63 protein-coding genes and 1 pseudogene (2 of these 64 running past the window's edge) are annotated in these 57019 nt (G+C 45.0%); 8 read left to right on the forward strand and 56 right to left on the reverse strand.

Annotated elements, in window-relative coordinates:
- From urtB to GYO_RS40860, 14 genes are all read right to left on the reverse strand, one after another.
- Positions 1-538, reverse strand: the 5' portion of a protein-coding gene (urtB, locus tag GYO_RS40795) for an urea ABC transporter permease subunit UrtB (RefSeq protein WP_014115483.1). It extends 365 nt beyond the left edge of the window; only the first 538 of its 903 coding nucleotides appear in the window; it begins with the start codon at positions 536-538; the stop codon falls past the left edge of the window.
- Between the two features lie 32 nt (positions 539-570).
- Positions 571-1827, reverse strand: a complete 1257-nt coding sequence (gene urtA, locus GYO_RS40800; protein ID WP_014115484.1) for an urea ABC transporter substrate-binding protein — start codon at positions 1825-1827, stop codon at positions 571-573.
- Positions 1828-2032: 205 nt separating this feature from the next.
- Positions 2033-2221, reverse strand: a complete 189-nt coding sequence (gene csbD, locus GYO_RS40805; RefSeq protein ID WP_014115485.1) for a stress response protein CsbD — start codon at positions 2219-2221, stop codon at positions 2033-2035.
- Positions 2222-2292: 71 nt separating this feature from the next.
- Positions 2293-2772 carry a hypothetical protein gene (locus GYO_RS40810; protein ID WP_014115486.1) on the reverse strand — a complete coding sequence of 160 codons (480 nt, stop codon included), beginning with the start codon at positions 2770-2772 and terminating at the stop codon, positions 2293-2295.
- A gap of 170 nt (positions 2773-2942) precedes the next feature.
- On the reverse strand, positions 2943-4076 hold the full coding sequence (rapB, locus tag GYO_RS40815) for a response regulator aspartate phosphatase RapB (protein WP_014115487.1): 1134 nt from the start codon (positions 4074-4076) through the stop codon (positions 2943-2945).
- A gap of 192 nt (positions 4077-4268) precedes the next feature.
- Positions 4269-5294 (reverse strand): GTP 3',8-cyclase MoaA, encoded by a 1026-nt coding sequence (gene moaA / locus GYO_RS40820; protein ID WP_014115489.1) that lies wholly within the window; start codon positions 5292-5294, stop codon positions 4269-4271.
- 15 nt (positions 5295-5309) lie between these two features.
- Positions 5310-6098, reverse strand: a complete 789-nt coding sequence (gene fdhD / locus GYO_RS40825) for a formate dehydrogenase accessory sulfurtransferase FdhD (protein ID WP_014115490.1) — start codon at positions 6096-6098, stop codon at positions 5310-5312.
- A 245-nt stretch (positions 6099-6343) separates the two neighbouring features.
- Complete coding sequence (locus GYO_RS40830) at positions 6344-6505, reverse strand: hypothetical protein (protein WP_014115491.1); 162 nt, start codon at positions 6503-6505, stop codon at positions 6344-6346.
- A gap of 94 nt (positions 6506-6599) precedes the next feature.
- Positions 6600-7274 carry a vWA domain-containing protein gene (locus GYO_RS40835; RefSeq protein ID WP_014115492.1) on the reverse strand — a complete coding sequence of 225 codons (675 nt, stop codon included), beginning with the start codon at positions 7272-7274 and terminating at the stop codon, positions 6600-6602.
- Between the two features lie 322 nt (positions 7275-7596).
- Positions 7597-8280 (reverse strand): vWA domain-containing protein, encoded by a 684-nt coding sequence (locus tag GYO_RS40840; protein WP_014115494.1) that lies wholly within the window; start codon positions 8278-8280, stop codon positions 7597-7599.
- Between the two features lie 386 nt (positions 8281-8666).
- Complete coding sequence (spoIID, locus tag GYO_RS40845) at positions 8667-9698, reverse strand: stage II sporulation protein D (RefSeq protein WP_014115495.1); 1032 nt, start codon at positions 9696-9698, stop codon at positions 8667-8669.
- Positions 9699-9893: 195 nt separating this feature from the next.
- Positions 9894-11204 (reverse strand): UDP-N-acetylglucosamine 1-carboxyvinyltransferase, encoded by a 1311-nt coding sequence (gene murA, locus GYO_RS40850; RefSeq protein WP_014115497.1) that lies wholly within the window; start codon positions 11202-11204, stop codon positions 9894-9896.
- A gap of 33 nt (positions 11205-11237) precedes the next feature.
- On the reverse strand, positions 11238-11978 hold the full coding sequence (locus GYO_RS40855; RefSeq protein ID WP_014115498.1) for a YwmB family TATA-box binding protein: 741 nt from the start codon (positions 11976-11978) through the stop codon (positions 11238-11240).
- A 134-nt stretch (positions 11979-12112) separates the two neighbouring features.
- Entirely contained in the window at positions 12113-12343 is a 231-nt protein-coding gene (locus GYO_RS40860) for a DUF1146 family protein (protein ID WP_003221879.1), read from the reverse strand.
- A 177-nt stretch (positions 12344-12520) separates the two neighbouring features.
- Here GYO_RS40860 and GYO_RS40870 point away from each other — a divergent pair, with 177 nt between their 5' ends.
- Complete coding sequence (locus GYO_RS40870; protein WP_014115500.1) at positions 12521-12994, forward strand: YwmA family protein; 474 nt, start codon at positions 12521-12523, stop codon at positions 12992-12994.
- A gap of 34 nt (positions 12995-13028) precedes the next feature.
- Here GYO_RS40870 and GYO_RS40875 read toward each other — a convergent pair whose 3' ends face one another.
- The 18 genes from GYO_RS40875 to spoIIR form a co-directional block, all read right to left on the reverse strand.
- A complete protein-coding gene (locus GYO_RS40875; RefSeq protein WP_003221882.1) occupies positions 13029-13427 on the reverse strand; it encodes a F0F1 ATP synthase subunit epsilon in 399 nt (132 codons plus the stop codon).
- A 23-nt stretch (positions 13428-13450) separates the two neighbouring features.
- Positions 13451-14872 carry a F0F1 ATP synthase subunit beta gene (atpD, locus tag GYO_RS40880; protein WP_003221884.1) on the reverse strand — a complete coding sequence of 474 codons (1422 nt, stop codon included), beginning with the start codon at positions 14870-14872 and terminating at the stop codon, positions 13451-13453.
- Positions 14873-14897: 25 nt separating this feature from the next.
- Entirely contained in the window at positions 14898-15761 is an 864-nt protein-coding gene (atpG, locus tag GYO_RS40885; RefSeq protein WP_003235766.1) for an ATP synthase F1 subunit gamma, read from the reverse strand.
- Positions 15762-15837: 76 nt separating this feature from the next.
- The gene (gene atpA / locus GYO_RS40890; RefSeq protein WP_014115501.1) at positions 15838-17346 is read right to left on the reverse strand and encodes a F0F1 ATP synthase subunit alpha; all 1509 of its coding nucleotides are present in this window, start codon (positions 17344-17346) and stop codon (positions 15838-15840) included.
- Positions 17347-17362: 16 nt separating this feature from the next.
- The gene (locus tag GYO_RS40895) at positions 17363-17908 is read right to left on the reverse strand and encodes a F0F1 ATP synthase subunit delta (RefSeq protein WP_014115502.1); all 546 of its coding nucleotides are present in this window, start codon (positions 17906-17908) and stop codon (positions 17363-17365) included.
- Positions 17905-18417 carry a F0F1 ATP synthase subunit B gene (gene atpF / locus GYO_RS40900; protein WP_003235774.1) on the reverse strand — a complete coding sequence of 171 codons (513 nt, stop codon included), beginning with the start codon at positions 18415-18417 and terminating at the stop codon, positions 17905-17907. The genes GYO_RS40895 and atpF overlap by 4 nt, the downstream gene beginning before the upstream one ends.
- 162 nt (positions 18418-18579) lie before the next feature.
- Positions 18580-18792, reverse strand: a complete 213-nt coding sequence (gene atpE / locus GYO_RS40910; protein ID WP_003151167.1) for a F0F1 ATP synthase subunit C — start codon at positions 18790-18792, stop codon at positions 18580-18582.
- A gap of 45 nt (positions 18793-18837) precedes the next feature.
- Entirely contained in the window at positions 18838-19572 is a 735-nt protein-coding gene (gene atpB, locus GYO_RS40915; protein ID WP_003221896.1) for a F0F1 ATP synthase subunit A, read from the reverse strand.
- 7 nt (positions 19573-19579) lie between these two features.
- Complete coding sequence (gene atpI / locus GYO_RS40920; protein WP_014115503.1) at positions 19580-19963, reverse strand: ATP synthase subunit I; 384 nt, start codon at positions 19961-19963, stop codon at positions 19580-19582.
- 421 nt (positions 19964-20384) lie between these two features.
- Positions 20385-21014, reverse strand: coding sequence for a uracil phosphoribosyltransferase (gene upp / locus GYO_RS40925; protein ID WP_003227670.1), 630 nt, complete (start codon positions 21012-21014; stop codon positions 20385-20387).
- Positions 21015-21148: 134 nt separating this feature from the next.
- Positions 21149-22396, reverse strand: a complete 1248-nt coding sequence (glyA, locus tag GYO_RS40930; protein ID WP_014115504.1) for a serine hydroxymethyltransferase — start codon at positions 22394-22396, stop codon at positions 21149-21151.
- A 204-nt stretch (positions 22397-22600) separates the two neighbouring features.
- Complete coding sequence (locus GYO_RS40935) at positions 22601-23143, reverse strand: TIGR01440 family protein (protein WP_014115505.1); 543 nt, start codon at positions 23141-23143, stop codon at positions 22601-22603.
- Positions 23144-23155: 12 nt separating this feature from the next.
- Positions 23156-23605 (reverse strand): ribose 5-phosphate isomerase B, encoded by a 450-nt coding sequence (rpiB, locus tag GYO_RS40940; RefSeq protein ID WP_014115506.1) that lies wholly within the window; start codon positions 23603-23605, stop codon positions 23156-23158.
- Positions 23606-23762: 157 nt separating this feature from the next.
- A complete protein-coding gene (locus GYO_RS40945; RefSeq protein ID WP_014115508.1) occupies positions 23763-24215 on the reverse strand; it encodes a low molecular weight protein arginine phosphatase in 453 nt (150 codons plus the stop codon).
- 75 nt (positions 24216-24290) lie between these two features.
- On the reverse strand, positions 24291-24848 hold the full coding sequence (locus GYO_RS40950; RefSeq protein WP_014115509.1) for a manganese efflux pump MntP: 558 nt from the start codon (positions 24846-24848) through the stop codon (positions 24291-24293).
- 78 nt (positions 24849-24926) lie between these two features.
- Positions 24927-25967, reverse strand: coding sequence for an L-threonylcarbamoyladenylate synthase (locus GYO_RS40955; RefSeq protein WP_014115510.1), 1041 nt, complete (start codon positions 25965-25967; stop codon positions 24927-24929).
- Positions 25968-26124: 157 nt separating this feature from the next.
- Positions 26125-26568, reverse strand: a complete 444-nt coding sequence (locus GYO_RS40960; RefSeq protein ID WP_041521205.1) for a GNAT family N-acetyltransferase — start codon at positions 26566-26568, stop codon at positions 26125-26127.
- A gap of 66 nt (positions 26569-26634) precedes the next feature.
- On the reverse strand, positions 26635-27309 hold the full coding sequence (gene spoIIR / locus GYO_RS40965) for a stage II sporulation protein R (protein WP_041521093.1): 675 nt from the start codon (positions 27307-27309) through the stop codon (positions 26635-26637).
- A 140-nt stretch (positions 27310-27449) separates the two neighbouring features.
- On the opposite strand from spoIIR, the gene GYO_RS40970 reads away from it, so the two are divergent.
- Positions 27450-27812, forward strand: coding sequence for a UPF0715 family protein (locus GYO_RS40970; protein ID WP_014115512.1), 363 nt, complete (start codon positions 27450-27452; stop codon positions 27810-27812).
- 17 nt (positions 27813-27829) lie between these two features.
- On the opposite strand, the gene GYO_RS40975 is transcribed toward GYO_RS40970, so the two are convergent.
- From GYO_RS40975 to prfA, 3 genes are all read right to left on the reverse strand, one after another.
- On the reverse strand, positions 27830-28117 hold the full coding sequence (locus tag GYO_RS40975; protein ID WP_014115513.1) for a DUF5316 family protein: 288 nt from the start codon (positions 28115-28117) through the stop codon (positions 27830-27832).
- A 61-nt stretch (positions 28118-28178) separates the two neighbouring features.
- Complete coding sequence (gene prmC / locus GYO_RS40980) at positions 28179-29045, reverse strand: peptide chain release factor N(5)-glutamine methyltransferase (protein ID WP_014115514.1); 867 nt, start codon at positions 29043-29045, stop codon at positions 28179-28181.
- A 1-nt stretch (position 29046) separates the two neighbouring features.
- On the reverse strand, positions 29047-30117 hold the full coding sequence (gene prfA, locus GYO_RS40985; RefSeq protein WP_003227645.1) for a peptide chain release factor 1: 1071 nt from the start codon (positions 30115-30117) through the stop codon (positions 29047-29049).
- 125 nt (positions 30118-30242) lie between these two features.
- On the opposite strand from prfA, the gene gloA2 reads away from it, so the two are divergent.
- Together gloA2 and racA are read left to right on the forward strand one after the other, a co-directional pair.
- Complete coding sequence (gene gloA2, locus GYO_RS40990) at positions 30243-30629, forward strand: SMU1112c/YaeR family gloxylase I-like metalloprotein (RefSeq protein WP_014115515.1); 387 nt, start codon at positions 30243-30245, stop codon at positions 30627-30629.
- A 121-nt stretch (positions 30630-30750) separates the two neighbouring features.
- The gene (gene racA, locus GYO_RS40995) at positions 30751-31305 is read left to right on the forward strand and encodes a chromosome-anchoring protein RacA (protein WP_014115516.1); all 555 of its coding nucleotides are present in this window, start codon (positions 30751-30753) and stop codon (positions 31303-31305) included.
- A 34-nt stretch (positions 31306-31339) separates the two neighbouring features.
- On the opposite strand, the gene GYO_RS41000 is transcribed toward racA, so the two are convergent.
- From GYO_RS41000 to spo0F, 11 genes are all read right to left on the reverse strand, one after another.
- Positions 31340-32296, reverse strand: a complete 957-nt coding sequence (locus tag GYO_RS41000) for an AEC family transporter (protein WP_014115517.1) — start codon at positions 32294-32296, stop codon at positions 31340-31342.
- 81 nt (positions 32297-32377) lie between these two features.
- Positions 32378-34075 (reverse strand): oxaloacetate-decarboxylating malate dehydrogenase, encoded by a 1698-nt coding sequence (malS, locus tag GYO_RS41005; protein WP_014115518.1) that lies wholly within the window; start codon positions 34073-34075, stop codon positions 32378-32380.
- 288 nt (positions 34076-34363) lie between these two features.
- Positions 34364-34951 (reverse strand): thymidine kinase, encoded by a 588-nt coding sequence (locus GYO_RS41010; protein WP_014115519.1) that lies wholly within the window; start codon positions 34949-34951, stop codon positions 34364-34366.
- An 88-nt stretch (positions 34952-35039) separates the two neighbouring features.
- Positions 35040-35240 (reverse strand): 50S ribosomal protein L31, encoded by a 201-nt coding sequence (gene rpmE, locus GYO_RS41015; RefSeq protein ID WP_003151132.1) that lies wholly within the window; start codon positions 35238-35240, stop codon positions 35040-35042.
- Positions 35241-35358: 118 nt separating this feature from the next.
- The gene (rho, locus tag GYO_RS41020) at positions 35359-36642 is read right to left on the reverse strand and encodes a transcription termination factor Rho (RefSeq protein WP_003221939.1); all 1284 of its coding nucleotides are present in this window, start codon (positions 36640-36642) and stop codon (positions 35359-35361) included.
- Positions 36639-36833: a hypothetical protein gene (locus tag GYO_RS41025; RefSeq protein ID WP_013308072.1), complete on the reverse strand. Its 195-nt coding sequence runs from the start codon at positions 36831-36833 to the stop codon at positions 36639-36641. The genes rho and GYO_RS41025 overlap by 4 nt, the downstream gene beginning before the upstream one ends.
- Positions 36834-37046: 213 nt before the next feature.
- On the reverse strand, positions 37047-38012 hold the full coding sequence (gene glpX, locus GYO_RS41030; protein ID WP_003242962.1) for a class II fructose-bisphosphatase: 966 nt from the start codon (positions 38010-38012) through the stop codon (positions 37047-37049).
- A 30-nt stretch (positions 38013-38042) separates the two neighbouring features.
- On the reverse strand, positions 38043-39332 hold the full coding sequence (murA, locus tag GYO_RS41035; RefSeq protein WP_014115520.1) for a UDP-N-acetylglucosamine 1-carboxyvinyltransferase: 1290 nt from the start codon (positions 39330-39332) through the stop codon (positions 38043-38045).
- 378 nt (positions 39333-39710) lie between these two features.
- The gene (fsa, locus tag GYO_RS41040; RefSeq protein WP_014115521.1) at positions 39711-40349 is read right to left on the reverse strand and encodes a fructose-6-phosphate aldolase; all 639 of its coding nucleotides are present in this window, start codon (positions 40347-40349) and stop codon (positions 39711-39713) included.
- A 118-nt stretch (positions 40350-40467) separates the two neighbouring features.
- On the reverse strand, positions 40468-41325 hold the full coding sequence (locus tag GYO_RS41045; protein ID WP_014115522.1) for a class II fructose-bisphosphate aldolase: 858 nt from the start codon (positions 41323-41325) through the stop codon (positions 40468-40470).
- A gap of 179 nt (positions 41326-41504) precedes the next feature.
- On the reverse strand, positions 41505-41879 hold the full coding sequence (spo0F, locus tag GYO_RS41050) for a sporulation initiation phosphotransferase Spo0F (RefSeq protein ID WP_003227621.1): 375 nt from the start codon (positions 41877-41879) through the stop codon (positions 41505-41507).
- A gap of 165 nt (positions 41880-42044) precedes the next feature.
- Here spo0F and GYO_RS41055 point away from each other — a divergent pair, with 165 nt between their 5' ends.
- Positions 42045-42566 carry a DUF2529 domain-containing protein gene (locus GYO_RS41055; RefSeq protein ID WP_014115523.1) on the forward strand — a complete coding sequence of 174 codons (522 nt, stop codon included), beginning with the start codon at positions 42045-42047 and terminating at the stop codon, positions 42564-42566.
- 82 nt (positions 42567-42648) lie between these two features.
- Here GYO_RS41055 and pyrG read toward each other — a convergent pair whose 3' ends face one another.
- The 4 genes and pseudogenes from pyrG to GYO_RS41075 form a co-directional block, all read right to left on the reverse strand.
- Positions 42649-44256 (reverse strand): glutamine hydrolyzing CTP synthase, encoded by a 1608-nt coding sequence (pyrG, locus tag GYO_RS41060; protein ID WP_014115524.1) that lies wholly within the window; start codon positions 44254-44256, stop codon positions 42649-42651.
- A gap of 239 nt (positions 44257-44495) precedes the next feature.
- Positions 44496-45018 (reverse strand): annotated as a pseudogene (gene rpoE, locus GYO_RS41065) (DNA-directed RNA polymerase subunit delta).
- Between the two features lie 182 nt (positions 45019-45200).
- A complete protein-coding gene (gene acdA, locus GYO_RS41070; protein WP_014115527.1) occupies positions 45201-46340 on the reverse strand; it encodes an acyl-CoA dehydrogenase AcdA in 1140 nt (379 codons plus the stop codon).
- Positions 46337-48454: a heterodisulfide reductase-related iron-sulfur binding cluster gene (locus tag GYO_RS41075; protein WP_014115528.1), complete on the reverse strand. Its 2118-nt coding sequence runs from the start codon at positions 48452-48454 to the stop codon at positions 46337-46339. The genes acdA and GYO_RS41075 overlap by 4 nt, the downstream gene beginning before the upstream one ends.
- Before the next feature lie 154 nt (positions 48455-48608).
- Between GYO_RS41075 and cls (GYO_RS41080) the strand changes: the two genes are divergently transcribed.
- The 3 genes from cls (GYO_RS41080) to GYO_RS41090 all read left to right on the forward strand — a co-directional run bounded on the left by cls (GYO_RS41080) (position 48609) and on the right by GYO_RS41090 (position 51136).
- Positions 48609-49808: a cardiolipin synthase gene (gene cls, locus GYO_RS41080; protein ID WP_014115529.1), complete on the forward strand. Its 1200-nt coding sequence runs from the start codon at positions 48609-48611 to the stop codon at positions 49806-49808.
- 12 nt (positions 49809-49820) lie between these two features.
- Complete coding sequence (gene uvsE, locus GYO_RS41085; protein ID WP_014115530.1) at positions 49821-50783, forward strand: UV DNA damage repair endonuclease UvsE; 963 nt, start codon at positions 49821-49823, stop codon at positions 50781-50783.
- An 80-nt stretch (positions 50784-50863) separates the two neighbouring features.
- Positions 50864-51136: a hypothetical protein gene (locus GYO_RS41090; RefSeq protein WP_003221969.1), complete on the forward strand. Its 273-nt coding sequence runs from the start codon at positions 50864-50866 to the stop codon at positions 51134-51136.
- 41 nt (positions 51137-51177) lie between these two features.
- Here the strand turns inward: GYO_RS41090 and GYO_RS41095 are convergent, their stop codons facing one another.
- The 6 genes from GYO_RS41095 to narJ form a co-directional block, all read right to left on the reverse strand.
- On the reverse strand, positions 51178-51702 hold the full coding sequence (locus GYO_RS41095; protein ID WP_014115531.1) for a dihydrofolate reductase family protein: 525 nt from the start codon (positions 51700-51702) through the stop codon (positions 51178-51180).
- Positions 51703-51711: 9 nt separating this feature from the next.
- Positions 51712-53436, reverse strand: a complete 1725-nt coding sequence (locus tag GYO_RS41100) for an ABC transporter ATP-binding protein (RefSeq protein ID WP_014115532.1) — start codon at positions 53434-53436, stop codon at positions 51712-51714.
- Positions 53437-53523: 87 nt separating this feature from the next.
- Positions 53524-55026 carry a cardiolipin synthase gene (gene cls / locus GYO_RS41105; protein ID WP_014115533.1) on the reverse strand — a complete coding sequence of 501 codons (1503 nt, stop codon included), beginning with the start codon at positions 55024-55026 and terminating at the stop codon, positions 53524-53526.
- Positions 55027-55127: 101 nt separating this feature from the next.
- Positions 55128-55757: a YitT family protein gene (locus GYO_RS41110; protein ID WP_014115534.1), complete on the reverse strand. Its 630-nt coding sequence runs from the start codon at positions 55755-55757 to the stop codon at positions 55128-55130.
- Between the two features lie 171 nt (positions 55758-55928).
- Complete coding sequence (narI, locus tag GYO_RS41115) at positions 55929-56600, reverse strand: respiratory nitrate reductase subunit gamma (RefSeq protein WP_014115535.1); 672 nt, start codon at positions 56598-56600, stop codon at positions 55929-55931.
- Positions 56597-57019: the 3' portion of a nitrate reductase molybdenum cofactor assembly chaperone gene (gene narJ / locus GYO_RS41120; protein ID WP_014115536.1), read on the reverse strand. 132 nt of this gene lie beyond the right edge of the window; 423 of the gene's 555 nt are visible here — the last part of the coding sequence; the start codon falls outside the window, past its right edge; its stop codon occupies positions 56597-56599. The genes narI and narJ overlap by 4 nt, the downstream gene beginning before the upstream one ends.

Here is a 57019-nt window from a genome sequence, read left to right on the forward strand (position 1 = left end):
CCGCCTGCATCCGCCGCCCCGCAGAGGTTTTAAATAAATAGAAACCGAGCAGTGCCAGCGTAAAAAGAACGAGCGCCAAAATAAACAGCCTTTTATACGGAAAGGTAACCGAAAACAGCGTCACCCCTCCCGTCAGCCACTCAGGTGACTTGACGGCTACATTCGGCGCGCCAAAAATCGATCTTGCTGCCTGCTGCAGTATCAAGCTCACCCCCCACGTCGCCAAAAGGCTGTCGAGCGGACGGTCATATAATCGCCTGACAATCACTTTTTCAATGACAATCCCAATAAGCGCCGCAACCGCAAACGCCATGATGATTGCGAATAAAAAATAGTAAGAAAACAGAGAAGCCGGCAAATAGCTTAAAAACAGCTGCTGAACGACATATGTCGTGTAGGCTCCTGCCATAATCAGCTCACCGTGCGCCATATTAATAATGTTCATCAAACCGAATGTAACGGCTAATCCAATCGCAATGAGAATCAAAATAGAACCGAGACTGATCCCGTTAAATAATTGAGTAACGACGACAGACATGCTCCGCCTCCTCCCCCGCAAACGGCTTTGATTTATTTAGATAACCCCTTTGCCCAGTCGTACGTTTTTAAATATGGATCAGGTTTTACCGGTTCACCTGAGTTCCATACTTCTTTAAACTGTCCATCCCCCGTGATTTGCCCGATTCTGACCGTTTTGTAGAGATGCTGTGTATCCCCGTCAATTTTCACTGTGCCGCCCGGTGCCTTGAATGCAATCCCGTCAGCGGCTTTCTTCACCTTATCGACATCAAAGGATTTGGCTTTTTCAACAGCCGCCGCCCAGAGATAAACCGCATTATAGCCGGCTTCAATCGGATCGCTCGTCACCCGGCTATCACCGTTCATCTTTTTATAGTTTTTCACGAATGTTTGATTTTCGCTCGTATTGGTTGTCTGGAAGTAATTCCACACCGCATAATGTCCTTTTAACACATCAGAGCCGATCCCCCGAATTTCTTCCTCAGCGACACTTGCCGACATGACAGGCATATCATCAGCCGATATCCCCGCATCTTTCAGCTGTTTGAAAAACGCCACGTTGCTGTCGCCGTTTAATGTGTTAAAAATGACATCGGGCTGTTTTTCTTTGATTTTGCCGACGAGCGTACTGTAATTGGTGTGGCCTAGCGGCGTATACTCTTCACCGGCAATTTCTCCTCCGTCCGCTTTTACTTGTGCTTTAATGATTTTATTGGCTGTTCTCGGGAACACGTAATCTGATCCGATCAGAAAGATCTTCTTACCTTTATTTTTCAGCAGCCAATCGACAGCCGGCACAATTTGCTGATTCGTCGTTGCTCCGGTATAAAAAATATTAGGTGATGTCTCCATTCCTTCGTACTGCACCGGATAGAACAGCAGCCCGTTGTTTTGTTCCACAACCGGAAGCATGGCTTTGCGGCTAGCAGATGTCCATCCGCCAAAAACAGCAGCCACTTTGTCTTGCTGAAGCAGCTTTCTCATTTTTTCCGCATATGTAGGCCAGTCTGAAGCGCCGTCTTCCACGACGGGTTCAAGCTTTTTGCCGAGAACTCCGCCTTTTTGGTTGATTTCTTGAATCGCCATTAACTCTGCATCATGGACGGACACTTCGCTGATCGCCATTGTCCCGCTTAGTGAGTGAAGAATCCCGACCTTCACTGAATCCCCGCTTGTGTCGATATCAACTGTTCTTTTCGCACTTCCGCTGGCTTCTGACACTTTCTTCGGTGCAGCACACCCCGTCATCAACACCATGATCAGAAACAACAGAAAAACAGCCTGTATTCCAACCCCTTTGTTTTTCATTCAGAACCTCCCTTTGTCATGTGATGTTACAAAAGTTAACAACTCATGTCATTATTATATAGAAGAGGTTCATTGATTCAAAGAATATTTCAAAAATTTAGATACTTTAACCAAATCGATTGCTTTTTTTGTTACATTTATTCACATTCAAAAAAGCACACAAAAAAAGACAAGAAACATATCGTTTCCTGCCTCTTTCGTATGATTAATCTTTATTTGTGAATGTATCCTTGGCTTTCCCGATATCCTTTTGGATCTCGCCTTTTGCCTTATCCTTTTTGCCTTCAGCCTGCATGTCCGTTTTATCGGTCATATCTCCGACTTTATCCTTCGCTTCTCCTTTGGCTTTATTTAAGCCGCCTTTCATTTTATCTTTTACACTATCGTTACCCATGTTGATTCTCTCCCTTCATTATGTGTGTACTTGTTACCTTCCCGATCTGAGAGGCGGTAAACATTTGAATGTTACTTATCGATTTCGTAGCGCTCTCCGTAGCGGAGCACCTTGTAAATCGCCAGACCGTCTGATGACTTTTTCTCTGAATATCGAACCGGCAGCAGGGCGAAAAACACATAATACGTAGAAAAATAGACAAACTGATAAAAAAACATATTCGGTTTTAATACACTGTGTATAATTAGCAAATTGACTATAAAAATCGTTATCAGGTTAAACAGGCTGCCCCCGGCATACACAAGTGCATGCGAAAACCGATTGTCGGTTTTCAGCTCACCAAACCTGCAAAAAGAATCTATGAAATAGATCGCTCTGATCCGTATCGGCCCAATCTTGAACAGCGTTTTGCCCATCCCAATATCCAACGATCCTTTTCCGCCAAAAATAAGTGCCATGAAGCTGTGCCCTGAAACATGTATGATCTGTACAAGCGGCAGAACAATGAGGAAAGACCATAGAAACTTCACCATATCATTGAAACCGAACATCGAATTCCCCCTCACGCCTGTCATTGACCCAGGCACCGTCTAAACCCGGCTATTTTGAATTTGATCAAAAGCATATGTAGCGAATTTTCCTGTTCTGCCCGAAAATAAACGTTCCGATGCTCTCCTTTTTTTGTATATAAAAAAACCATCTGGCAGCAGATGGTTTCGTCTTACACTTGATATAAACAGTCGTTTCTTTGGATCATTTCTCTCATACTGACTGCTTTTTCATAAAAATACACCGCTTCTTTGTAGTGTTCGCGATGACTGAAATAGGAGGCAGCATCCAAAGCGAATTCTTCAATATATACGTAAAGGGCTTTTTCTTCCATATAGTCAAATACTTCTTGAATCATATCTACATTAACAGATTCCACATATAAGGCCTGCAGAAATTTATATTTCGCCAGACTGAAGAAGTCGTTTCGTTTTTGGGCGATGGCAATCCCTTTTTCATAGTACTGCATCGCAGCTTGGACATCTTGCTTTTTGAAAAGAACGCGAGTCAGGCTGAAGAGCGCTTTTGGAAGCTGTTCCAGCTGATGCTCTTCAAAGACAGGAAGCGCTTTTTCAAAGTATTCCGCGGCTTGATCCAGCTCTCCTTTGTCATCATAGCAATTCCCGATATTATAGAGGGCTGATCCGATCAAACGGGGCTGTCCTTCCAATAAAGCCAGACGATACGCGTCATCCAGATGCTCAAGCGCTTTTTCATAATGTCTGTAGTCAATGTAGTTTCCTGATATGACGAAATGGCATTGAATTCTTCTGACTCTGTAAAAGTCGTGAGCCTTGTATGTCTCAAGCGCCTGTACGGCGTGGTTCATGGAAAAGTGCGTCTGCTTCATGATATAAAAGACTTCCGCCACTTTAAAATGAAATTCCGCTCTTTCAATTTCATCTTCTACAAACGCGAGCATCTTCTCAGCTTTCCGATAAAAGGATATAGCCGAGATGTAATTGTTCTGTTCAAATTCGTACATTCCTCTGAACAAGTGAAAATAATACTCAGATAATCCCGAGATGCTGTCCTGATTGCTTTCCAGCGTTTTGATCAATTCACGATATTGAAGCTGAGATTCCTCGTGCAGGTCAGGCTTTACATAATCCAGCATAATTTGGTGCCGGTAACTGATCAGCTGATAATACAGGAGAAGCAGCTGATCCTCTTCCATCTGTTCTATGTCTTGATCAATCTCTTCCTTCAGCTTAACGGCATCAGCCACTTGAAATGCTAAAATGTGCTTGTACCACTTATTGATTTTCACTCCTACTTGAGATGACGGGATCTCGTACGCGGCCATGCCCCTCCAACCCTTTCTATTTTCTAATTGGTTATATTTTATCATAATGTATGGCTTTGGAATTAAAATTTCTTACAATGATTCCTTCCTTATGCCTATCTTTATATATTTCGGTTTTTGTAAGTATTTTTTGCACTTGGATGTTTATAAAAAAAGCTTATCGGACAGTGCCGATAAGCTTTTTATTTCATATTAACCGCCAATATAAGACATTTCCACTTTCTTTTTGTCTGATGCTTTTGATAGAGTACGATCGACCGAATACTGATCGATCCGATTTTTCCATACGGTGCCGATCATCTCTGCCAGTTCGTCATCACTTAATTCCTGACGAACTGGCCCTCTGAGGTCAAATCCGCTTGAAGCGAATAAGCAGGTAAACAGCTCCCCTCTCGCAGAAAGACGGGCCCTGTTGCATGATCCGCAAAATGCATCAGATACAGATGATATGACGCCGATTTCTCCAGATCCGTCCAAGTAGCGGAATCTGGAAGCCACTTCGCCTTTATAATTCGGCGCTATTGGTTCAACCGGCATGTGTCCATTGATCAAATCAATGATTTCCGCCTTTGTCATGACGTCCTTCTTTTCCCATTGGTTGGTGTTGCCCACGTCCATAAATTCGATGAATCTCAGGATATGGCCTTTTTCTTTAAAATAACGGGCCATAGGCAGTATATCTTTTTCATTGACGCCCTTTTGGACGACCATGTTGATTTTAACACCGAGCCCCGCTTGCTTCGCAGCTTCAATGCCTTCCAGCACCTTGCTGACAGAAACCCCGCGTCCGTTTATCTTTTTAAAACGCTCGTCCTCTAAGGAATCAAGGCTGATCGTGACCCGTTTCAGCCCTGCTTCCTTGAGCTTCTCCGCATAAACAGGCAGCAGTGATCCGTTTGTCGTCATCGCAATATCATGGACACCCGGAATGCGGGCCAGTTTTTTGATTAATTCCGGCATATCCTTTCTCATGAGGGGCTCTCCGCCGGTTAAGCGGATTTTTTCAACACCGAACCTTGTGACAAATAGCGTCGCAAGCCGTTCCAGCTCTTCAAACGAAAGCAGCTCCTCTTTCTGTAAAAAAGGATAATCCGGGCCGAATAATTCGGCGGGCATACAGTACGTGCATCGGAAGTTGCAGCGGTCTGTAACAGAAATGCGAAGGTCTCTCAGCGGTCTGTTCCTCTTATCCAACATCTGACGCGATTCTGTAATCATAGCTACAGCCCCTTCCTATCCCCTGATTCTCTCAGGGTGTGTATATACATTAAATGATCCGTTTCTGACAAATCCGATCGCTGTGATATTTAATTCTTCCGCCATTTGAATCGCAAGCTCCGTCGGGGCCGATTTGGAAATGACGATCGACACGCCGATTTTTGCCGCTTTCAACAGGACTTCTGATGAGATTCTTCCGCTGAACACAATCAGTTTGTCGCGGACGGACATCCCGTTCAGAAGGCAGTGTCCGTATAATTTATCAAGCGCGTTGTGCCGGCCGATATCTGTGCGCATTAACAGCAGTTTCTCTGTGTCGCAAAGCGCCGCATTATGAACGCCTCCCGTATCCTGAAACGTTCCGCTCCCTTGTTGCATGTCTTTCATAAGCGCCAGACATGCTTCAGGCGATATCTTGATTTGGCTGACAGCCGTTTTGGCGGTTTTGACATCCTGCTGAAAATAAAAATGGCGGCCCTTTCCGCAGCATGAGCCGATCACCCGTTTCGTATAATCCTTTTGATCCAATGTCTCAGGATGAACAAGATCGACATAAACAAAACCGAGACTTTCATCTATTGTAAACCTTTTAATCTCTTTTTGAAATCGTATAACACCCTCTGATGCGAGAAATCCAATGACAAGCTCTTTGATATGCTCCGGCGTACAAACGAGCGTCACAAATTCACTTCCGTTCAGTATCACTGTCAAAGGGTATTCCGTCACCATCCGGTCTTCTATTTTGCTTATTTCCCCTTGTTCATAGCGCCATACATCCCTGACCGCAGTTACTTTATCGTTCAATGTCTCTTCCCCTCCGCAATGTTCCTGCCTTTATATTTTTTCACACTCCTCGGATTTTGTCGAATTCTGAGACACAAAAAGAGCCCTCTATATAAAGGGCTTTCACAGGATGTGATGACGGCGGTGTTTAGGCAGGACGCCTAAACATTTAGCCGCCGTTCCTTTTATAACACGTGAGCACCAATGTGCATTGACAACGAACGCGGGGTTTGTCGACACGCTGAGAGCCCTCTATATAAAGGACTCTATGTTTGATTATGCTGATTTTTTTTCAGGATCGTAAACAGCACAATAGCTGCGATCAAAGTGAGCATGCTGACAAAAAAGAAGGCTGCCAGTTTTAGAAAAACACCGAGCAATATGAATGCCACGGCGGCAATAAGAAAAATCATTCCTAATAATTTCATATGTTCAACCCCTTTTAAGGGTATCATTCCCGCCCAAGCTGTTTTTAAACCAATTAAAAAAGGCGCCTGGGGGAGCGCCTAATCGTTAGGTTCTTTACTCAGTAAATTTTTGTGCTTCTTTTTCCCAAGCCTGTTCGAACTCATCCGCACTGTTCGCTGAAATATATTCTCCGCCGCCAGCAACAGCCGCTTGTTTCATCTCTTCATTACCTTTGATATCAAAGTTGAAGCCAATGATGTTTACAATGGTATCCACATTCGATTCACGAAGCTTTTCAATTTCCGCTGCGGGGTCTCCGCCGCACGTTTCTTCACCGTCAGTGATTAAATACACCACGTTTTTCCCGTCAGCGTCAAATGCTTCAAATTCTTTTCTTGTATCTGAAAGTGCTTTGGCAATCGGTGTCCAGCCAGTCGGCTTGATCTCACTCAATGAATTGTCAAACAGCGATCCTTCATATGGATGAAGGCCGTAAATGGTTTCCGTCGTACTGCATGAAAGAGCTTTGCCGGACAATTTATTGTTTCCAGCATGTCCGAAAACGCGAAGCATGAGATTTGTATCCTTCGGAAGAAGCTCGGCAAAAGACTTTACTGATTTTTTGGCAATGTCTATTTTGCGCTCTCCCCCTGTTTTTTGAATCATACTTCCGCTTCCATCAAACAAAACAGCTACATTTGTGTCAGCCTGTTTCTCAGCGGCAAAAGACGGGGACGCAAAGGAGACAGTCAGCAACCCAATGATACCGGCAGCCAGCAATTTTTTCATATTATTCTTCCTTTCTTTATCATATTTTCCAACTATAGTTGGATTCCTCTTTATGCTAGAATATGAAAATGCAAAAAGATATAGGGCAAGCTGCCTTTTGTGCCGCTTTCACTTTCTATTCAAAATCGCTTGAAATGCCGATGATATTTAGCCTTTTTCGCCCAGAAAGCATATACAGTTTGTGACATCATTCATTCTTTTTTCGCCTGGATCATCACAGAAAAACGGAAATCTGCTACTATGCTACAGGCTGACACCTGATTACTTTTGAACATTATGTTACATACAAAAAAGAGGCTGACCACTATCAGCCTCTTTTTTCTTATTTAGATAGCATCAATGATTGCTGAGTGAAGATTTTCTCAACATCTTTTTGAGTATAAGCAGGGAAGTATTCACCGCCGCCTACTTTCGCAATTGCGTTCAGCTGGCCTTTGTATCCCTCTTTATAATCAAAACCGATCACATTAACAGTGATATTGTCTTTATGCAGTTCTTTTGCTGTTTTAATTGGATTTCCTCCGCACGTTTCCTCACCGTCTGTCAACAGATACACTACTTTTTCCCCTTTAGTATCAAGCTGGTCGAAAGAAGATTTCGCCTCGTTCAGCGCTTTGGCAATTGGCGTCCAGCCAGTCGGCCCAATTGCATTGAGAGAATTGAGGAAGCTTTGCTCGTTAAAGCTTTGGAAGCCGTATACGTTACGGATGGATTCACAAGATTGAACCTTTCCGGAATTTTTATTGTTTCCTTCTGAACCAAACACACTCATTTTCACCTGAGTTCCTTCCGGCAGTGAGCTTGCAAACTTAGAAATTTCTTTTTTAGCCGAATTAAATTTAGATACACCGTCTATTCTTTTCGCCATACTTCCGCTGGCATCAAGCAAGACTGCAACGTTTGCCGGAGCTTCAGCCTCCGGTTCTTTCTTTTCAGCCGCAAAAGCAGGTGAAGTTAATCCAAATAGCAATCCTGTCATCATGATCAGTGAAAATCTTTTCTTCATGTTCGTACCCCTTTACAAGTTTGTTTCTGCGTGCAGATGTTCAACGCTGAACATAACTTATCGTAATCGACAAAAACAGAGAAATAAATAGGGCGGGCTTCCCCATTGCTGTTGTTTACTTTTGCATAGAAACCTTTATTTTTATTAGTGATTTCCGCCTAACACTACTATGAAAAAAGAAGATTGTCGGCCTTTCGGCTTTCGTTATATGAGTCTGTCGAAGTCTGTCGATACATGTGGATTACTTTACCACAATCTCAAAGTCATAAATCAGGAAAAAGGGCCTTGTCGCTCTAAAGACTGTCAGGAGCTTCTCTAAACAGTTTTAACCGCTCTTAGATAAAAGACATTCAGGAACAGAAAAAGACGCTCATTGAGCGTCTTTTTTACTTCTTCGCCATATATTTATTCAAAAACGAATCTGCGTCTGAAATTTGTGTGCCTTGATAATAATACTTCACAATTTGATCAACCGTTTTGCCTTCTTTCGCCATAAAATTCGCGCCATATTGGCTCATCCCGACACCGTGGCCAAATCCTTTCGTCGTGACTGTAATCGTGTCTCCGTTTCGCTCCCATACAAAATCGGCTGAATTGAGGCCCAGCTTTTCACGGATGTCTCTACCTTTCAGCGTCTTGCCGTTAATAACGGCTGTTGCGACCTGGTGGCCCGGCGTCTCTCCGGTAATCTTTCCGACTGTGCCAGACCCATCCAGCTTGACGCCAAGCTTTTGCTCAAATTCTGAGGCTGTAAAGGTTTTCGTTGCCTTATATTTCGGAGACTTTTTATCCCATGAGCTTTTGACACTTTTTAAATATGGGATGGCACTTGTCCAATAGGCTTCTGCGTTTTCAGTGTAGCCGTTGCTTGTGGAGAAAAAAGAGGCTTCAATCGGCTGGTTGTTGTACGTTAAAATTCTGCCTTGTGTGCTGGCTACCGCATCTGTGATTTTCTTCAGTTTTCCCTCATAGCTCGCGCCCCACTGTTTTTTCAGCTCCGCTTTGCTTTTATACACCTGGAACATCTGTGTATCATCCACCAGCGAGCCTTTAGGAGCCTCCACTGCTGAATTTGAGACCATCAGTCTGACAATAAACGTTCTGGCGGCGAGAGCCTGAGCTTTCAGCGCTTCAGATTCAAAGGTTGCCGGCATTTCGGAGGCGACGACTCCAATGACATACTCTTCAAGCGGAATGTCTTCTACGGATTGATTTGCGGTTCGATAGACGGGAATAGAAACAGGCGATGCTTTCAACGTTTCCGCTCCTTTTGATGCTGGTTTCGTGCTGACTGCTGTCTTTCCTGATTCTACGCTGGCCCCCGCTTCTTTGTTATGCTGGAACGGAATGACCAAGAGTGTGGGAATCAAGAGAATCAATGCACATAGTACAGATAGTGTGATTACGAATTGTTTCATATTCAGCTGCCTCCTGCTCGGGATTCGACTCTAGTCTAGTCTATGGGCAGGGACAAGCTAATATGACTCTCGTTTTGGACAGAAACTTTATTTGTCATTTACGTATTCTTTTTTGCTATTTTGCGCATAATGATGATAATACACAAAAAATAAAAAACCAGTATGCCAGAATGACATACTGATTTTTAGGTAAGTTTATGCGTTTAAGTCAGAAACGACTTCTTTGTTCTCTTGCTCAGAAGCAGACTCATCATATACACGTTCGATGTCTGCGCCAATAGCTGCAAGCTTCTTATGGAAATCAACGTAACCACGGTCTAAGTGCTTCAGTTCAGTAACACGTGTATGACCTTCAGCCACTAACCCCGCAAGAATCAGCGCTGCACCTGCACGCAAGTCAGTCGCTGCAACTTCAGCTCCCTGAAGCTGTACAGGGCCATTAATGATGACAGAACGTCCTTCAATCTTGATATCGCCATTCATACGGCGGAATTCTTCCGCATGCATAAAACGGTTTTCAAAAACAGTTTCTGTAATCATGCTTGTGCCGCTTGCACGAAGCAGAAGCGCCATCATTTGTGACTGCATATCAGTCGGGAAGCCCGGGTGAGGCATTGTTTTAATGTCGATCGGTTTGAGTTCTTTCGGGCCGATGACACGAAGGCCTTCACCTTCATCCTTAATCGTTACACCCATCTCTTCCATTTTGGCAATTAAAGAAGTGAGATGTTCAGGAACCGCTCCTTTAACTAATACGTTTCCTTCAGTGATTGCAGCAGCAACCATAAATGTGCCCGCTTCAATGCGGTCAGGAATAATATGATGTTTTACACCGTGAAGCTTTTCGACTCCTTCAATTTTGATGGTGCCGGTGCCAGCTCCGCGGATTTTTCCGCCCATGCCGTTGATATAGTTTGCTAAATCAACGATTTCGGGTTCTTTCGCCACGTTCTCCAGCGTTGTTGTTCCTTCAGCTAGAGCGGCTGCCATAATCAGGTTCTCTGTAGCTCCTACACTTGGGAAGTCCAGATAGATTTTTGCGCCTTGCAGACGGCCTTTTACTTCAGCTTCGATGAAGCCATTGCCGACTTTGATTTCTGCGCCCATTGCTTCAAAACCTTTTAAATGCTGATCGATCGGTCTGGAACCAATTGCGCATCCGCCTGGAAGCGCAACTCTTGCATGACCAGTACGCGCAAGAAGCGGCCCCATGACAAGCACGGACGCACGCATTTTACGTACATATTCAAAAGGTGCTTCAGTTTGCAAAGCGTATGAAGCATTTACAGTCACTTCATTATTTTCAAAATGCACATCTGCTCCTAAATGACGCAACACTTCGTTAATTGTATATACATCGGAGAGCGTAGGTACATCACAAATTACGCTTTTTTCTTCACTTGCTAATAAAGATGCAGCGATAACAGGTAAAACGGCATTTTTAGCGCCTTCAACTTTGACTGTGCCGTTTAACTTTCGACCGCCGCGGACGATGATTTTTTCCAAGGTATTCCCCTCCGCGTCCCTAAATTCTCTATATTAATATTCAGTCGTAACGATTGGTGTGCCAACCGTAACGGTATGTTTTCCGCCCATTCCTGCACTTCTAAGTGCAATTTGCAAATTCATTTTATGTTTCGAGGTCATGATGTACTCTTTCCACTCATCTGTAAACGCAGAAATAGAAACGAAATTTGGCTCAACTACATGTTCAACAGATCTTGCTTGAAATTCATTTAATAACTGATTTGCTTTTTTTTGCAAAACAATATTCATATTATCATCTAAATGACCATTTAGACAAGTAAAAACAACTACTTTTTCTTGGAATATCCCGAGTGTCTCCCGTTCAAACTGTTCATATGTATCATTCCAGCTATCCGGTGTCTTAAGACTCATTTGCTCATATAGTAAATACGAAGTTGGGTTGTGTTTTTTGAGGGTTGTGACAAGCTGTAGTCTAAAAGAAGTGTGATTTTTTTTGTCAGTATACGTTCCAACTGCCTTTACGATTTTATCTTCCTGTGCAATCGCCCAATCATATTGACGATACTCTGATTTTAAACGTTGCACTTTTTGATAAAATTCTTTTTCGGTCAGTGACATGTTTTGTTTTGCATGCAATGCCCACTTATCTATTGACACATCTTGGCGTTCCATCCCCTCTGCCATTTGTGCTAACGGCGTTAACTCACTCGCATGAATGGTATGGAAAACAGCAATGACGAAGCTTAACATTACGGATATGATAATGGCGTGGCTTACTTGTTTTTTCTTCATGTTCATCTCTCCCCCTTATCCCCAGTTTTACCGGAGGCAAGAGGCGCCATACGTAAAAATCTTCGTCAAAACTCGCGTTATATGCTTCAACCCGCTTCCCAAACCATTCCCGTGATTATAATGTTCAAAACCTATTAAAATAGGTAGGGAAGCTGCTGTGAATAATTGAGATAATCTAAAAAGAAATTCGCAACAGTCGTTCCAATAGCGATTGTCAGTAAAATCATCAGGAGTCTTGCCTGCACGACTTTGCCTTTTTTAATTAACGGATCGATATTGACGGCTTGCAACGCCCACCAAGTCACAGCTATAAAAATCAGATGAACGACAATACCAATTGCAGCCTGCTGTCCCAATACACTCATCTATTCCACTCCTTTCATCCTTTCTCCGCGTTTATACCCTTTCTTATTATATAAGAAGTACGGATAAAGATGATACATTTTATACAGAACGGAATAATCAGCCAAATCTAGGGTTAATCCCCACTTAAAGTGCGATTCTTTTACATGATATACTTTATTGGAAAGGAGCTGGCAAATGTGAATCATTCTTTTTTTCAGCCTGAAGAGCAATACGGTGAGAACCTGCCAATTTTTGAACAGGAATGGGAAGCAATTGCATTCTATTATGATTATAGACAGTCACAGATTGAAGAACTGAATGAATTGTGTCAGTTTTATAACATTTCTCTTACCTATACGAGAGAAAGCCTTGAAGAGCTTGAAAACCTTTATTTTCAAAGTATACAAGAGCTTTTGCTTGCTGATTGGAATCTTCCTATTGAAGAATTCGAGAAAATGATCAGTGTTTATCTTATAGATTGCGTGATTGCCCAACATGAAGATGCTGAATGGATCGTAAAGCCTTACCCATACACAGACGGCGCTTATACAATGGGCTTTAGAAGACATCGCAAATCATGGCATACAATGAATTGCTGTGATCGTTTATACTTGCAGCAAAAAGAGGATAAGCCGCTTCTGTCGCTGTTTGATTCTCTTGTGTGTTCATAAAAAAATCCTTCTCATACATGAGAAGGATTTTTTCTTATTTCCCTGCTACATCCAATCTGTTCAAAGCCCGCTGTAACGCAAGCTCAGCCCGACGAATGTCAGTATCATCTGATTGAGAATTCAAACGCTCCTGCGCCCGCTGACGTGCAGCTGCAGCGCGCTCTTTATCAATGCCTTCCGCTGTTTCAGCAGCCTGGGCAAGGATGGTAACCTGATCAGGACGGACTTCTACAAATCCGCCGCTGACCGCAACCAATTCAGTCTGTCCGTCTTTTTTCAGACGGACAGCGCCGATTTTAAGAGGAGCCACGGTTGGAATATGACCTGGCAAAATACCGAGATCGCCGCTTTCGGCTCTCACGCTCACCATTTCGATATCCGCATCGTATACTGGGCCGTCGGGAGTAACGATATTGACTTTAACGGTCTTCATGCTTTTACCCTCCTAGGACCAGATTAAACTTCTACACCCATTTCTTTTGCTTTCTCAACAACTTCTTCGATACGGCCTACAAGACGGAACGCATCTTCAGGAAGATGGTCGTATTTGCCGGCTAAGATTTCTTTGAAACCTTGAACCGTTTCTTTTACAGGCACGTAAGAACCTTTTTGTCCAGTGAACTGTTCAGCCACGTGGAAGTTTTGAGAAAGGAAGAACTGAATACGGCGTGCGCGTTGAACGACAAGCTTGTCTTCATCACTCAATTCATCCATACCGAGAATCGCAATGATATCTTGAAGCTCTTTGTAACGCTGAAGCGTTGACTGTACTTCACGGGCAACTGCATAATGCTCTTCTCCAACAATTTCAGGAGCAAGGGCGCGTGATGTAGAAGCCAACGGATCAACCGCAGGGTAAATACCCATCTCAGTTAACTTACGCTCAAGGTTTGTTGTCGCATCCAAGTGAGCGAACGTTGTTGCCGGCGCCGGGTCAGTGTAGTCATCGGCAGGCACGTAGATCGCCTGGATAGATGTAACTGATCCAACGTTAGTAGACGTGATACGCTCTTGAAGCTGACCCATTTCTGTCGCAAGCGTCGGCTGATAACCAACCGCTGAAGGCATACGGCCAAGAAGGGCAGAAACCTCTGAGCCTGCTTGTGTGAAACGGAAAATGTTATCGATGAAGAACAGTACGTCCTGTCCTTGTTCATCACGGAAGTGCTCAGCCATTGTAAGACCTGTCAAAGCAACACGCATACGTGCGCCCGGCGGCTCGTTCATTTGTCCGAATACCATGGCTGTTTTGTTGATTACGCCAGAGTCGCTCATTTCGTAGAAAAGGTCGTTCCCTTCACGAGTACGCTCTCCTACACCGGCGAATACAGAGATACCGCCGTGCTCTTGCGCGATGTTGTTGATTAATTCCTGGATTAATACGGTTTTACCTACACCGGCACCGCCGAACAATCCGATCTTACCGCCCTTGATGTAAGGAGCAAGCAAGTCAACAACTTTAATACCTGTTTCAAGAATTTCAACTTCTGTTGAAAGCTGATCAAATGAAGGCGCCTGTCTGTGAATCGGATCCTTTTTCGCATCCGCAGGAACTGGCTCATTCAAATCAATATTTTCTCCGAGTACGTTAAATACACGGCCAAGTGTTACATCACCAACCGGTACTGAGATTGGCGCTCCTGTATCTACAGCTTCCATTCCGCGCTGAACACCGTCCGTAGATGCCATTGCGATTGTACGGACTGTATCATCACCTAAATGAAGAGCGACCTCAAGCGTTAAATCAATACCTACTTCGTTTTCACTTGCAGCTGGCTGTGAAATTTTAATCGCATTATAAATTTCAGGCAAATGACCGTCTTCAAAACGCACGTCGACGACCGGTCCTAATACCTGGCTAACGCGTCCTTTCTTCATCGCTATCCCTCCTGACAAAATCTTTCTATTCTAAAGCGGCTGCTCCGCCGACAATTTCCGTAATTTCTTGTGTAATGGCTGCTTGGCGAGCGCGGTTGTAAGAAAGCGAAAGTGAATCGATAAGTTCCTTCGCGTTGTCTGTCGCGTTTTTCATCGCCGTCATTCTTGCTGCATGCTCACTTGCTTTACTGTCAAGAAGCGCACCGAAGATTAAGCTTTCTGCATATTGAGGAAGCAAAACCTCCAGAACCTCCTCTTCAGACGGTTCAAATTCATAAGACGCCGTTCTCTTTCCGCCGCCGCTGCCCAAATCAGATAACGGCAGAAGTTTTTTCTCCGTTACTTCTTGAGAAATGGCGCTGACAAAATGGTTATAAACCAGGTGCAATTCATCAAACGCCCCGTCTATAAACATTTGGATCGTTTGTCGGGCAAGATCCTTAATTTCTGTAAACGTTACTTCATCTCCAAGTCCTGTTAACTCGGAAATGATCGGAATCTCACGTTTCTTAAAGAAATCACGGCCCACTCTTCCGATGACGATTACCGCATACTCATCCTTAGATTGATGACGTTCTTGCATGGCCTGATAAGCACTTCGTAAAACCGAACTGTTAAAAGCGCCGGCAAGACCGCGGTCAGACGTAATGACAAGGTATGCTGTCTTTTTCACTTCTCTGCTGAGAAGCATCGGATGTTTCACGTTGCCGGAAACTCTCCCGACATTTGACACAACCTCTTGGATCTTATCCATATATGGCACAAATGATTTTGCATTGTTTTCAGCACGATTCAGCTTAGCCGCAGATACCATCTGCATGGCTTTTGTAATCTGGCTCGTTTTTTTCGTTGACGTGATCCTTGACTTAATATCGCGTAATGAGGCCAAAGATTTCACCACCTTTTCTCTTCATCTGCGTAAAAAGAGAGAAAAAGAGAACCTTTTTCTCTCATCAGCATTCGAGTTAGTTGCTTGGTGCAAATGTGCGTTTGAAGCCTTCGATTGCAGCTTTGAAGTCTTCATCAGCAGGAAGGTTTCCTGTTTTCGCAATTCCATCAAGCAGTTCTTTATGGTTTTGGTCAAGGTACATGTAGTACTCTTCTTCAAAACGTCTGATATCCGCTACAGGAATATCATCAAGATATCCTTTTGTCAGCGCATAAAGAATGGCTACTTGCTTTTCAACCGGAAGCGGCTTGTTCAGATCCTGCTTCAGCACTTCAACTGTACGCGCACCGCGGTTCAGTTTCGCCTGAGTCGCTTGGTCGAGGTCAGATCCGAATTGAGCGAATGCTTCCAGCTCACGGTATGATGCAAGGTCAAGACGCAAAGTTCCTGATACTTTTTTCATCGCTTTGATTTGCGCTGAACCGCCGACACGGGATACAGACAATCCGGCGTTGATCGCTGGACGTACGCCTGAGAAGAACAAATCAGATTGCAGGAAAATCTGTCCGTCGGTGATGGAAATGACGTTCGTCGGAATATAAGCAGAGATATCTCCGGCTTGTGTTTCTACGAACGGCAGAGCTGTAATTGATCCTGCGCCTTTCGCGTCACTAAGCTTTGCTGCACGCTCAAGCAGACGGGAATGAAGGTAGAATACATCCCCAGGGAACGCTTCACGGCCTGGCGGACGGCGAAGAAGCAAGGACAGCTCACGGTAAGCAGCCGCTTGTTTAGAAAGATCATCGTATACAACAAGAACGTGCTTGCCGTTGTACATAAATTCTTCTGCCATTGTAACCCCTGCATATGGAGCCAGGTACAGAAGCGGTGCCGGCTGTGACGCAGACGCCGTTACAACGATTGTATAATCAAGCGCGCCGTGCTTACGCAATGTTTCTACTACGCCGCGGACTGTTGATTCTTTTTGACCGATCGCAACGTATACGCAGATCATGTCTTGGTCTTTTTGGTTCAGGATCGCATCGATCGCAACAGAAGTTTTACCTGTTTGACGGTCACCGATGATCAGCTCACGCTGGCCGCGGCCGATTGGAATCAGTGCATCGATCGCTTTAATACCCGTTTGAAGCGGTTCATGAACGGATTTACGGTCCATAACGCCTGGTGCAGGGCTTTCGATCGGACGTGTTTTACTTGTGAGGATCGGGCCAAGTCCGTCGACCGGCTGACCTAATGGGTTCACAATACGGCCGATTAGTTCCTCACCGACAGGAACCTCCATGATGCGGCCTGTTCTTTTTACTTCGTCTCCCTCACGGATCTCACTGAAAGGTCCTAAGATGACGATACCTACGTTTGATTCTTCAAGGTTTTGAGCCATACCCAAAACACCGTTTGAAAATTCGACAAGTTCACCGGCCATACAATTGTCAAGGCCGTGTACACGAGCAATACCGTCACCGACTTGGATGACTGTACCTACGTCTTGAACTTCAATATCAGATTGATAATTTTGTATTTGCTGTTTTATCAGCGTGCTAATCTCTTCAGCTTTGATGCTCACTTAGGTTTCACCCCTTCTATCGATTTTCCCCGGCTAGTTGACGTTCAATGCGCTGAAGCTTTCCGCTTACGCTGCCGTCAAAAATCCGGTTACCAATGCGGACTTTAATGCCGCCTATTAAATCCGTCTGCACTTCATTTCTGATTCTCAGTGAAGCGACTCCGGCTTTTTTTGCAAACACTTGTGATAATGATAAAATTTCTGCATCCGTCAGCGGTTTCACTGAATATACGGTCGCGTCTTCTATTTGACGAGCCTCATTTGCGAGTTTGATAAACTCATCTGTGAGCTCAGGCACAATCGCGGCACGATGGCGGTCAATCAAAAGAAAAATCGTATTGAGCACGGACTGCGACAAAGAGCCAAATGCATTTTGAATCAGCTCTTTTTTCTTCGCAGCCGGCACCTTCGGATGGTTTAACACGTCATTAAACGCTTTTTCATTTTGAAACACTTGTTTTACAACGGTTAGCTCTTCTTCAACTTGATTCAGCTGAGCGGACTCATTGGCAATATCAAAAAGAGCTGACGCATATCGTTTAGAGACAGCTGATCCACTCATCGGCTTTCTCCTACCTCTTTAAGATAGTCCTGGATCAATTTCTCTTGAGCTTGTTCATCCAGTTCTTTTTCGATCACTTTCGACGCAATCATGACAGAAAGAGACGCTACTTGCTCGCGGAGAGCAGAAACCGCCTGTTCTTTTTCCTTCACGATTTCAGTTCTTGCTGCTTCTTTCAGACGTTCAGATTCTGCACGTGCAGCCTGAATAATCTCTTCTTTTTGCTTATCTCCCAGTTTCTTTGCGTTTTCGATAAGAGTTTGGGATTCCTGTCTTGCTTCTTTTAAAAGAACGCGCTGCTCTTCAATCAGCTGCTGCGCTTCTTTATTTTTTTCTTCAGCAGACGTAATTTCTCCAGCGATGTGGTCTTCACGCTGTTTCATTATGTTTAATAGCGGCCCTAAAGCGTATTTCTTCAGAAGCGCTAATAAGATTAACATAGCTAACAGTTGGAACAGGATATCTCCGCCGTTAAACGAAAATCCTAGTTCAAGTGGTAATTGAGACATCTACTACGGCAACTCCCTTCTGCAGGTTTTTCTTTGCTGATCCAGCAGCCGCACTTGTCTCTTTTCAGCCGGCAAGGCGGGATGCTTATCAGACATAAAGCAATGGCGAAGGTTCTCTTGGAATGATCTTCGCCATTTTTAGTTCATATAAGGCTTTTATGCTTAGCCAAAGAACGCTAAGAATGCGATAACGACAGCGATAATAGGAAGGGCTTCAACTAATGCGATACCCATGAACATAAGAGTTCTAAGTTCTTTACCTGCTTCCGGCTGACGGGCAATCCCCTCTACCGTACGTGAAACAATCAAACCGTTACCAATACCTGCACCAAGTGCACCTAAACCAATTGCAATCGCAGCTGCTATTAAATTCATGAAAAAGTTCCTCCTTTAAAATGTTATCCGTTTGGATATAATGTTTTAATGATCATGACTGATTTTATGAGACATGTACACCATCGTCAGCATTGTAAAGATAAACGCTTGGATGGCACCTATAAATAAACTGAATGCTTGCCATGCCAGCATTGGCAGAATGGCGCCGATTGTACCAACAAGACCGAGAGCCACGCTTTGTGAGTAATGGCTTGTCGCTAATCCCGCAAGCAGGCCGAGAAGAATCTCACCGGCGAAGATGTTACCATAAAGCCGCAAACCGAGAGTCAGCGTATTCGCAAACTCTTCGATGATTTTCATCGGGAGCATGAATGGAACAGGTCTTAAATAGTCTTTGGAATATTCCTTGAGCCCTTTCATCTTCACACCATAGTAGTGAGTTAAAGCAACAACCATCACGGCTAGCGTTAATGTAATGGCAGGATCGGCTGTCGGAGATTTCCACCAGAGCTCATGTCCGATTGTAATAGAGAACGGCAGCCCCAGCATATTCGACACAAATATGTACATCAGCAATGTGACACCAAGTGCCAAGAAGTTAGCCCCTGTTTTCAAATCCATTGTACTGCCGATAATATTGCGGACGAAATCCACAACCCATTCCATAAAATTCTGGGCTTTTCCGGGACGGATCGAAAGCGTTCTTGTCGTTAATATAGCAATCAATAAAACAATTACACTCGCCACAGTAATCATCAGAATGTTTGTCAGATTAAAAGTAAGACCTAGAAATTCAATAGTTCTGTATTCATGATTCAAAGGGTTTTCACCTCTCTTCCATTGATGAACGTTTAAGCTGGATAAAGGAATCTATCATAATGACAGGGTATATTGTCATTAATCCAATAACTGTACTTGCCATATGAAAATGCTCGGGATTTTTATAGGCAACAGCCACAGCAAGAATCGCATTGCACCACCGCGCTGCGCTCCCAAGAGATCGTATGGACTTCCCTTTCTCAACGGCTCTGTCAAAAGCGTTCATTCTCCTGACGAGCAGTAAAAAATTAAACAAACTGAAAACAGTTCCCAGAATAAGGCCTAAAAAAACGGTTTTATACGCTGTTAAACCATAACCCAGTACATACACTGCCAAAATGAACAATAGATATTTACGTTGTCTGCTAAATGTAAGCTTGGGATCGTCCATCAATTATCTGTCTCCTGATGAAAAAATAATGTATAGCTTAGATACGGCATAAATCAGCGGTTAACCCTAGTAGAAGACCTTTTTTGACCGGCAAAACGGGCCTGTTCGAAAAAATCATTCATCCGCAAGCCTTGCAAGGATGCTGTTTCATTCGCTTAAATAAATCCTCATAATACGGGTTTACTGAGAGGATTTACATTGAGGATGAGGACTATAATGAAAGCTATGAAAACCTTCTCATAATACCCTCGTTTAGCATACAATAGCCCCTAACATGTGTCAATCTGTTTAAAGTTAAAAAACTTTTTATACTGTACGCCTCCACAGAATGTTCACATTTTCACCTATAATTGTATACAAATTGACCGAATAGCAAATAACTGGATAAAAAAAGAAAACCCTTTTTGGGGGTTTTCTTTTTTTATTTTGTTCCAAACATACGGTCTCCCGCGTCTCCGAGACCTGGAACAATATAACCTTTTTCATTTAGTTTTTCATCAAGTGCCGCGATGTAAATATCCACGTCTGAATGATGCTTCTGCAATTCTTCCACACCCTCCGGTGCCGCTACAAGACACATGAAACGAATATTTTTCGCACCGCGCTTTTTGAGGCTGTGAATAGCTTCAACTGCGGAACCGCCTGTGGCCAGCATCGGGTCAACCACGATGAATTCACGCTCTTCCACGTCAGAAGGAAGCTTGACATAGTATTCCACGGGTTTTAAGGTTTCAGGATCACGGTACAGGCCGACATGTCCCACTTTTGCTGCAGGAATCAGTTTTAAGATACCGTCAACCATTCCCAATCCCGCTCTGAGGATAGGAACCACTCCAAGTTTTTTCCCTGAGATGACTTTCGATTTCGCAGCCTGAACCGGTGTATTGATATCCACTTCTTCTAAAGGAAGATCGCGGGTAATTTCAAACGCCATAAGAGTGGCTACTTCGTCTACAAGCTCTCTAAAATCCTTCGTACCTGTATTTTCATTCCGTATATATGTCAGCTTGTGCTGAATTAAAGGATGATCAAATACATAAACCTTTCCCATACTGTGTTTCAGCTCCTTTTTTATTGTCCCATCAACAATTACACACTTCTATTGATTCTACAAAAAAAGACATGGAGTTTCAAGAACATCGTCAAAAAACCCGCCGGGCATTGGCCCGAGCGGGTTTTAGGATCTTAGTAATCTAATTCTTTATATAGAGGAAATTTGTCAGTCAGAGCAGCTACACGCTGTCTCGCTTCTTCTAGTTTTCCTTCATCTTCGTGGTTTTTCAATGCAAGCCCAATGATGGCACCGACTTCATCCAATGCGTCTCCGTCAAAACCGCGGCTTGTCACAGCAGCTGTACCAAGACGGATACCGCTTGTTACGAAAGGTTTTTCCGGATCGTATGGGATTGCGTTTTTGTTAGACGTAATACCGATTTCATCAAGCACGTGCTCCGCAACCTTACCAGTCAGTCCGAGAGAACGAAGGTCAACAAGGATAAGGTGGTTGTCAGTTCCGCCTGAAACGAGCTGGATGTCCTCTTTCGTTAACGCTTCAGCCAAGCGTTTTGCATTTGAAATAACGTTTTGTGCATATGTTTTGAAATCGTCCTGCAATACTTCGCCGAATGAAACTGCTTTTGCGGCAATAACGTGCATCAGCGGGCCGCCTTGAATTCCAGGGAAGATTGATTTATCAATTTTCTTGCCGAACTCTTCACGGCAAAGGATCATACCGCCGCGAGGTCCGCGAAGTGTTTTATGTGTTGTTGTTGTCACGAAATCAGCGTAAGGAACCGGGTTCGGATGAAGGCCTGCCGCAACAAGTCCTGCGATATGCGCCATATCCACCATGAAGTAAGCGCCGACTTCATCAGCAATTTCACGGAATTTTTTAAAGTCGATTGTACGAGGATACGCACTTGCTCCTGCTACGATAAGCTTCGGCTTATGAGCGAGGGCTTTTTCACGCACGTCATCGTAATCAATATATTGAGTTTCTTTATCTACGCCGTACTCAACAAAGTTATATTGAACACCGCTGAAGTTGACTGGACTTCCGTGTGTTAAATGGCCGCCGTGGGAGAGGTTCATCCCAAGTACAGTATCGCCTTGCTCCAAAATCGTGAAGTACACTGCCATGTTTGCTTGTGCGCCTGAATGCGGCTGAACGTTTACATGCTCCGCTCCAAAGATCTCCTTCGCGCGGTCACGAGCGATATCTTCAACGACATCGACGTGCTCACATCCGCCATAGTAGCGTTTGCCCGGATATCCCTCAGCGTATTTATTTGTCAAAACAGATCCTTGTGCTTCCATAACCGCTTCACTTACAAAGTTCTCAGAAGCAATCAATTCGATCTTAGTCTGTTGGCGTTCACGCTCATTTTTAATGGCGTTAAACACTTGTTCGTCTTGCGCAGGTAAATGTTTCATCAGCGAGATCCTCTCCTATCCGTATCCTGTTCTTTGTTTTTACCACCACTATTGTACATGGTTTTTTAGGCCAATGTAAAAGATTATTTTTAAAAAATCAAAACTTTTATTGGTAAAAACGAATATTAATAACTTAAATTTAAGTTAAAGTTCGGAATTTATTTTCTTCCTTAAAACAAAAGAAAAGACTGGCATGCAGTCCTTTCATTCGCACTCATAAACGGCCCGTACTCCGCCGATCAGTTTCGGCCGCGTACGCGCTAATGTCACATGGGCTGCACCTAGACTGTTTTGAGAGACTCGTACAGGGACAGCCACCGGCTTCAGATGCATGCCGATAAACGTATCGCCGATGTCTATCCCGGCATCAGCCTGAATGGTTTCGACAAGAACAGGAGACTTCATCTGCTTAAACGCATAAGAAGCCATCGCCCCGCCCGCTTTCGGAACGGGTACGGCAGAAACGGTTGGAAGCCTTAACAGCCGGGCCGTTTCTTCCTCGATGACAAGTGCTCTATTCAAATGCTCACAGCATTGAAACGCGAGATGGATTCCCGTTTTTTCCTTAAGCTCGGCAAGCCCGCTATAGATGCTTTCCGCGATGTCTACATTGCCCGATGTTCCGATCCGGCTGCCGGCCACTTCGCTCGTGCTGCATCCAAGGACAAAGAGCTGATCTTGTTTCAATCCCGCTTGTTCCTGAAATTCAGACAGCATCGTACTCCACGTTTGCTTGATCTCATTCATTGAACAGCACCCCTACAGGTTTTTCTCTTCATAATCTGAGATTTTTCCAATACGGGTTTGATGTCTTCCGCCGGTAAACTCAGTGGTCAGCCAGATTTTCGCAATTTCCCGCGCCAAACCGGGGCCGATCACTCGTTCACCCATCGCGAGGATGTTTGTATCATTATGCTCTCTCGTCGCCTTTGCGCTGAATGTATCGTGCGCCAGCGCGCAGCGGATGCCTTTGACTTTATTGGCGGAAATGCTCATGCCAATACCTGTCCCGCAAATTAAAATCCCTCTGTCAACTTCGCCTCTAACCACTTTTTCGGCCACCGGAAAAGCATAATCCGGATAATCGACAGATCCGCTGCCACAGTCACAGCCCATATCAATATATTCAATTTGCAATTCGTCCATTAACTCTTTGATTTCATTTCGAATGTGAACGCCGCCATGATCCGATGCTATGGCTACTTTCATCTGCTTTTCCTCCCAGCGTGTGTGATACGGCCCCGCCCGCTATGTTGACCGCGCAGCCTGTCCGCTCTTTCATTCACACCATATGATGTGCTTTTCACTATATTCTACTCCTTCACGCAGGATTTGCAAATGACCTGTTTGCAGATTTTCTGACAACTTACCTACCGTCTTTTTTCAGTTGTTTTGCCAGCTGCCGAAGAAGCTCTTCAAGCTCATCTCTCGTTTGTTTATAGATGTCAATTGAACCGCCGAACGGATCGATGACATCCCCATGGCTGCCTGTGGCATATTCTTTTAGCGTAAACACTTTATCACGATAACGTCCAAATTGGCTGGCAATGATCTGTTTGTGCTGATGGGTCATAGCCAGAATCAAATCAGCTGATTTCATATGTTCTTCAGTTAATGGAGAAGACACATGATTCAGGGCAATGTGTTTTTCAAACAGCGCTTCGACCGCTTGAGGCGTCGCTCTCCCATTAGGCGAAGCAAACACGCCTGCCGAGCGGACACTGACATTCAGCCCTTCCGTTTCTGCAATTGATTTAAAAAGCGCCTCAGCCATTGGGCTGCGGCACGTATTTCCAGTACAGACAAAAATAATATTCATGTCAGTCACCCCTTATTTTTCTCTATTATATATGAAGAAAAAAGAAACGGCGACTTCGTTTCTTTTATTGGTATATTAAATTGGCAAAAGCAACTTTAGGCCGAATACGATTAATATGATGCCCCCGAGCGCTTCGCTGTATGTGCCAAGCCATGACTGCACTTGTTTTCCGATCAGCAGGCCCAGCCATGTCAAAATCATGCTGAAAAGCCCGAACAGGGTAATTGTAAGGAGCGGATGTGATCCGTATATCCCCAAGCTCAAACCGACGGAGAAGCTGTCAAGGCTGACGCCGATGGCAAACAGCAATAAGCCCGGCCCTGTCGGCGACATGAATCGTTCTTCTGACTGTTTAAAAGAGGCCATAAGCATTTGAACCCCCAGAACAAATAGCAGCGAACCCCCGATATAAACCGCTAACACACCGAGGAGCCCTGACAGCATGTTACCGGCCGCCATCCCCCCGAGAGGCATGATGACGTGGAAGAGGCCGATGATGAAACCAATATAGAATATCTGCTTTTTCCTGAGTTTGACCATGCCCATTCCGAGACCGACAGAAAAAGCATCCATCCCTAAAGCAAACGCCATGATGCTTAAAGTAATCAGTTCGCCTATGAACAAATCCGACATACATGAATAACCCCCTTGGACACGCCCCGCTTTTTTAGCCTATGCGTGTCCAAAAAGGGTTAGAACATCTGACTGTGTTCAGCGAATCACTCTTCCTCCGGCGGCTTTCATCAGCCTGTTCATAATGGCGAGACCCACGCCCGTGTCTGGAAAGGATTCCGCGATAATAAAATCCACCTTATTCTCATCGAAGCTGCGTAAAGCATCGTACAGCGCAGCCGCAACAGTCTCAAGCTGAGCCCGTCTGCCGCAGCTCTTCACATAATCAGCGGAATAAACACCCGCGTTTTCTTCTGTCGTCAGGACACCGACCCGTCTGCCGCCCTGTTGATATTCTTGAATGAGATGCTGAATGCGCTCTGGACCGCCTTCGCAAATAGCAAGCGGCGCTGTCGGCGCATAATGTGTATATTTCATCCCTGGAGAAATCGGCTTCTCATTTTGATCGCTGAGTCCTTTATCCACAAGGATCGGCCCGATCTCCGCTTCAATTTGTTCTTTTGTAATGCCACCCGGGCGCAGGAGAACAGGGATGTCGCCTGCACATGAAAGTACGGTTGATTCGACCCCAATCCCAGTAGGGCCTCCGTCCATAATTCCAGCTATTCGGCCATCCAAGTCGTGAGCCACATGTTCCGCCTTTGTCGGACTTGGCTTGCCTGATAGATTGGCGCTAGGTGCCGCAATCGGCAAACCCGACTCGCGAATCAATGCTAGGGCAAGCGGATGATCCGGCATCCTAATGGCAACCGTTTCAAGCCCTGCCGTTACACGAGGTGAGAGCGCACCAGATTTGCAGGGCAGAATGAGCGTAAGTGCTCCAGGCCAAAACCGTTTCATCAATGTTTTCGCCTTTTCGGGCGCCGGACCCGTTAAACCGTTCAGCTGACCGATGTCCGCAATGTGGACAATCAGGGGGTTATCGCTCGGCCGCCCTTTTGCCTCATATATTTTTTTGACAGCATCTGTGTTTTTCGCGTTTGCGCCGAGACCGTATACCGTTTCTGTCGGGAACGCAACGACCTCATTTTCCCGAAGCAAAGCAGCTGCTTGTGCAATTTGTGGATCATTTGTGGATAACTCGCCAGTTACATCCACAAACCATCTTTTCGTTTTCATTTTCTGACCAAACTCCTTATTCACAACAATAAAACGATTGTTTTACGCGTGTAATCCTTTTGAAAGTATAAAAGATGTCCTGTAATAAAACAAGCGTTATCCACAAATTGTGGACAACGCTAATGAAGAAGTGGATAAGCATGTGTATAAATCACACTTATCCAGACGCTTTTTTCATCAAGACGGCCCCTTCGGTTTGCCGCGATTCACAGAAGTGATCAGAAGAAAACAGCTCTTCAGGTACGCTTTCAGCTGGTTCAAATCCCAGTGCCGCCAGGAAGTCAGCAGAGGAATGCTGATTCGCTATTAAATATACTGTTTTGATCTGGTGCTTTTCGCACAGCAGCTCCATGCTCTGAAAGAGCGTCACAACATGGCCTTGGTGAAGCTTGTCCGATATCACAAGTGATCGCAGCAGCCCTTGATCACAGCTTATTTTTTCAATTCCGAGACATCCGGCAATGTTTTTCTCGCTGTCCTCCAGCATAAGAAACTGGGTGAAGCCTTCTTTCACGCCTTCATGATTGGTTTTCGCCTGTTTTAAAAATTCCTCGAGCACGTCTCCGTCTTTTTCCCTTGCCACCCGCAGTTGATAAAACATCCGTTCACCCCGTTTTTGCATTCTTTCTTCCAATCTATGAGGCAAATCTATTTTTAGACCAGGTGTTTAGGAAAAAAGGTCGGAAATCCATTCGACTAAGAAGAATTTCACTTCTGTGCCGTCTTCCTTCTCTTCTTTCTCTGCTTTTTTGGCTTTTTCCGCTTTAGCGGTTACGTCCTCAAGCACTTTTTCAGTCTGCTTTTTTGAGGCTTCTTTATCTTCTTGTTCTTTGACGGCTTCCCCGTTAGAAAAATCGAGAAAGCAGAGAGGTGGGAACAGCACACACCACCAGTTGGCGCCATCACCGTTTCCAAGCGTAATCAGAATCGCTTCATACTCACCAGCCGGATATACCATGTTGCCGTAAAGCTTTGTCGGAAATGAGATTTTGTCAAAATCAACGGATATCGATTGGTTCGCTCCTTCTTTCTCCATTGTTTCCTTTGCAATTGCTTTGATTTCAGGGAGCTTTGAGCGAATCACACGCCGTGCTTCTTCAATAGAAGTAATATCTTTTACCCAAGTTGTGATTTCTTTATTCACTGCGTCTCTTATATGACGTTTTAATTGCTGATCTTTGTCACTGTCGCTATTTGCTAATATTCTCAGGCGAATCGCCTGATCCGGTATGACCACCGGCTGATTTTCTGATCGCTGTGCCGTCTCCTCTTTTGCCAGCCCTACAAGCGCTCCGGATAATAAAAGAAAGATATATATACATATGATTACTGTTTTTTTCATCGGTCCCCACCGTTCCTCTCCGTGCTTTGTTTCTAGCCCTATTATGGACAAGGAGAGCCTAAGGTAAACGTACAGGGTGAAAAAAATCTAGCAAGCTGTTAATCTAATTTATGGTACGATAGTGTTTTAGGAGGTTTAAAATGAAATATAATTATACAGTGCTGTTATCAGCATTCACGATGTCGGTTCTTTATTCGATTATCTATATTCATTCGTTTATCATTGCCGCTGTCATCACGATGGCATTTTATTTTCTGTTTCCTTATTTGGTATTTGCGCTGCCGCTTCAATTCATGATGAATAAAAAACCGAAACGGTTCAGCCCTTTGTATCTGCTGTATTACCTTATTGCGGCTTTTATTGCCAACGCAATCATTTTCGGCGTGTTGCAGCCTTCGGGACAATCTCTGTTTCAAAATACAGCCTTTTACATCTTCGCTGTATTAACAGCTCTTGTCTATTGGATATGGGATTCTGTTTTACTGCAAAAAAAGGAAGCCTAAAGAGGCTTCCTTTTTCATTAAAACAAAACCGTCAGCAAATAACATAGAATAGAAGGTATCGCCGCAACAAAGAAAGCAGCCGCCATTTTCAAGCGGGCTGTACGGCCTTCTTTGGTTTCTGAATGGTAGTTTGCCCGCTGATCGCTTCCGCTTACAGCCAAACCCGATGTGATGATCGCAAGCCCAATCAAAACGAGAGACGCAACGCCAAACAGCGTTTCATATGAAAGAGCCTGCGGAAAAATAGTGCCAACCATGCTCTCAATCGCAATGAGCAAGATTCCTGCTGCCAGGGCTTTTTTCATCTTTTACATCCCCTTTGCCGGTGTTAACACAGCTTGATTCATCAACTCGCCAGCAAGCTGCTTATATATCTTTATGAATCACGGCGCATATGGTTCTGTCTTTTCCGTTAATATCTTTCAGCACTTCCACTTCCGCACCCTTAAACGCCTTGAGGATCAGCTCTTTGACCGCTGCGCCCTGTTTCCATCCGATTTCAAAAACGACAAACACTTTATCCTTCATGACAAGCGAGAGGTCTTCCATAAACCGCTTATAGAATTTCAGCCCGTCTCCGCCATCGGTGAGAGCGTGCAGCGGCTCATGAAAACGGACAATCTCTGATAGATCAGCCATTTCTTCTTCTGAAATATAAGGAGGATTCGAGACGACAATATCCGCTTTTTTGCCCGCCTTAATAAAAGGCTCAAGCAGATCGCCCTGATAAAAGCGCACATCTGCTCCGAGCGTTTCCGCATTGGCGGAGGCGACTTGCAGCGCCTCTTTCGAGATATCGACAGCCGACACAGAAAAGTTTTTGTTTTCAAGCGCAAGCGTGACGGCTATCGCGCCGCTCCCTGTACCGACGTCAACGACTTCGAGCCTGCTGTCTTCAGAAAAGACATGCCGATATTTTTCAAGCAGATGATAGACAACCTCTTCTGTTTCCGGCCGTGGGATCAGCACATCATCATTCACCATAAATTCCCGTCCGTAAAAAAACTCTTTTCCGATAATGTACTGAACCGGCACGCCCTCTTTATGCATCTCAACGTGACGCTTAAAGCGATACAGTTCGTCTTCGCCAATCGGTTCCTGTAAGCTGGCGAGCAGCTTGCTTCTGTCCATTCCGGTATCATAAAGCAAAAGAAGCTCGGCCGCATTTTCTTCTCTTCCCGCTTCGGTTAAATAAGAAGAAGCCCATTTCAGGGCTTCAAATATCGTCTTCATCTTAACCTTCCGACTGCTGAAGCTTGCTTGCCTGATCTTCAACGATCAGCGCTTCAACCACTTCGTCAAGTTTTCCTTCAAGAATCTGATCAAGCTTTTGAATCGTCAGGCCGATTCTGTGATCCGTCACACGGTTTTGCGGGAAGTTGTATGTGCGGATACGTTCAGAGCGGTCACCTGATCCGACTGCTGATTTCCGTGTTTGATCATATTCAGCCTGGGCTTCCTGCTGAAATTTATCGTAGATTCTGGCACGGAGAACCTTCATTGCTTTTTCTTTGTTCTTGATTTGAGATTTTTCATCCTGGCACGAGACAACAACACCTGTCGGCAAGTGCGTCAGACGAACGGCAGACATTGTTGTGTTAACGCTTTGTCCGCCCGGTCCGCTTGATGCAAACGTATCAACACGGATATCCTTCTCATGAATGTCAACCTCTACCTCTTCTGCCTCAGGAAGACATGCTACTGTTGCAGTAGATGTATGGATACGGCCGCCTGATTCTGTTTCAGGAACACGCTGTACGCGGTGGGCGCCGTTTTCATATTTGAGTTTAGAATATGCGCCGCTTCCCGTAATCATAAAGATGATCTCTTTGTAGCCGCCCGTTCCGGTTACATTCGCTTCCATGACCTCTGTTTTCCAGCCTTGCAGCTCGGCATAACGGGAATACATTCTATACAGGTTACCCGCGAATAAAGCGGCTTCCTCGCCTCCCGCAGCTCCGCGGATCTCCATGATAACGTTTTTGTCGTCATTAGGATCTTTCGGGATCAGGAGCACTTTCAGGCGTTCTGACAGTGTTTCCGTTTCCTTCTGAAGTTCAGAAATCTCTTCCTTCACCATGTCGCGCATCTCAGCGTCCAGCTTCTCTTCAAGCATCGCTTTTGCATCAGCCAGCTGTTCTGACGCATCTCTGTATTGTCTATATACGTCAACTGTTTCTTGTATATCAGATTGCTCTTTTGAATATTCTCTTAGCTTTTTCGGATCATTTACTACTTCTGGATCGCTTAAAAGCTCATTTAATTTTTCGTATCGTTCTTCGATTGACTTTAAACGGTCTAACACGGTCTTCACCTCTGTTTTCCTGTGCGTAACATTCTCATTATAGTATAGTGCTTACCCCCAGTCAAAAGCATTTCAATCCCAGCTGGAAAAGCCTTCTCTGCTATACTGGGAATCAAGGAGGGATGATGTTGCTGAAATCCATACATCATATTGCAATCATATGTTCAGATTATGAAAAGTCGAAAGCTTTCTACGTACATAAGCTCGGTTTTCAGGTAATTCAAGAAACGTACCGCGAAGACCGCGGTTCCTATAAGCTTGATTTGTCACTTAACGGCTCGTATGTCATTGAGCTGTTCTCGTTTCCCGATCCGCCCGCACGCCAAACACGGCCTGAAGCTGCAGGCCTGCGCCACCTCGCCTTCACAGTCGGCAACTTGGATGAGGCCGTTCAGGAGCTTCATGAAAAAGGAATCGAAACAGAGCCGATCAGAACAGATCCGCTGACCGGAAAGAGGTTCACCTTCTTTTTTGATCCTGACCAGCTTCCTTTAGAGCTGTATGAACAATAACGGTTTTTGAAGAAAAAAAGGAGATACCCACTTTCTTTGCCGAATCTTTTCTTGTTTTGTCTAACAAGAAGGGAACCGCATTCTATGGTCGAATACCTAGCTAAAAAGGAGGTATGGGATCATGAATACAAATATGGTAGCAAGTGAACTCGGCGTCTCCGCAAAAACGGTGCAGCGATGGGTGAAGCAGCTGAATCTTCCGACCGAACGCAATGAGCTCGGGCACTACTCGTTCACTACAGAAGACGTGAAGGTTCTAAAATCTGTTCAAAAACAAATCTCTGAAGGCACGGCGATTCAGGATATTCATGTGCCGCATAGCACTAAAAAGCGCACAGGCTTCATTGTCCAAAAAACAAATGGCGATACAGAACGGCGAATCGAACAGCTCGAACAGAAGCTGGACACCCTATTACAGCAAAGGCAGGACGAAACTGAACTGCTGACAAGGATTTCGGAACTGGAACGCCAGCTGAAACAAAAAGCCGATGAGGGTGTATCTTATCAGCTGCTTCAGCACCGCAGAGAAATTGATGACATCCTTGCAGACCTGCAATCACTGACCTCACAAATGAAAGAATTCACCGCTCAGCCGATCCCCGAGACTGCTGCTGCTTCTGAAAAAACCAAAACAAGAAAAAAACCGCTGCTATCACTGTTCAAATTTCAAACCTAAAGCAAAAAGCTCCCCGTAAAGGGAGCTTTTTTGATCACGCAGTAAGCGCGATAATGATCGGAAGTGAAATCAATGACAGAATCGCACTGATCACAAACGCAGAAGCTGTTTCTTCCTCTTGTTTCTCGAAACGAGTTGCAATCATGGCCGCAACAGCAGAACCAGGGAATGCAACAAGAAGGATTGCTTTTGTTGTTTGGTCAGCTGGAAGTCCGACTGCAAGAGCAATCAGGAACATTAACGCAGGCTGAACCGCAACTTTGAGTAACGCAATACCAAATGCCGGTACGCTGAGTTTGATACTGCGGATACCAACGGTAACACCGACAGCAAAGAGAGCAACACCAGATGTTGTGCTTCCAAGCTGATCGAGCATTTTAACACCCAGCTCAGGAAGAGTGACCCCGCAAAGCACTAAGATCATACTGATTAACGGAGCAGCTGCAAGCGGCTCAGAAAGACCGTGCAGGATTGATTTTCCTGTCATCTTCCAGAAGCTGTCGCCGCCCTCTTCGTTTTTCTTAGAAGACTCACCAACAGTAGCAACAATAATCGCAAGCGGATCAAGAATCGCATTAACAACGATACCTGTAACCGCGATCGGAATCGCAACCTCTTGCGCACCGAACAAGCTTCCCAGTACAGGAATACCCATAAATGCGAATGTCGGCTGTGCAGAGTTCAAAGAAAATACGGATGAGTTCGTTAAATCATATTTAAACACAAATCTGCAAAGCAATAAAATAACGATATAGAAACCAACAATCCCAATAATTAAAGAAACCATTAATGGAATTTGAGATAAAAATTCACTTCTGGAAGTTGTCAAAATACCAGCGATAAAGTGAGCTGGAAGTGCGTATTTCGTTACTAACGTACTTACCCCTTTTGCCGACTTGGCATCATAACTTCCAAAATGTCCTGCAAACCAACCCAGCACGATAACAAAGAAAATCGGCGCCAGGAGGATTAAGATATCTAAGATGCTCAAAATATTCTCCTCCAAATCCTATGTCCGTATACTTTAGCTTTACAAAAAGCTTTCCCTCGGACGAAAAAATTTACTCGCTAATTATTTCGCGATGACTTTTTTGTATTCCGGTGTCCACATTGCATCAAGAACCGCTTGTTTCACATCTTCAGGCTGACGATTTGCTACGCCGTCTTTAATTGCTGCTTCAGCAACGGCAATTGCAACTTGAATAGAAACTTCTTGAAGCTTGTCAATGCTTGGAAGCAATCCTGCCCCAGGTGTTTCAAGATCAACCATTTCAGCAATCGCATCAGCAGTTGCAGCAAACATAGCAGGCGTAATGATACGCGCTTCAGCTACAATTGAACCAAGTCCAAGACCAGGGAACGCGAATGCGTTGTTAGATTGTCCGATTTCATAAGAAACACCGTTGTATTCTACATTGTCAAATGGGCTTCCTGTTGCAATAAGCACTTTTCCGTCGGTCCATTTGAACAGATCTTCAGGAACTGCTTCAGCAAGGTGAGTCGGGTTAGACATCGGCATGATAACCGGACGGTCTACGTGAGATGCCATCTCTTTCACAATTTCCTCTGTGAACGCACCTGAAACCCCTGAAGTACCAATCAAGATAGTTGGTTTCGCTTGGCGAACCACTTCATCGAATGGAATTTGGCCTTTTTCATCGCGTTTCCAGTCTTGTACTTCATCTGTACTGCGAAGGTAAGGTTTTTGGAAATCAAGGATGCCTTCGATTTCTTCAGTCAGCAAGCCTCTGTAATCAATTGTGTAGAAGCGTTTGTTAGCTTCTTCTTCAGATAATCCAGCAAGCACCATTGTGTCACGGATTTGGTCAGCAATACCGATACCAGCAGAACCAGCACCGAAGACAACAACACGCTGATCTTTAATAGAAGCGCCAGTTTTCTTCATAGCAGCAAGCACACCAGCGAGTGTGATCGCGCCTGTACCTTGGATATCATCATTAAATGTAAGAACTTCATGGTTGTATTTTTTCATGATATTGCGTGCATTTTTGTTACCAAGGTCTTCCCAGTGAAGAAGCGCTTTAGGGAAGAATTTCAATGCTGCTTTTACATAAGCGTCAATGAAAGCTTCATAGCGTTCGCCTTGAACACGTTCATGCTTGTTACCAATATATAAAGGATCATTCAGAAGTTTTTCGTTGTTTGTACCGACATCAAGCACTACCGGGATAACACGGCTAGGGTCAATGCCTGCTGCAGCAGTGTAAACCGCCAATTTACCGATTGCGATGTTAATACCGCCTACACCCCAGTCACCGATACCGAGAATACTTTCAGAGTCAGTAGCAACGATCAGATCAATATCCCCTGCTGTCGCATGAAGGTTTTCAAAAGCTTTTTCAATACCGTCAATATTGTCGATTGACAAGTAGATACCTTGAGGTCTTCTATATTCATGGCTGTATTCCTGAATCGCTTCACCAACTGTTGGTGTGTACACAACAGGAAGCATTTCGCGAAGATGGTTTTTCAGCAATTTATAGAAAAGAACTTCGTTACGGTTTGCAAGATCACTTAAGTAAACATTTTGACGAAGGCGGTCAGGCTGCGCTTGGAATTGCTCGTATGCGCGTTGTGCTTGTTGATCAAGAGAAAGTACAGTTGGCGGCAGAAGTCCTTCTAAGCCAAGTTCTTGTCTTTCTTCTATTGAAAAAGCAACACCTTTATTTAAAGTAGGAATAGATAAAACTTCTTTTCCTCTAAGAGTTGTTTCTAAGTGGCCTTCTTTCGTTTTTTTTATGTTATTCAAGCAAATCTCCTTCTTTCTTGAAATAGTTAACCAAGTTAAGTAATAACCCATCTAAAAAATACCGATCATGATCTTTATGCGACTTTGTGACAATTATTCGAACAATGTCTCAAAACTATTTACATTACGTAAGCTATTGTATGCCTGTCCAAATCAAAATTCAAGGGAAGAAAATTAGTTAATTTTTTAATACACTTAATTAAATTTTTTAATTATGTATTATCAGAATATAAAAAAAACACCGGTGTTTTTAGCCGGTGTTTTCTATCTTTAGACCCATGTTTTGGACTATTTTTTAAATTTTCCTGGGACTTCGTGGTGATGTCTGCATCTTGCTTCATACGATTCGGATGCGCCCACCAAAATGACCGGATCATCGTAAGAAGCAGGTTTACCGTCAATCAGGCGCTGTGTTCTGCTTGCCGGTGATCCGCAGACAGAACAGACGGCTTGCAGCTTCGTCACACTTTCCGCAATCGCCATAATACTCGGGACGACGCCAAACGGCTCTCCCCTAAAATCCATATCAAGGCCCGCCGCAATCACACGGTAGCCTTTATCGGCAAGAGATGATAAAACCGCAACAATTTCCTCATCAAAAAACTGCACTTCATCAACCGCAATCACATCCGTACTCTCACTGATGTGATCCCAAATGTCCGCAGCAGAAGAAATGGCATAGCTCGTCATGGATGTTCCATTATGGGAGACAACAGCATCTTCGCTGTATCGATGATCAATCACAGGTTTAAATACCCTGACTTCCTGCTTGGCGTAAGTCGCTCTCTTCACTCTTCTGATCAGCTCTTCAGATTTCCCCGAGAACATGCTGCCACAAATCAGCTCAAGCCACCCGCTTTGTTTCATTATGTACATAGGCTTCGCTCTCCTCTCTGCCAGCTGTGTGTTTTAGACAATATAAAAAACAGGCAAGAGTGCTTCTTGCCTGTTGAAAAATCTATTATTACTTAAGACCGTATTTTTTGTTAAAGCGATCAACACGACCATCAGCAGAAGCGAATTTTTGACGGCCAGTGTAGAATGGGTGGCATTCAGAGCAAATCTCAACGCGTACCTCTTCTTTTACTGAGCCTGTTTCAAATTCATTTCCGCAAGCGCATTTAACTGTTGCTTTTTTGAAATTAGGATGAATTCCTGCTTTCATTGTATCCATCTCCTTCCGCCCTGAATCCCGTGTGGAAACAGAGTTATTATTTCGGAGCATTGTCCGAAACGCATATGAGAAAATTATATCAGTGATTTACTTCTTTTGCAAATACAATTTATCGTCTAGCAGATGATAGATTTGCCTGTTTCCATTCTTGATTGAGAATATCGAAAAATTCCTGGTTTGTTTTGGTTTTTTTCATTTTTCTCATGAATTTTTCTGCGAAATCAGGTGAATCAGACATCGTTTTGCGGATAGACCATAAACGATCAAGGTGCTCTTTAGGCACAAGCAGCTCTTCCTTGCGCGTTCCCGAACGGCGGATATCGATGGCCGGGAAGATGCGGCGCTCTGCCAGAGAACGGTCAAGGTGAAGTTCCATGTTGCCTGTTCCCTTGAATTCTTCATAAATGACATCATCCATACGTGACCCTGTATCAACAAGAGCCGTAGCAAGGATAGTTAAGCTTCCGCCCTCTTCGATATTTCTCGCAGCCCCGAAGAAGCGTTTCGGACGGTGGAACGCTGCTGGGTCAATCCCCCCGGAAAGCGTTCTTCCGCTCGGCGGAATCACTAAGTTGTAGGCGCGGGCAAGGCGTGTGATGCTGTCCATCAGAATGATGACATCTTTTTTGTGTTCCACGAGACGCATCGCGCGCTCAAGCACAAGCTCGGCTACTTTAATATGGTTTTCCGGCACTTCATCAAACGTTGAGCTGACGACATCCCCAGCTACAGAACGCTCGATATCGGTCACTTCCTCCGGTCTTTCGTCGATCAAAAGCACGATCAGCTCTGCTTCAGGCTGGTTTGCTGTAATGCTGTTGGCAATTTCCTTCAGCAGCATCGTTTTTCCGGCTTTTGGAGGCGCAACAATCAAACCGCGCTGTCCAAATCCAACCGGCGCCATCATGTCCATTATTCTAGTAGACAAGAAGTTCGGCTTTGTTTCAAGCACCATTTGACGGTCTGGATAAAGAGGTGTAAGAGCCGGGAAATGCACACGCTCTTTTGCTGATTCGGGATCATCCCCGTTTACTGCTTCAACGTGCAAAAGTCCATAGTAACGCTCATTTTCTTTTGGCGGGCGAACCTTGCCTGATACTTTGTCTCCGTTCCGCAAATCGAAACGGCGGATTTGTGAAGCTGAGATGTAAATGTCTTCTGAGCTTGGAGAGTAGTTGATCGGTCTCAGGAAGCCGAAACCTTCAGACTGGATGATCTCAAGAACGCCTTCCATAAACAGCAGATCTTCCTGTTCTGCATTTGCTTTCAGAATGGCGAAAATGAGTTCTTTTTTTGTCAGTTTGCTGTAGTAGGAGATTTTATAATGTCTTGCAAGTTCATAAAGCTCTTTCAATTTCATATTTTCCAAAGAGGAAATAGATACGTCTTTCATAAAAACACCACGCTTTTCATAGTCAATATCTTACTTGCACATGTAATCTGCTGCTTTTGCACAACATCCGCCAAAGCACATTCTTTTTTTAACATAAAGGAACTTCTATCGGTAACACTTCCACCCATGATCGGCGCTTTTGTTAAAAGGATTGTCTTAATGAGTTTTGAAGGAAGCGAGGACAAAAACATGAGAAGATCAATACTTATATCGTCTGTATGCGGTAGAAATTGAAACTTTCCTAGTGCTTAAAAGAAGGAATTACGCAGTAAAATTCGCAGCACTCTTTATTTTTACCTTATTTCAAAAAATTATTCAACTGAAATAAGGTTTTGACACGGAATTGATAGAGTTGACGCTTTTCTGCAAAGGAAAAGCGGGCTCACACCCGCTTTTTCTGTTTGTTATGGACGGATTACAAGATTTGGTTTCTTTTTCAGGCTGTGTCTGCCGTCAACGAAGCGGACAGTGCCTGATTTTGCACGGATAACTAAGCTTTCAGTTGTGCCGACAGAGCCTTTGAATTGAACGCCTTTTAACAGCTCGCCGTCCGTTACACCGGTAGCTGCAAAAATCGCGTCATCACCCTTCACAAGGTCTTCCATGCGGAGGACTTTGCTTAAATCAAGGCCCATTTTGTGACAGCGTGTGATTTCTTCTTCGCTTTGCGGAAGAAGTTTACCAATAATTTCTCCGCCGAGCGCTTTTAACGCAACAGCGGATAGCACACCCTCAGGAGCTCCACCTGATCCGAACAGGATATCAACGCCCGTGTGGTCGAAAGCCGTGTTGATGGCGCCTGCGACATCGCCATCATTGATCAATTTGATTCTGGCGCCGGCCTCACGAAGTTCAGAAATAATTTTTGCGTGTCTTTCACGGTTTAAGATTGTGGCAACGACGTCCTCAACGTCCTTGTTTTTCGCTTTTGCCACCGCTTTAAGGTTATCAATGACGGGTGCTTCAATATCAATGCAGCCCACCGCTTCCGGACCGACTGCGATTTTTTGCATATACATGTCAGGAGCGTTCAGAAGCGTGCCGTGGTCTGCTACCGCAATAACCGTCAGTGCGTTCCAGCCGCCGCTTGCTAGGATGTTTGTGCCTTCAAGAGGGTCAACTGCGACATCGACGCGCGGGCCGTACCCGTTTCCGAGTTTTTCCCCGATATACAGCATCGGCGCTTCGTCCATTTCGCCTTCACCGATCACAACGGTCCCTTTCATCGGAACTGTATCAAAAACGTCTCTCATTGCGCTCGTTGCCGCTTCATCAGCCTCATCTTTTTTTCCCCGGCCCATCCATCTTGCAGATGCCAATGCCGCAGCTTCGGTCACACGTACCAATTCCATTGATAAACTTCTTTCCATTTCAACACGATCTCCTCTCACAAGAAACCATTATGAATTTTGAAGCTGTTCTATTTCTTCGTCAGTCATTCTTTCACGCCAGATTGTCGCTCCAAGCCCCTCAAGCTTCTTCTCAAGGCTGCTGTATCCGCGGTCAATATGCTCCAGGCCCGTAATTTCCGTGACGCCGTCAGCCATCAGGCCGGCTACCACCAGACAAGCTCCGGCACGCAGATCGCTCGCCTTCACTTTTGCGCCTTGAAGCTCGACAGGACCTGTGATGATGGCAGATCTGCCTTCTACTTTCATATTGGCACCCATTCGTCTCAGCTCATCAATGTGCTTGAATCTTGCCGAGTAGATGGTGTCTGTTACGACGCTTGTCCCTTTTGCCCTTGTCAGGAGCGCCGTCATCGGCTGCTGCAAATCAGTCGGAAAGCCCGGGTATACAAGGGTTTTGACATCAACCGGCTTTAAGTGCTTCTGCCCGCCGACAATGAGAAGCTGGTCGTCGCTTGTTTCGATATGATAACCCATTTCTCTCAGCTTTGCCGTTAACGACTCAAGATGAGTGGGAATCACATTATCGATAATAACTTCCTTTCCCATTGCAGCTCCTGCAATCATAAATGTCCCGGCCTCAATTCTGTCCGGTATGATCGTATGCTTGCAGCCGTGCAGTTCCTTCACGCCGTCAATTCGGATCACATTGGTTCCCGCACCTTTGATTTTGGCTCCCATGCTGGTAAGCAGTGTCGCGACATCAATGATCTCAGGCTCCTTGGCAGCGTTTTCGATGATCGTTTTTCCTTCTGCCAAAACAGCGGCAAGCATAATGTTAATGGTTGCCCCTACGCTTACGACATCTAAATAAATACGTGCGCCTCTCAGCCTTTCAGCACGCAAATAAATAGCACCCTGTTCATTGGTCACTTCAGCCCCTAGCGCTTCAAAGCCTTTGATATGCTGATCAATCGGACGGGGCCCTAAGTGGCAGCCGCCGGGCAATCCGATGACGGCCTGCTTGAAGCGGCCGAGCATCGCCCCCATTAAATAATAGGACGCGCGAAGCTTTTTTACTTTCCCGTTAGGAAGCGGCATGCTGATCATCGACGTGGGGTCAACAACCATTTCCCCATTCTCAAAATGCACGTTGCCGCCGATTTCCTTTAACAGGTCACGCAGCGTTTCAATATCTGAAATCTCTGGAAGCCCTTCAATTGTCACCTCGGAATTTGCCAAAATGGTTGCAGGTATTAATGCAACAGCACTATTTTTAGCGCCGCTGATATGTACTGTACCGTTTAACGAGTCACCGCCGGCAATATTCAACTTTTCCATGATAGTCTCCTTCCATAAGAAGATAGCTGCGGAGCTAAATAAAATGTCATTTTATTCTGTCTCTGCAAATAAAGCTCATGTCCAAAATCTAGCCAATTCGAAGAGAAAGAATACAACACATTGTAAAATATCAGGAAGAAAATAGCGAAGCTTTGCGGGGTACAGGTTTCGAAAGTTGCACAGAGACCCGCCGGCTCAAGAGACCTCGTCTTCATCCGGCAAAAGCAGTACGCAAACCCTTCATTCCGATATCAGCTTCTGCAGCCCAATGATTCCTTCTCTGTAAAGCGGCGTCAGCATCTGTAGGTCCGCTGTATCAGACGGTGAAAAACAAAGGCCGCGGCAAACAGGCATAAAGCTGTTTGCCGCCCTTTGCAATTATTTATTCCAGTCTGCCAGGAATTGTTCAATTCCTTTGTCTGTTAACGGATGCTTAGTGAGCGCATGAATGACTTTCAGCGGCATTGTGCCGATATGAGCCCCTCTTAGAGCGGCTTCTGTCACGTGCTGCGGATGGCGGATTGACGCTGCAATGATTTGCGTGTCAAGACCGTGAATGTCAAAAATCGTCTTGACGTCTGAAATCAGGTCAAGTCCGTTGTGGCCGATGTCATCTAAACGTCCCAGGAATGGAGATACATACGTTGCCCCAGCTCTGGCAGCGAGAAGCGCCTGGTTGGCATTGAAGATCAATGTGACGTTTGTTTTGATGCCTAAGTCAGTAAGTGCTCTTACCGCTTTTAAGCCATCAGTCGTCATCGGGATTTTCACCGTAATGTTCGGAGCGATTTTCGCCAGTTCTTTTCCTTCCTCGATCATTTCCTCAGCTTTCAAAGAAATAACCTCTGCGCTTACAGAGCCTTTCACGACATCTGTGATCTCGCGAAGACGGTCGTGGAATGATACGTTAGCTTCTTTTGCTACTAAACTAGGATTCGTCGTTACACCGGCGAGAATTCCTAATTCATTCGCTTCTTTAATTTCATCGATATTGGCTGTATCAACAAAGAATAACATTTTCAAAAAGCCTCCCTGATTAAGAAATTTTCTGAACTGTGAATATGATTGCGCTTTCTAAAGATAGACGGAAAACCGCCTGTCAAGCTGTCAGGCGGCTATAAACGTTCCAATTGAATTAAGCTTGGTTTGAAGAACCAAATTCACGCATTTTACCGATAACTGTTTCTTTGATCGCTTCACGAGCTGGTCCAAGGTATTTACGTGGATCGTACTCGTTAGGCTTAGCTGCCAATGTTTCGCGAACAGCTTTTGCAGAAGAAATTTGGTTTTCAGTATTCACGTTGATTTTAGCTGTACCAAGTGAAATTGATTTTTTGATGTCATCAGTCGGAATTCCAGTACCGCCGTGAAGAACTAGCGGAAGACCAGTTGATTTTCCGATCTCTTCCATCTCTTTGAAACCAAGGTTTGGCTCACCTTTGTAAGGGCCGTGAACAGAACCTAAAGCAGGTGCAAGGCAGTCGATGCCAGTGCGCTCAACAAGCTCTTGGCACTCTTTCGGATCAGCGTAGATTACGCCTTCAGCGATAACGTCATCTTCTTGTCCGCCGACTGTTCCAAGCTCAGCTTCTACAGATACTCCGTGGAAATGAGCAAGCTCAACAACTTTAGAAGTTGTTGCTACGTTTTCTTCAAATGGATGGTGAGAAGCGTCGATCATTACAGATGTGAAACCTGCATGAATCGCTTTCGCACAAGATTCAAAGCTTGAACCGTGGTCTAAGTGAATCGCAACAGGAACTGTCACTTTGTACTCTTCCATAAGTGCTTTTACCATAGCAACGACTGTTTTGAAGCCGCCCATGTAGCGTCCCGCACCTTCGGAAACACCAAGGATCACTGGAGATTTTTCTTCTTCAGCTGCTTGTAAAATCGCTTGAGTAAACTCAAGGTTGTTTAAGTTAAATTGTCCTACAGCATAACCTTTTTCTTTAGCTGTATTCAACATTTCCGTCATAGAAACTAAAGGCATGTCGAATGTCCTCCTTATGTAGCCTGATTGTCTTCTAGCGAAAAAAGCTTTCCACCCTAGCATGACCCATCTATTGCTGTCATATGTAAATACCAGATCGCTTTTTCTCCATAACTAGAATACCAACTTTTCGACAAATCGGCAACACAATGACATCATTCATTTGTTTCTTCTTTTTGTCAATTAGACTTCAGGGGCAGATATTTTTTCACGGCGTCTCTGATTTCGTCGATGTCAAACGGCTTCGCAAAGTGCGTCAAGGCGCCCAGTTCCTTTGATTCCTGGATCATGTCGAGCTCTCCGTATGCCGTCATGATAATCACCCGGATGTTTTCGTCAATGACCTTCATCCGTTTTAAGATTTCGATACCGTCCATGCCGGGAATTTTCATGTCCAGAAGCACAAGGTCGGGCCGTTCTTTTGTCACGATGTCAAGCGCCTGCAGGCCGTTTGCAGCCTGAAACGTCTGGTAGCCTTCTTTATTGAATACTTCATTAAGCAAAATACGTATGCCGTATTGATCATCAACGATTAAAATTTTTTCATTCATCATTTTACACCCCAATATTATGATTTTCGTCAAAAGTAAGCAGTAGTGTATGTATTCTGTTTGATTTTCCTATTTCCTTTAATTATAATAGTCTACTTTACGACATTTTCTGAGCATTTTCTCTTTTGTTGTATACTGATATTGTACGTTATAAAGGAGGATTCACTTATGTTGAAAATATTTACGACGCAGTTAACAGGTATTTTTTCCCGCATTCAGGATAAGGAATCTGACGCGATTGAAGATGGGGCGCGGCTGCTTGCACAAGCGGTGATCAGCGGGCATTCCATTTATTTATACGGTGCTAATGAGCTTCAGGGCGTCTTTTATGAGGCCACCGAAAGCAGCGAACCCTTCCCATCTGTCAAAGCCTTTCCACAAAGCGCTGAGGAAGTGACAGAAAGCGACAGGATGCTGATGTTTTGCTCCGGGACGGGGACAGCCGAAGAGCAGGCGCTCGCGAAAGAGCTTTATGAAAAAGGTACGGGAGTCGTATGCGTATCGCCGGCAGCTAAAGACAGTGCGGGGATGGAACAATATTGCGATGTGCATATTGATTCTAAATTAAAAATGCCGCTCGTTCCCGATGAAGACGGCACCCGTTACGGATTTCCCTCTTTAATGACAGCACTGTATGTCTACCATGCTTTATCGTTTACATTAAAAGAAATTCTGCAAGAGTATGCATAATATCTTATTGTACATGCTGTATCTTGCAGGAAACAAATAAAAAAGACTTGCCCGCTTTTGACAAACGGCAAGTCTTTTTTGATTACTTCTGATTTGCAGCTTCGACAGACGCTCCGATAAAGCCTTTGAATAGAGGCTGAGGTCTTGTCGGTCTTGACTTGAACTCTGGGTGGAACTGAGAAGCCACGAACCAAGGGTGGTCTTTCAGCTCGATGATTTCAACAAGGCGTCCGTCCGGGCTTGTGCCTGAGAATACGAAGCCTTGGTCTTCCATTTGCTGTCTGAATTCGTTGTTGAATTCATAACGGTGGCGGTGACGCTCGTACACCACTTCATCCTGATACACTTCAAAGGCTTTCGTGCCTTCTTCAAGCTTACATGGGTAAAGGCCGAGACGAAGCGTTCCTCCGAGATCTTCAACATCCTTCTGTTCAGGAAGAAGGTCAATGATCGGGTATTGAGTTGACGGATCAATTTCCGCAGAGTGAGCGCCTTTTAAGCCTAATACATTACGTGCGTATTCAATAGACGCAACCTGCATGCCCAAGCAAATACCCAAGAATGGAATGTTGTTTTCGCGCGCGTATTTTGTTGCAACGATTTTACCTTCAACACCGCGGTCTCCGAATCCGCCCGGCACGATGATGCCGTCCGTTCCGCTTGTGAGCTCTTCGATGTTGCTTTCTGTCACTTCTTCTGCGTTGATCCATTTCACTTTTACATCTGTGTCAAACGCATAGCCCGCATGGCGGAGAGACTCGACAACAGAGATGTATGCGTCAGGAAGCTCAACGTATTTACCGACAAGGCCGATCGTAATTGTTTGAGACAGATTGCTAACCTTGTTAACAAGCTCTTTCCACTCTGACATTTCAGCCTCTTTGCATGCCAATTGCATGTGCTCGCAAACAAGCTTGTCTAGTCCTTGTTTTTGCAGCTCAAGCGGAATGGAGTATAGGTTGTCCGCATCCTCACACTCGATCACCGCTTTTGTATCGATGTCGCAGAATAGCGCAATTTTATCTTTCATATCTTGAGAAATCGGCATTTCTGTACGCACGACGATGATGTTTGGCTGAATGCCCAAGCTGCGTAATTCTTTTACGCTGTGCTGTGTCGGTTTTGTTTTCAATTCGCCCGCAGCTTTAATGTAAGGAACAAGCGTACAGTGGATGTACATTACGTTTTCACGGCCGATGTCGCTCTTCATTTGGCGGATCGCTTCAAGGAATGGCAGTGATTCGATGTCCCCGACAGTACCGCCAATTTCTGTAATAACGACATCCGCGTTTGTTTCTTTCCCCGCGCGGTAAACACGGTCTTTCAGTTCGTTTGTGATGTGCGGGATAACCTGTACGGTTCCGCCAAGGTAGTCTCCGCGACGTTCTTTTTTAAGAACTGTTGAATAGATTTTACCAGTTGTCACGTTGCTGAATTTATTCAGGTTGATGTCGATAAAACGCTCATAGTGACCAAGGTCCAAGTCTGTTTCGGCGCCGTCATCCGTTACGAATACTTCACCGTGCTGGTATGGGCTCATTGTTCCCGGGTCGACGTTGATGTATGGATCAAATTTTTGGATCGTCACGTTCAGTCCACGGTTTTTCAGCAAACGTCCCAATGAAGCTGCTACAATACCCTTTCCAAGTGAGGATACGACTCCCCCGGTTACAAAAATATATTTCGTCATTTCGTTTGCTCCTCTCTTCGCTCTTAGCTACATTTTTAAAATGTACTGTTTTATAGAAAATCATTTAGCATTTTAAATGATTTATAAGAAAAATGAGGGGTGAAAATAAGAAAGCTCCCTTTCAATTTCTTGAAAGGGAGCATAACGCACTATGTTCTCTCTTCGTTTTTGAAGAGCCCAAAATACATACTACATAGTTCGACTTTGAAAGTCAAGATGGTTTTGAAGATGATCTATTACTATTTGAGATCCTCATCTTCATCATCAAGATCTTCATCATCTTCATCAATAATATCCTCTTCGATCTCAAGATCATCATCGTCTTCATCAAGATCTTCATCGTCAAAAATCGTCGGTGTCAAGATCAAGTTCTTCCTCGACTTCATCTAAATCAATGTCGTCTTCGTCGATCACTTCAAACTCGTCAAGGTCAAGATCTTCTTCGACTACTTTCTTCGCTTTTTTCTTTTTCGCCTTGACGGTCGGCTGCGTTTCTTCGTCAAGCTGATCATACGGATACCAGCTGCGAAGCCCCCAAGTCTGGTCAGAAAGCGCCAGGAAGCGGCCGTCAATGTTTAAATCTGTATAAAATTGAGCGATGCGGTCTCCAAGCTCTTCTTTTGTCACGCCGAGCAAAGATGCAATTTCATTTAAAAGCTCCTGAAAAGGAACTGGTTTTTTATGTTCTTCAAATAATTCGTGAGCGATTTCAACTAAAGCCATTTCCTTTAGCTCTTCCTGTGAATATTGTTTGATACCCAAGGTCGGACACTCCCTTTCTATTACTTATATGTATCTGTTTTATCAATAATGAAAGCGATTTTGTATCGTTCTTATACAAACCATACCTCTCATTATAAACAAAATAAAACAGAATATGCTACCCTTAACAGCGTTAATTTAAATAATTTTACAAGAGTGTTCCGACTGATAGATGTTTTGCGTCAATCCGCGAGCATTCTGGAGATGACAAGTCTTTGAATTTCTTGAGTGCCTTCATAGATTTGCGTGATTTTTGCATCACGCATATAGCGTTCAACCGGATAATCTTTTGTATAGCCATAGCCGCCGAAAATCTGCACGGCTTCGGTCGTCACCTTCATCGCCGTATCCCCCGCCAGCAGTTTGGACATGGCGGAAGCTTTTCCATATGGAAGGCCTGATGATTCCAGCCATGCCGCCTGATAGGTCAATAGCCTTGAAGCTTCTATCATTGTAGCCATATCCGCGAGTTTAAAAGCAATGCCCTGCTGCTCGGCGATTGATTTTCCGAATTGCTTTCTCTCTTTTGCGTATTGAAGCGCCGCATCAAGCGCTCCCTGAGCGATGCCCACGGCTTGAGCGGCAATGCCGTTTCTTCCTCCATCAAGCGTCTTCATCGCGATTTTGAAGCCTTCCCCTTCTTCTCCAAGACGGTTTGCTGCGGGCACAACACAATCTTCGAATGTGATTTCTGTTGTCGGAGACGAACGGATGCCCAGCTTCTTTTCTTTCTTGCCTGTCAAAAATCCTTCGAAATTCTTTTCTACAATAAAAGCGGAAATGCCTTTTTTCTTTTTCGCGGGATCGGTGACTGCAAAAACAATGTAAATATCCGCGATGCCGCCGTTTGTGATAAACACTTTTGAGCCATTTAACACATAGTCATCGCCGATTCGTTCAGCAGTTGTTTTCATGCCGCCGGCGTCAGAGCCGGACCCTGCTTCGGTCAAAGCAAAAGCGCCGATTTTCTCTCCTAGGGCCAGTTGTGTCAAATACTCTGTCTTCTGTTCTTCCGTCCCAAAGGCAAACAGCGGCCAGCTGCAAAGAGAGATATGGGCGGAAAGCGTCACACCGGTGGAGGCGCACACTTTTGACAGTTCCTCCACCACGATGACGTAGGCCAGATAGTCACTTCCGATTCCTCCATAATCTTCAGGCCACGGAATTCCCGTCAGCCCCAGATTCGCCATTTCCCGAAACAGCTCGCGGTCGAAGCGTTCTTGTTCGTCGCGTTCTGCGGCTGTCGGGGCCACCTCATGCTTCGCAAAATCACGCACCAATTTTTGTATCATCTCGTGTTCTTCTGATAATGAAAACTTCATGGCTTCTCCCCCATTTTCATATCAGCACCTAAGACAGATTGAGCCAGAAGCTCGGCGACATCATACGTTTTGACTTGGTCTTCGGCTTCTTTCGCCTTTGTGCCATCTCCGAGCATCGTGAGACAGTACGGACAGCCTGAGCTGATCACCGATGGGTTGACCGCGAGCGCTTGCTCTGTCCTGGCGACATTAATCCTATTGCCCGTTTCTTCCTCCATCCACATTAATCCCCCGCCGGCGCCGCAGCACATGCCGGTTTCCCGGTTTCTCTCCATTTCAATCAGCTGTACGCCAGGAATGGCTTTCAAAATCTCCCTCGGCTGATCATAGACTTCGTTGTACCGGCCCAAGTAGCATGAATCATGGAAGGTAATCACCTCTTGAAGGGGGTGCTGCGGTTTTAGTTTCCCGTTCCTCACCAGCTCGGCCAGCACTTCTGTATGATGATAAACCTCGCCTTCAAAACCGAAATCAGGGTACTCATTTTTAAATAAATTGTATGCATGCGGATCGATCGTAACGATTTTTTCCACATGATTTTTTTCAAATTCAGAGATATTCTTCTCAGCCAGCTCTTGGAATAAAAATTCATTTCCGAGGCGGCGCGGCGTGTCTCCTGAATTTTTTTCTTTATTACCGAGGATCGCGAAGGACACGCCCGCGTGATTGAGCAGCTTGGCAAAGGAAATCGCGATTTTCTGGCTTCTGTTGTCGTATGACCCCATAGAACCGACCCAGAAAAGATACTCAAATTCTTTTCCTTCTTTTTTCATTTCTTTCACGGTCGGAATCTCAGCATCCGGCGCCGCGTCACGCCAATTTTCACGTTCCTTGCGGTTGAGGCCCCACGGATTTCCCTGCCGCTCAATACTGGTCATGGCGCGCTGTGCGTCACTGTCCATTTTTCCTTCTGTCAGTACGAGGTAGCGGCGAAGGTCGATGATTTTATCCACGTGCTCGTTCATGACCGGACATTGATCCTCACAATTCCGGCAAGTGGTGCACGCCCAAATTTCTTCCTCTGTGATGACGTCGCCGATCAAGCTCGGATTGTAATCTAGCGCTGCCGCGGCTTCCTGCGATCCGCTGCCCGCTGACGCCGCCGCCAGCTGATTACCTCTCGTATGCCGGAACGCTGCCGCGGGCACCCATGGCGAACGCGAGGTGACAGCGGCGCCTTTTTCAGTAAGATGGTCTCTGAGACGCAAAATCAAGTCCATCGGCGACAGCATTTTTCCGGTGCCTGTTGCAGGGCACATATTGGTGCAGCGGCCGCACTCGACACACGCGTACAGATCAAGCAGCTGAGTCTGCCGAAAATCTTCAATTTTCCCCGCTCCGTAGCTTTCTTTCGTTTCATCGGTAAAATCAATTTTTTCAAGCTTTCCGGCTGATTCCATTCTATTGAAGAAGACATTGGCAGGTCCGGCGATTAAATGGGCATGCTTCGACTGAGGCACGTACACTAAAAAGCTCAGCAAAAACAGAAGATGCGCCCACCATGCGATATAGAAAATCACCGCCGCACCTGTTTCCCCGACCCCGCTAAGCAAAAACGCAATACCTGATGCAATCGGCTCGCTCCAAGAAAGCCCGTGCTCATGCCAGATCAGATTCATCCCGTTTCCAAGCAGAACCGTCAGCATTAATCCCCCGATAAAAATGAGAACGAGCCCTGCTTTGAAACCGCGTTTCAGCCTGACGAGCTTTTCAATATAACGTCTGTAGAATGCCCAGCCTACAGCAATTAAAATAAGAAATGTAACGATTTCCTGAAAAAAGGTGAAGGCGGGATAGACAGGGCCAAGCGGCAGATTCCGATCGGGAGCCAGTCCTTTGATAATAAAGTCAATTGCTCCGAACTGAACCAATATAAATCCGTAGAAAAACATGACGTGAATGATTCCGCTTTTCTTATCCTTGAGCAGTTTTTTCTGTCCGAATACATTCACCCATATGGCGCGAAGCCGTTCCTTGATCCGTTGATCAAAATGTTCTTTCTGCCCGAGCCTGATGTAGGCCAGTCTCGTTTTAACCAAGTAGACAAACAAATAGACAGCGTAAGCGGTTACAATCAGAAATAACAATGCATTTGCGATGAGAAAGCCGCTCATTCTAATTCCCCCTTTTTACTGATAAAGACCGCGATCCCCTACCCTCGAATCTGTATAAGATTATCTTTATGATAAATAATGAATGAGTGTTCAGTCAATAATTAAATTCCAGCTGATCGGGCACACTACCTTTACTACGGAAAGGAGTGCCGGGATGAAGGTATTTTTCGTGATTATGATCATTGTCGTTATTCTTTTTGCTTTGATTCTGCTTGATATCTTCATGGGCCGCGCAGGATATAGAAAGAACGCGTACGAGCCTGTTTTTTCAAAAAAGAAGAGTGACATCGAATTGATCCACTGCGGCGCTGATCTTGTCGAACGGATGATGGAAGACATCCGCCAGGCTGTTTCCTCTGTTCACGTGATGTTTTTTATTATGAAAAATGATGAGGTCAGCCACAATATGTTTACGCTGCTGAAAGCAAAAGCTAAAGCCGGTGTTTCTGTTTATTTGCTGCTGGATTGGTCCGGCAGCCAAAAAATTAAAAAACTGGCGCTGAAGACGATGAAAAATGCCGGAGTTCATGTTCATTTTCTTAACAAGCCCCGTTTTCCTTTTTTCTTTTTCCACATACAAAAACGAAATCACCGAAAAATCGCTGTGATAGACGGGAAGATCGGTTATATCGGCGGGTTTAACATCGGTGAGGAATACCTTGGAAAGAAGGCGAAGTTCGGCAATTGGGAGGATTATCATCTGCGCATGAAGGGAGAAGGTGTCCGCGATCTTCAGACGCTTTTTACAGCCGATCTAAAACGAAATACCGGATCAGCTGAACTGGCCCCGGATGTTTGGCCGGAGCTTCCGCAAGGGAATATCTCTCTTAAGATTTATGCGACTGATGGTTATGCTCTTGAAAAAACGTATTTGGCAAATATCGCGCAGGCAAAAGATCGCATTACCATTTGCACACCTTATTATATTCCGACAAAACCGCTTCAGCAGGCATTGGTCAAAGCAAGAAAAAACGGTGTAACTGTTACGCTCATCGTGCCGATGAAATCAGATCATCCGCTGGTCAGAGAGGCAGCTTTTACGTATTATTCAGAGCTCTTGGATGCCGGCTGTCTTATCTACCGTTTTTACCAGGGGTTTTATCATGTGAAAGCCCTGATCATTGACGATCACTTCAGCGTCATCGGCACCGCCAATTTTGATCAGCGAAGCTTCTTTTTAAATGAAGAGGTGAATGTTGAAATCGATAATAAGGCTTTTACAAAAGAAGTCTATGCCACGATTGAAGAGGATATTAATAGGTCGGAGCTGCTGACAAAGGAGAATTTCAAAAAGCGTACGTTCAGACAGCGCCCGGCGGAATGGCTTGGCAGAGCATTATCTTATTTTTTATAAAGGAGAGTTCCTATGATTTTCAGATTCGGGTTCGTTTCAAACGCGATGAGCCTTTGGGATGCGTCTCCCGCTAAAGCATTGACATTCGCGCGTTATTCCAAGCTTTCAAAGGATGAAAGAAAAGAAGCCCTGCTGACTGTGACAAGAGCCAATTTGAACAATACGATGAGAACCCTTCACTATATCATCGGCCACGGTATTCCTTTGTACCGTTTTTCCAGTTCGATTGTGCCGCTGGCCACACATCCCGATGTAATGTGGGATTTTGTAACGCCGTTTCAAAAGGAGTTTCGGGAGATTGGAGAGCTTGTTAAAACACATCATCTGCGAACAAGCTTTCACCCAAACCAATTCACTCTGTTCACGAGCCCGAAGGAAAACGTCACAAAAAATGCGGTAACCGATATGGCGTATCACTACCGCATGCTTGAAGCCATGGGCATTGCTGATCGCTCCGTTATCAACATTCATATAGGCGGCGCTTACGGAGATAAAGACACCGCCACTGCTCAATTTCATCAAAATATGAAGCAGCTGCCGCAGGAGATCAAACAGCGGATGACGCTGGAAAACGATGATAAAACCTATACGACAGAAGAAACGCTTCAGGTCTGTGAACAAGAGGATGTTCCATTTGTCTTTGACTTTCATCATTTTTACGCCAATCCAGATGATCACGCCGACCTGAATGAAGCACTGCCCCGGATGATCAAAACGTGGGAGCGGATAGGGCTGCAGCCAAAGGTTCACCTGTCTTCCCCAAAATCGGAGCAAGCCATACGCAGCCATGCCGATTATGTTGACGCCAACTTTTTGCTGCCGCTGTTAGAGCGCTTCAGACAATGGGGAACAAATATTGATTTCATGATTGAAGCAAAACAGAAAGACAAGGCACTTCTCCGCCTGATGGATGAATTAAGCTCCATCCGCGGTGTCAAACGCATCGGCGGCGGCACGCTGCAATGGAAATCATAAATGTGCAATATCAGGTTTACAGTTCGTCCGCTCTGGGAACATACGCTATATAAGACAACAACCGATGGAGGAGAAAGATTATGAAAAACATCAAGTCTCTGAAAGTAGCCGCACAGGCATTTACTTTAAGAAATTTGATTCATCTTTATAAAATGTGCCATTCCGGAAGCCACGAGGTTTATATTTATTCAAAGAAAACAATGTGCAAAATCAAAAGCTTAATTGAGCTTGAGACGTTCCGTATGGCTCATGATGAAAAGGAATATCTGATTGTAGTGGAAGGAACTAAAGCATCACAGCTGATTGAAAAGTTCCAAAATATTATCGAGCCTGCTGAAAGAGAAGCGCTTTAACTTACATATAAAAAGGATAGACATCTTGTCTATCCTTTTTCTTATGGTCTTACATAATGAAGCTGAACTGCCTGCCCGAATTGTTTCATCCCTTTTAACCGCAGCTTTGTTTCATTCGTCAGTTCATGAAACAGCGGGATGCCGCTCCCTAAAACAACAGGAATAACAGTGAAGATGAATTCATCGATGGCATCTTCTTTCATAAAGGCATTCACCAGCTCTGCCCCGCCTGCTATCCAGATGTTTAAGCCTTTATCCTGTTTCAAACGGTCAGTGAAGCCCTTGGCTCCCTCATTGATAAACGTCACGTGTTCATCCCGATAGCTGCCGGGCGTTCTCGTGAAAACGTAGCATGTTTTATCCTGGTACGGGAAAACCGGTGTAAGAATTTTGACGTGTTCATATGTGCTCCGGCCTAAGATGACGGTATCGACAGTCTGATAAAACGCGCTGTACCCGCTATCGCCTTCACCTTCAAATTCATCCAGCCAATCGATGCTTCCATCTTCTCGTGCGATCATCCCATCCAATGAAACAGCAAGGTACAGCACATTTTTTCTATTCATATTCTCCTCCTATTGCTGCATTTGCCCGAATTGCGCTTGATGCAGCCTGCTGTATAGGCCTCCGGCTTCGATCAGGTCTTGATGGCGGCCTTGTTCTTCAATACCGTTGTTTGTGACGACGACAATTCTGTCCGCGTCTTTGATCGTCGCCAGCCTGTGAGCGATGACGAGCGTCGTGCGCCCCTCGGACAATTCTTGAAGCGCCTTTTGGATCGCCGCTTCTGTTTCTGTATCAAGCGCTGAGGTCGCTTCGTCGAGAATCAGGATCGACGGATTTTTCAAGAACATCCGTGCAATTGACAAGCGCTGCTTTTGTCCGCCGGAAAGCTTCACGCCCCGTTCGCCGATGATGGTATCCAGCCCATCCGGCATGTTATGGACGAGCTCTTCCAGATGCGCTTGCTTCACAGCCTGCCAAATGTCTTCTTCTGATGCGTCTAATCGGCCGTAGGCGATATTTTCTCGAAGCGTGCCCGAGAACAAGAAAACGTCCTGCTGTACGACGCCAATCTGCCCCCGCAGCGAAGACAGCGTCATGTCTTTAATGCTGATGCCGTCGATGGTAATGTCACCCTCCGATGCTTCATAAAAGCGCGGAAGCAGACTGCAAAGCGTTGATTTTCCCGCGCCTGACGGACCGACGAACGCAACCGTTTCCCCCGCTTGAATGGACAGGTTAATGTCATTGAGGACATTGTGATGGTCATCATATCCAAATGAAACATGTTCATAGCAGATATTGCCCTTCAGGCCGAAAACGTCTCTCGCATCAGGAGAATCCTGAATATCCGGCTCTGTCTCCATTAATTCCATATAGCTTTTAAAACCGGCGATTCCTCTCGGATACATTTCGATAATGGCGTTAATTTTGTCAATGGGCCTGAATAGCACATTCGTCAGGAGCACAAACGCCACGAATTCCCCGTACGATAAGGAGCCGCGAATGACAAACCACGTTCCGCACAAAAGCACAAACAGCGTGACAAACCGAGTCAGCATATAGCTGATTGAGCCGTTTTTCGCCATGATTTTATATGAGGAAAGCTTTGTGACACGGAAGCGCTGATTGTTGACAGCGAAGCGCTCTTTTTCAAATGATTCATTGCCGAACGCCTGCACGAGCCGGATGCCGCCGATATTATTCTCTACACGCGCGCTAAAGTCACCGATATCTTTGTTCAGCGTGGTAAACGCTTTGGTCATTTTTTTGTTGAAATAAAGCGCTAGCCAAATGACAATCGGCATGATGATAAACGTTAATAATGCAAGCTGCCAGTTAATAAACAGCATGACCCCGAACGCTCCGAGAATGGTCATGATGGCAATGAATAAGTCTTCCGGGCCGTGATGGGCAACTTCGCCGATGTACATTAAATCGTTCGTCAGCTTCGACATCAGCGTTCCCGTCTTGTTGTTGTCGTAAAATTTGAACGAGAGCTTTTGCAAATGGTCAAAAAGCGATTTTCTCATATCGGTCTCGATATTGATCCCGAGCATGTGTCCCCAGTATGTGACGATATACTGGAGAGCCGAGCTGAGCGCGTACACTGCAAATAAGCCGACTGAGGTCGCGATGATCAGCCCCCAGTCCCTGCCCGGAAGCAAGGTGTCAATAAAATAATTGACGATCAAAGGAAAACTCAGCTCCATTAAGCCTCCCGCGATCGCCGAGAAAAAATCGAGAAAGAACAACGTTTTGTATGGTTTATAATACGAAAAAAATTGCCGCAGCACTCTATCTTCCCCCAATGCCTGAATAACTGATAATATTTCTCAATTATACTATACACCGGCGGTTTTTAAAGATCAGATTTCCTTTTTTTACAGAACACCTGAAAACAGACGGGCTAAGGATTCTTTTGTCCGGTCGGTCATTCCCCTTTTATAAAAGCCAACAGGGCTGAGTTGTTCACTGTCCAGCATATCCTCTTCGAAATGGGCTTCAAGGGTGCGGATCGCTTCGGCATCCGTGAAGAACACGTTCACTTCAAAGTTGAGCTGGAAGCTGCGCATGTCCATATTCGCGGTGCCGACGGAGGCGAGATCGCCGTCAACGATCATGACTTTTTGATGCATGAAGCCTTTTTGATAGGAATACACTTCAATTCCCTCAAGTAGCAGCTCTGGGAAATAGGATCTTGACGCGTATTGCGTCAAAAAGCTGTCGTTCTTCTCCGGCACCATGACCCTTACCTGTACGCCTTTTGTCGCCGCTGCTTTGAGCGCCGTGCGAATGGATTCATTCGGGACGAAATAGGGCGTGGCGATCCATATTGATTTCTGCGCTGAAGAAATCATTTCATAATAAAGATCGCTCATGCTTTCCTTCATGTCAGGGCCTGTCGCGACAACTTGGTAAATGCCCTCTCCTTCCACGGGAACCGGGGTATTGTACTCCTCTTGATCAATTAACACTTCATTGGAGACGTATTCCCAATCGAGCATAAAGATGGCGTGAAGCGTTTGCACAATTTCTCCTTCCAGCCGCAGGTGAGTATCTCTCCAAAATCCGATGTACGGATCTCTGCTGATATATTCCTCCCCGACATTTAATCCGCCCACAAAACCGGTTTTTCCGTCGATGATCACGATTTTCCGGTGATTTCTGAAATTCAGCTTCTGGTTGAAGAACCCGTATTTCAGCGGAGAAAACGGAACGATGTCCACTCCCGCTTGTTTCATTTTCATGATATCTCTTCTTGCCAGCTTGATGCTTCCTGCAGCGTCATATAAAAACCTCACCTCGACACCTTGGCGCGCTTTTTCCATCATAATGTCCATCATGCCGCGGCCAAGCATGTCTGACTTAAACATGTAGTATTCAATATGTATATAAGATTCTGCTTTCCTCATCGCTTTGAAAATGTCCGGAAAGGTTTCTTCGCCGTTTTTCAGCACTTTGATATTGCTTTTCGTATTGATATTCATATGGGCAGCCCTGATGGAATACGTAAAGAACCTCTCCTGATTGTCCTTCAGCCCTGTCACTTCCGGCGTTTCTTCCATGTCAAACAGCTTCCTGAGCTTTTCCCTGTTGTGCATTCGTTTTGTCTTGAACAGCTTTCCTTTTACATAAAGCTGTCCGGAAAACAGATAAAACATGTAGCCGGCGATCGGAAAAAAGACAAGAATGTGGATCCATAACAACGTGTGCTGCGAGGTACGGTTTTCAAGAATTAACGAATAGATGCTGAACAAAATAATGCTTACATAGCAAAGCAATCCTCCGTAAAACTCAAGCCTGGAAACCGGAAAAAACCATATGACATATGCCCCGATAAGCATCATATATAAAAAGAAAAATTCCAGTCTCCTTTTCAGCATCCTGATTCTCTCCAATCTGATTCAATTACCTCCGTATTACCTCTTTTTTCTAATCGGTAAACCTTCTATGTAAAAAGCCTCTCCGCAAGATGCGGAAAGGCTTATGATGAAGCTTCCTGAGATTGGCCGGGTGTGATGTTCTGGAGCAAGGCCGGCTTGAGGGAGTAGCTGCTTTTGATTTTATGTTTGAAGAAGCTGACGATCAGGCCCGTGACCGCAATCGACACTAAGGAAAAAAGCCCTTTCAGCAATCCGACGAAGAAAATGCCGACCAGCACTACGCCAAAATCGAAGAGGAAATTAACCGTACCTGGATTCCATCCGTAGCACTGTTGCAGAAATAAAGCGAGAATATTGGCGCCGCCGAGCGAAGCCTGATGATAAAACATGAGCGACAAGCCGATTCCAATCAGCGCCCCGCCACCAATCGCCCCGGCAAGCGGTGAAAAAGAGACAGACGGCAGCCAGTGATCCGCGCTTGTAAACAGAGTCAGCGCTGTGACTGCAAATACAGTAGATAGGGTGAATGTGATGCCCATTCTGATGAGAGAAAATACGTAAAACGGGATATTGATCAGAAAGAAGATCATGGCAAACGAGGAGTGAAACAAGTATGTCAGGCTTAGTGACAGTCCGGCTGTCCCGCCGGTTAATACGTGAGAATGTCTGAGTGTCAGGACCCCCGCGCTTGTCAGAAGACAAGCAGTTAAAATGAGTAAAATCCGCTTCATTCTTCACTCTCCCTTTTAGAATGTTATTTCCAAATACAAACATAACAGGATTTCTGGCCGCCCAGCCATTACCTTGGCAGAAAATATCTTGCGTTTTTATTTTTTTATCAAACTGTTTTGTAAGACTTGTTTCCATCATCATAAAAAATCCCCCTCTTTCAAGGGGGATTTTTACGAGCGTTTTCGATACACGACATAGCTTCGTGTCAAATACTTGAGTGGCAGACTGAACACGTGTACCAATCTCGTAAACGGCCACAGGATAAAAACGACGTATCCTATCATGATATGAAGCTTAAACCATAGCGGGACACTCTCCATCAAAGAGGCGTCAGGGCTGAACAAAAAGATCTCCCTGAACCACGGCCCGACTGTTGTCCTGTAATCAAATCCTTTCGAATCAATGTTCAGAAACGTGGCGGCAACGCCTGACAGCAGCATGAACAGCAGCAGGATGAGGATAAGGATATCCGATGGCGAGCTGGTGTTGCGGATTCTTTTGTCAAACAGCCTTCTGTACGTCAGGATGAAAAGTCCGGTACATGCCACAATCCCCGCCGGCAGGCCTGCGCCAATTGCCATTTTGTGATAAGCATGCTCTGAAATGCCAATGGAGGTGTACACAGCTTCCGGGATCAGAATTCCCATGAGATGCCCGCCGATAACGCACAGCATACCCCAGTGAAAAAGTGTGCTGCCCGCAACGAGTTTTTTCTTTTCTAATAGCTCGCTGGATTTCGCCGTCCAGCCAAATTGGTCATGCTGATAGCGGTAAATATGGCCGCCGATAAAGATTGTCATTACAATGTATGGCATCACGCCCCACAGGATTTGCCCGCTCATGCCTGAACAGCCCCTTCAATGCTTTCACGTACGCCGATGTTTTCCAGCGCGGCCAGTAGCACGTATAGCAGCTCCGCATATATGCTGTCATTTTTTTCAAGGCGGGATGCCAGCTCCCTCACATTAGACAGATATTTCTCAAACACGCTTCTCGCTGCTTCAATCTCTGCAACCGCGGAAAATTCCAGCATAAACGGCAGATAATCAGGCAGCTCTTTCTCTGTCGGCAGGAAACCGGATTGCTGGTACGTGCTTTTTAAATGCAGTAATTCAATCCCGCGTTCCCTTTGCTCGCCTGAGTTAAAGTAAGTGACGTACATATTCGTTTTTTTCCCGAAGTCGAACGTATAGACATAGTGTTCAATCAGTGCTTCTTGAGAAAAGCTGGCTGACGCTTCGAAAAAGTGCAGCAGCTTCTC

The sequence above is a fragment of the Bacillus spizizenii TU-B-10 genome (genome assembly GCF_000227465.1).
Lineage (GTDB): Bacteria > Bacillota > Bacilli > Bacillales > Bacillaceae > Bacillus > Bacillus spizizenii.

What these genes read in the sequence shown, in the direction of transcription:
- GYO_RS40895 (WP_014115502.1), bottom strand. Translation starts at nt 17,908, where the DNA reads ATGAGTGGATCAGCTGTCTCTAAACGATATGCGTCAGCTCTTTTTGAT.
- gloA2 (WP_014115515.1), top strand. Translation starts at nt 30,243, where the DNA reads ATGTTGCTGAAATCCATACATCATATTGCAATCATATGTTCAGATTAT.
- GYO_RS41090 (WP_003221969.1), top strand. Translation starts at nt 50,864, where the DNA reads ATGAAAAACATCAAGTCTCTGAAAGTAGCCGCACAGGCATTTACTTTA.
- uvsE (WP_014115530.1), top strand. Translation starts at nt 49,821, where the DNA reads ATGATTTTCAGATTCGGGTTCGTTTCAAACGCGATGAGCCTTTGGGAT.
- spoIIR (WP_041521093.1), bottom strand. Translation starts at nt 27,309, where the DNA reads ATGAAAAAAACAGTAATCATATGTATATATATCTTTCTTTTATTATCC.
- GYO_RS41025 (WP_013308072.1), bottom strand. Translation starts at nt 36,833, where the DNA reads ATGTTTTTGTCCTCGCTTCCTTCAAAACTCATTAAGACAATCCTTTTA.
- GYO_RS41110 (WP_014115534.1), bottom strand. Translation starts at nt 55,757, where the DNA reads ATGAAGCGGATTTTACTCATTTTAACTGCTTGTCTTCTGACAAGCGCG.
- spo0F (WP_003227621.1), bottom strand. Translation starts at nt 41,879, where the DNA reads ATGATGAATGAAAAAATTTTAATCGTTGATGATCAATACGGCATACGT.
- GYO_RS40875 (WP_003221882.1), bottom strand. Translation starts at nt 13,427, where the DNA reads ATGAAGACCGTTAAAGTCAATATCGTTACTCCCGACGGCCCAGTATAC.
- GYO_RS40955 (WP_014115510.1), bottom strand. Translation starts at nt 25,967, where the DNA reads ATGAAAACGAAAAGATGGTTTGTGGATGTAACTGGCGAGTTATCCACA.
- glyA (WP_014115504.1), bottom strand. Translation starts at nt 22,396, where the DNA reads ATGAAACATTTACCTGCGCAAGACGAACAAGTGTTTAACGCCATTAAA.
- glpX (WP_003242962.1), bottom strand. Translation starts at nt 38,012, where the DNA reads ATGGAAAGAAGTTTATCAATGGAATTGGTACGTGTGACCGAAGCTGCG.
- GYO_RS40835 (WP_014115492.1), bottom strand. Translation starts at nt 7,274, where the DNA reads ATGAAAAAATTGCTGGCTGCCGGTATCATTGGGTTGCTGACTGTCTCC.
- pyrG (WP_014115524.1), bottom strand. Translation starts at nt 44,256, where the DNA reads ATGACGAAATATATTTTTGTAACCGGGGGAGTCGTATCCTCACTTGGA.
- urtA (WP_014115484.1), bottom strand. Translation starts at nt 1,827, where the DNA reads ATGAAAAACAAAGGGGTTGGAATACAGGCTGTTTTTCTGTTGTTTCTG.
- GYO_RS40975 (WP_014115513.1), bottom strand. Translation starts at nt 28,117, where the DNA reads ATGAAAAAAGCCCTGGCAGCAGGAATCTTGCTCATTGCGATTGAGAGC.
- prmC (WP_014115514.1), bottom strand. Translation starts at nt 29,045, where the DNA reads ATGAAGACGATATTTGAAGCCCTGAAATGGGCTTCTTCTTATTTAACC.
- GYO_RS40950 (WP_014115509.1), bottom strand. Translation starts at nt 24,848, where the DNA reads ATGTCGGATTTGTTCATAGGCGAACTGATTACTTTAAGCATCATGGCG.
- upp (WP_003227670.1), bottom strand. Translation starts at nt 21,014, where the DNA reads ATGGGAAAGGTTTATGTATTTGATCATCCTTTAATTCAGCACAAGCTG.
- atpD (WP_003221884.1), bottom strand. Translation starts at nt 14,872, where the DNA reads ATGAAGAAAGGACGCGTTAGCCAGGTATTAGGACCGGTCGTCGACGTG.
- fsa (WP_014115521.1), bottom strand. Translation starts at nt 40,349, where the DNA reads ATGTTATTCTTTGTTGATACAGCCAATATCGATGAAATTAAAGAAGCG.
- rho (WP_003221939.1), bottom strand. Translation starts at nt 36,642, where the DNA reads ATGAAAGACGTATCTATTTCCTCTTTGGAAAATATGAAATTGAAAGAG.
- atpF (WP_003235774.1), bottom strand. Translation starts at nt 18,417, where the DNA reads ATGTCTCAATTACCACTTGAACTAGGATTTTCGTTTAACGGCGGAGAT.
- cls (WP_014115529.1), top strand. Translation starts at nt 48,609, where the DNA reads ATGAAGGTATTTTTCGTGATTATGATCATTGTCGTTATTCTTTTTGCT.
- GYO_RS40960 (WP_041521205.1), bottom strand. Translation starts at nt 26,568, where the DNA reads ATGTTTTATCAACTGCGGGTGGCAAGGGAAAAAGACGGAGACGTGCTC.
- narI (WP_014115535.1), bottom strand. Translation starts at nt 56,600, where the DNA reads ATGAGCGGGCAAATCCTGTGGGGCGTGATGCCATACATTGTAATGACA.
- GYO_RS40860 (WP_003221879.1), bottom strand. Translation starts at nt 12,343, where the DNA reads ATGAGTGTATTGGGACAGCAGGCTGCAATTGGTATTGTCGTTCATCTG.
- GYO_RS41055 (WP_014115523.1), top strand. Translation starts at nt 42,045, where the DNA reads ATGTTGAAAATATTTACGACGCAGTTAACAGGTATTTTTTCCCGCATT.
- GYO_RS40840 (WP_014115494.1), bottom strand. Translation starts at nt 8,280, where the DNA reads ATGAAGAAAAGATTTTCACTGATCATGATGACAGGATTGCTATTTGGA.
- GYO_RS40935 (WP_014115505.1), bottom strand. Translation starts at nt 23,143, where the DNA reads ATGAATGAGATCAAGCAAACGTGGAGTACGATGCTGTCTGAATTTCAG.
- atpI (WP_014115503.1), bottom strand. Translation starts at nt 19,963, where the DNA reads ATGGACGATCCCAAGCTTACATTTAGCAGACAACGTAAATATCTATTG.
- GYO_RS40970 (WP_014115512.1), top strand. Translation starts at nt 27,450, where the DNA reads ATGAAATATAATTATACAGTGCTGTTATCAGCATTCACGATGTCGGTT.
- spoIID (WP_014115495.1), bottom strand. Translation starts at nt 9,698, where the DNA reads ATGAAACAATTCGTAATCACACTATCTGTACTATGTGCATTGATTCTC.
- csbD (WP_014115485.1), bottom strand. Translation starts at nt 2,221, where the DNA reads ATGGGTAACGATAGTGTAAAAGATAAAATGAAAGGCGGCTTAAATAAA.
- murA (WP_014115520.1), bottom strand. Translation starts at nt 39,332, where the DNA reads ATGGAAAAGTTGAATATTGCCGGCGGTGACTCGTTAAACGGTACAGTA.
- GYO_RS41095 (WP_014115531.1), bottom strand. Translation starts at nt 51,702, where the DNA reads ATGAATAGAAAAAATGTGCTGTACCTTGCTGTTTCATTGGATGGGATG.
- moaA (WP_014115489.1), bottom strand. Translation starts at nt 5,294, where the DNA reads ATGATTACAGAATCGCGTCAGATGTTGGATAAGAGGAACAGACCGCTG.
- rapB (WP_014115487.1), bottom strand. Translation starts at nt 4,076, where the DNA reads ATGGCCGCGTACGAGATCCCGTCATCTCAAGTAGGAGTGAAAATCAAT.
- GYO_RS41045 (WP_014115522.1), bottom strand. Translation starts at nt 41,325, where the DNA reads ATGCCTTTAGTTTCTATGACGGAAATGTTGAATACAGCTAAAGAAAAA.
- GYO_RS40945 (WP_014115508.1), bottom strand. Translation starts at nt 24,215, where the DNA reads ATGAATATTATTTTTGTCTGTACTGGAAATACGTGCCGCAGCCCAATG.
- racA (WP_014115516.1), top strand. Translation starts at nt 30,751, where the DNA reads ATGAATACAAATATGGTAGCAAGTGAACTCGGCGTCTCCGCAAAAACG.
- atpE (WP_003151167.1), bottom strand. Translation starts at nt 18,792, where the DNA reads ATGAATTTAATAGCAGCTGCGATTGCAATTGGTTTAGGTGCACTTGGT.
- GYO_RS41010 (WP_014115519.1), bottom strand. Translation starts at nt 34,951, where the DNA reads ATGTACATAATGAAACAAAGCGGGTGGCTTGAGCTGATTTGTGGCAGC.
- GYO_RS40830 (WP_014115491.1), bottom strand. Translation starts at nt 6,505, where the DNA reads ATGAAATTATTAGGAATGATTTTTCTTATTGCCGCCGTGGCATTCATA.
- cls (WP_014115533.1), bottom strand. Translation starts at nt 55,026, where the DNA reads ATGCTGAAAAGGAGACTGGAATTTTTCTTTTTATATATGATGCTTATC.
- GYO_RS40810 (WP_014115486.1), bottom strand. Translation starts at nt 2,772, where the DNA reads ATGTTCGGTTTCAATGATATGGTGAAGTTTCTATGGTCTTTCCTCATT.
- GYO_RS40855 (WP_014115498.1), bottom strand. Translation starts at nt 11,978, where the DNA reads ATGAAGAAAAAACAAGTAAGCCACGCCATTATCATATCCGTAATGTTA.
- acdA (WP_014115527.1), bottom strand. Translation starts at nt 46,340, where the DNA reads ATGAAGTTTTCATTATCAGAAGAACACGAGATGATACAAAAATTGGTG.
- GYO_RS41075 (WP_014115528.1), bottom strand. Translation starts at nt 48,454, where the DNA reads ATGAGCGGCTTTCTCATCGCAAATGCATTGTTATTTCTGATTGTAACC.
- rpmE (WP_003151132.1), bottom strand. Translation starts at nt 35,240, where the DNA reads ATGAAAGCAGGAATTCATCCTAATTTCAAAAAAGCAACAGTTAAATGC.
- rpiB (WP_014115506.1), bottom strand. Translation starts at nt 23,605, where the DNA reads ATGAAAGTAGCCATAGCATCGGATCATGGCGGCGTTCACATTCGAAAT.